We start from the raw sequence: 53,979 nt of genomic DNA on the forward strand, positions 1-53,979 counted from the left end.
TGGGTGCGGTTGGTGGATCCGGTGTTGACGGGTCCGCAGTTCGCGGTGTTGACGGCGGTGGGGGCGGCGCCTGGTGAGGATCAGTCGTCGATGGCTTCGGCGGTGGCGTTGGACACGTCGACGATGGCGGATGTGGCGCGGCGGTTGGAGGGGCGGGGGTTGTTGGTGCGGCGTACGGCTCCGGATGACGGTCGTCGGAAGCTGTTGTTCCTGACGGAGGCGGGGGAGGGGGCGTTGGCGGAGGCGGACCGGCGGGCGCGGCTGCTCGATGAGCGGTTGCTGGGGCCGTACGGGCCGGGTGAGCGCGCGGCGCTGCTGGGGGAGCTGACGGCGCTGGCCGACCGCTGGGAGGGCCTGACCGGCAGCATCTGACCCCGCGTCGGCGAACACGCACGAGGCAGGACCCGTACGAGGCAGGAACCGCAAACAGCAAGACAAGGAAGCAACATGACGAACCATCACATAGGAATGATCGTCCCCAGCTCCAACCTCACCATGGAGACCGAACTCCCGCGGATGCTGCGGTCCCGCGAGAGCGTGGAGCCGGAAGACCACTTCATCTTCCACAGCAGCCGCGCCCGGATGCAGCGGGTGACCCCCGAGCAGCTGCGCGGCATGAACGCCCAGACGGAGCGCGCCGCCCTCGAACTCGCCGACGCCCGCCCCGACGTCGTCGCCTCCGCCTGCCTGGTGGCGATCATGGCGCAGGGCCCCGGCCACCACTGCGTGGCCGAAGCCGAGATCACGGCCGCCCTCCGGGGACAAGGGGCCGAGGCTCCGGTCGTCTCCAGTGCGGGGGCGCTGCTGAGCGGCATCGAGGCGCTCGGCGCGCGGCGGGTCGCCGTCGTCACCCCGTACATGAAGGACCTGACCGCCATGGTCACCGGCTATCTGGAGGACGCCGGGACCGAGGTCGTGGACGCGCTGAGCCTGGAGGTCCCCGACAATCTCGCGGTGGCCCGCCTCGACCCGGATGACCTGCGCGAGCACTGGCGGCGCCTTGACCTGACCGGCGCCGACGCGATCGTGCTTTCCGCGTGCGTGCAGATGCCCTCGCTGTCGGCGATCCAGCACGTGGAGGACGCGTCAGGGCTGCCGGTCCTGTCGGCGGCGACGGCCACGGTCCACCGCATCCTCACCGAACTGGGCCTGCCGACGGTGGTCCCCGAGGCAGGACGCCTCCTGAACGGCGCGCACCCGGCCCCGGCGGCCGCCTGAACACCTCGCTGACCTGGAAAGCGCGGTGTCTTCCGCAACCGCCGCCACCTCCATACCCTCTGGGGGAGGGGGACAGGAAGACAAGAACGGCAGGAGAGGCGCGACGGATGAGGGAGACGGGAGAGACAGGAGTGGCGAGCGGCAACCGAGCCCCCGCCGCACCGGCCCCCGATGCACCGACCCCCTCGACCCACTGGCCCCCGACTCGCCGGGCCCGCCCGCGACTTCTCCCCGCCGCCCCAGCACACCGCGATCAGGAGCCCGTATGAACGACCCCGTTTCAGACCCCCGGATCGTCACCGTCCGGCCGGGCGAGCAGGACTACGCCTGGACGTTCGGCGGAGCTGCGCCGGTGGCCCGTATCGCGCCCGGAACCGTCCTCGACGTCTTCACCGAGGACTGTTTCGGCGGCCGGATACGGACGGAGAAGGACCTGGTGTCCGAGGTCTGCGAGTTCCCCTTCGTCAACCCGCAGACCGGGCCCTTCTACGTCGAGGGCGCGGAGCCCGGCGACACCCTGGCCGTGCACTTCGTGTCCATCGAACCCCGCCGGGACTGGGCCGCCTCCACCACCGTGCCGCTCTTCGGAGCCCTGACCGCCACCCACGCCACCGCGGCCCTGCACCCGCCGCTCCCCGAAGCCGTCTGGATCTGGCAGCTGGACCGCGAGCGCCGCCAGTGCCGCTTCACGGCCCGCGACAGCGAGCTGGAACTCACCCTGCCGATGGACCCGATGCACGGCACGGTCGGCGTCGCACCCGCGAATCTGGAGGTGCGCTCCGCACTGGTCCCGGACGCGCACGGCGGCAACATGGACACGCCCGAGATGCGCGCGGGCGTCACCTGCTACCTCGGCGTCAACGTCGAAGGCGCCCTCTTCAGCCTGGGCGACGGCCACGCCCGCCAGGGCGAGGGCGAGACCTGCGGGGTGGCGGTCGAGACGGCGATGCACAGCGTCGTGATCGTGGAACTGCTCAAGGGCGTCGCCACCCCCTGGCCACGCCTGGAGTCGGACACCCACATCATCTCGACGGGCTCGGCGCGCCCGCTGGAGGACGCCTTCCGCATCTCCCAGCTGGACCTGATCCAGTGGCTCGCGCGGGATTACGGCCTGAGCGAACTGGACGCCTACCAATTCGTGACGCAAGCCGTCGAATCCCCGCTCGCGAACGTCTGCGACAGCAACTACACCTGCGTGGCCAAGCTCCGCAAGGAGTGGCTGCCGGCGGCGGAGCCGCACGGCGGCCTCCACGACCACCTGCGGACGAGGGCGGCGGCGCTCGGCTGAGGGGACTGCCGGGGCCGGTGCTGAGGAAACCCCTGGCAGAGCCGTCCGGCGGCGCCCGAAAGCGGCCGGTTTTCCGGCAGGGCCGGAATCGGCACGGTCCGCGCTTCCGGGCCCGGTACCGTACCCGGCACGCTGGGGGCTTCCGAGTCGACCCGGCGGTCAGCCCGCCGTGCAGCGAAGGAGCAGCGCCATGATCCTCATCAACGTCAAGTTCACCGTCCGGCCCGAGTACCGCGAGGAGTGGCTGCCGCGGGTCGAGGAGTTCACCCGCGCCACCCGCGCGGAGCCGGGCAACGTCTTCTTCGAGTGGTCGCGCAGCGTGGAGAACCCGAACCAGTTCGTCCTCCTCGAAGCGTTCAAGGACGCCACCGCGGGCGAGACGCACGTCAACTCGGAGCACTTCCAGACCGCGATGGCGTGGATGCCGGAGCTGATCGCCGCCACCCCGCAGATCATCAACGCCGAGATCCCGGCCGAGGACTGGGGCCCGATGGGCGAGCTGAGCCCGCGCGAGAGCTGATCTCGGCTCGACGCAGGCGAAGGGCGGCACCCGGAGGCCGGGGCCGCCCTTTCACGCGTCGAGCAGACGCCTCAGCACTCTCCCGAAGACCAGCCGCCCGGCCCACGCGGTCGGCGCGTCGAGCACCCGCGGCACCCCTCGGACCCGCAGCTCCTCGGTCCAGCGCGCACGCGCCCCGGCCCCGTGCCCGTACACCTCGATCTCGGCCCAGCCGGTGATCGCCCTCCCGCGCTTCTCCAGCCGGCAACGCCCTGGGCCGTGCCCGGACGGCGGCTGCCAGCGGACGACCTCCATGACGTCGTCGACGGCGACGCGCCCGACGCTCGTACGAGCCGTGAACCGCGTACCCGTCCCGCTCGGCGGCGGGGTCGTCACGGTGATCCGGGTGAGCGGTACGTACGCGGCGTGCCGCTCCCAGTCGGTGAGCCGCCGCCACGCCTCATCCACCGGCAGCGGGGTCCGGCATTCGATCAGGAACGGGGCCATGGCCACATCGTAGGCACGGGCACCGGCCGGCCCCCGGCAGCATGCCCCTCAGGACCCGGCCGGCACGGCCGGACCTCGGCGCCGCCACCGGTCAGGACTCGGGCACGTACGGCCGGTGCCGCGTGATCCAGGTCCGGGCGTACGCCACGGCGTCGGCCAGCGGAAACAGCCGGGCGTCGGCAGCGCCCACCGTGCCCCGCACCACCGGCCGCTCCTTCTCGAAGTCCGCGCCCAGCTCGTCGAAGCGCTCCCCGCTGATCCCGGTGTCCCGTACGGTCATCCAGCGACGCCCCTGCGGAGTCATGGCGGCGAAGGAGTTGTCGACCTCCGGCGCGGGAACCCGGCACTCGGCGAGATGAAAGGCCGTACAGGACTCGAAGTCCGCCCCCAGCAGCAGAATCCGCGCTCCGGCTTCCTCCAGCCGGGCCAACGGACTCCGCTCCCCGAGCCGGCAGTCCAGCGCGTGCCCGTCCACGATCGCGGAGCCCAGCGGCCCGACAGCGGCGAAAGAAGTCTGCGGATGGGCGCTGCGCACGGCCCCCGGCCAGTTGCGGACGGTCTCCGGGATGATGCCGATACCGAAGGAAGGCGTGATACGCGCGTCATACGCCGGCATCGAGGCCCGAATAGCAGCCCACCACGCCTCGGGCACCGGCGGATTGCTCCAGAGCGACGGATCCGAATTCTCACCGGAATGCGTCGGCACCACCAGAGTCCCCTCCGGTCCGAGCACATCGAGCAGCGCCCGAACCACCGTACTGGGGCCGCCGCAGACCCACCCGAGCGAGCTGAGAGAGGAATGCACGAGCAGGGTCTCGCCCGCCTGAATACCGGCGCGGCTCAGGTCGGCGGCGAGGGAATCGCGCGTGCACAAGGGCCCGGCAGGAAGTGTTGTCGACATGGTCCGTCAGTCTGCCCGCTCACGCCGCCGGTGTTCTACCGATTATCGAACTCAAGGGCACCCGTGGTGCTTTTGACACCGGGGGTCGGCCCGAGTTCTCTGTACCGCTGTGGGGCCGGTGCCGCCGAAGGGGGAAGGGCGCCCCAATGAGTACAAGCGCCACTGGCGCACAGAGCCCCGCCCCCGGACCCGACGGCCGGCAGCGGTCGCCGTCAGCGGCGGACGGCTGTCGCAGGTGAGATGTCATGGGCCTGCTGGACCAGTTCGGGGCGGCGGCCGTCGTTGAGGCGCCGTTCCCACTGGCTCTCCACCTGGCGACGGACCTGCGGTTCCATCTCGGTGGGCAGTACGTGCCGGTAGCGGGTGTCCTCGCCCAGAAGTACCTCGACCGTCGTCGCGAAGACGGGCTCGGGGTCGTACTGCTCGTGAGGGAAGGCCAGTTCGGAGTAGTCGAAGAGCCGTTGGGAGGGATCGTCCCGCCAAGCTTTCCACGCCTCGAACATCGCGTCGTTGAAGCCGGTGAGGAACGGGCCGGGATTGATCGTGGCGACGGTGACGCCGAATTCGGCGAGTTCCTGGTCCAGGGCGTCCGCGAACGCCTCCACGGCGTGTTTCGACCCGGCGTACGCACCCGTGAACGGGTCGACCGTCAGCCCCGCGACCGACGACATGAAAACGATCCGCCCGCTGTTGCGGGCGGCCATCTTCTTCGCGAACCCCTGCGTCAGCAGAATCGGCCCGAAGACGTTCACCTCGAATTGGCGACGCAGCCGATCGGCGGGGATGTCCACCGTCGAGCCGCCCTCGGAGACGCCCGCGTTGTTGAGCAGTACGTCCACATCCCAGGCCCAGGCGTTCTCCCGGTCGCCGGGGTCGGTGACGTCCAGCTTCTCCACCCGCAGGTCCGCACCGCGCCGCCGTGCCTCGGCCCGTACCGCGGCGACCTGGGCGACGATCTCCACGCCCGCGATCACCCGGTGCCCGGCCGCGGCCAGGCGCAGCGCGACCTCCTTGCCGAACCCGGTGCCCGCGCCGGTGATGAGGATCGCGCCCGTCATGCTCGTACCGCCTTCCTGTCGTTCGTGTGCCAACGGCGTGGGTCAACGCGTGGGGTCACCGCAAGGGATGCGCGTCGGGGGTGGTGAAGCGGTATCCGGCGGCCTTGAGGCGGGGGAGGTAGACCTTGAGCGCCTCGACGGTCTGCGTGCGGTCGGCGAGGCCCTCGTGCTCGGGGACGTCCTGCCCGCTCATGGTGCCGTCGTGGTTGAGGACGATCGAGCCCGTGCGGGCCCCGGCCAGCACCCGGTCGGCGATGCGGCGGCTGCCCGGGTTGGACCAGTCCTCCGGGTCGACCGACCAGGAGATGGGACGCAGGCCGAGCGCGGCGCACTCGGCCATCGCGGCGGCCGCGAAGTGCCCGCCGGGCGCGCGGAAGAGTACGGGCCGCCGGCCCGCGGTCCGGTCGATGACGTCCTGGGTGCGCCGGATCTGGTCGCGGACCTGCGCGGGGGACAAGGTCTCCAGATTGGGGTGCGACCAGCTGTGGTTGCCGAGCACGTGCCCGGCGTCGGCGACCTGCCGCACGGTGTCGGGGTATTTCGCGACGTTGCCGCCGAGCATGAAGAACGTCGCCCGCACGTCGTAGCGGGCGAGGACGGCGAGCACCCGCGGGGTGTACAGCGGGCTGGGGCCGTCGTCGAAGGTGAGGGCCAGCGTCATGGCCCCGGCTCGTACGGTGCGTTCCGGCCGGGTCGGCGCCGGAGGCGGCGCACCGCCCGCGGCGTGGGCCCGCGGAAGGGCGGAGAGCGAGATCAGTCCCGCTCCGCAACCGGTGAGGAATCGACGTCGCGGCACGGCTTGACGGTCAATGGCCATCTCCCCACCCTCCGCCACCCCGGCACCACGCCTCGGCCGCCCCGCCGCCGCGTCACCCCAACGGCCACGGAGCCGTGGCGTGGCGGCGGCCGGTCGGGTGACGTCATGTCACCAGCCGTACTGTGCCGAAGCGCGATAGTCGGCATCATCGGCGGACACTGCCCTGCGGCCCCAGCGCGGCGAGGCTCGACAGTTGCCAGCAGGTCAGCACGCTGCCTGTCACTGGCAGCACGGAGAGCGTCGCAGTTGTCACCGGCTCCGGTGGCCCGTCGGCCGGCTGAACTGAACGGGGCAGAGCCTGCCGGCCGCTTTGCCTATCACGATCGGCCGGAGGGCAGCGATGTGTCCGCGTTTCGTCACGTGGCGGACAGACTCCATGCCGCGGCCGATCGCACTTGGTAGTAGCCGCGGCCCGGCCACTGGAACGAGTGCTCCCCGGCGTTGCCCTCGGCCACCGTGACCCGGTAGGCGAGCCGGTCGTCCAGGGCCTCCAACTGGATCATGCTCGGTCCCTCGTACCGCAGAACACCCGGACCAGGCTCCCCCCGATAGTGCACGACGTCGGACCCGGTGCCGTTGATCTCGCCGTGGAAGCGGGGGACTTCTCGCAGTGGTGCCAGGGCCGCAGCCCATAGCTCCTGGCCGCCGGCGGCGAATACCCGGAAGGCGACTGCCTTCTTCGCTTCGGGCAGTGGAACCCGGGCGATGACGCGGGTGCGGTCGCCCGACAGCCGGTAAAGCCGTGAGGAGCGCCCCGTCGTATCCTCGAAACGCAAATTGACCCGTGCCCGTTCACTCGTCGAGAAGACCATGAGGGCCGGCCTGTACGACGGCATGGCCAGCTGAAGCGCCTGCGCACCGCTGCTTCCCTCCCCGCTGATCTGCGGCTGGGGGGCGCTCACCGGCGTTGTCGTCGGGAACTTGGCCGGAGTCGGCTGTGCGCCGGAGAGCCTGCCGGCCGGCTCCGGCCGCGGAGCCATCGGGATCGGGCTCTCCGCCAGGCGCACCCCATCCGCCGCGCACACGGCAATGTCGCGGGCGATGCCCCCGGGAGGCGCCCACCTGATCTGCCGGACGGCCCGCCCGTGCCGCGCGTCGAAAAAACACAGCGGCATCCGCTCGGGCAGCGGCCCGCCGACGAGCAGGGCATCCAGGCAGGCCAGCGCGTGCCTGCCCTCGTCCAGCGCGCGCAGGACATCGAGCGTGGCCGTACGGGCCCGGCCGCCGTCGAAGTCCCGCTTCGCCTGCTCGTACGCATCGAGGGCGCGCGCCAGCTCGGCGCGCATCGCATCGGTGGCACCGGGCCGGCCGGGGCTGAAGGAATGGCTGTTCAGGGCCTCGCCGAAAGCAGTGATCTCAGCCTCGATGCCGGCGAGCGCCGACTCGTCGCGTGCACGCCGCGGGCGCAACCGGCGGAGTCCCCCGCCCACTCCTCTACGCATGGCCGCCATCATGCCGTACGCCCCGGCAAGCACCGGCTCACACAGATGCCCCCGGCGGACAGTTCTATGCGCCCGACTTGTGATCGTGGTGCCAACAAGCCTGCCTTTGTGACACCTGTCGCGCTTCGGGCTCCCCTATGCGGCTCCCCTTGCCGCCGGGTGAGATGTCAGACCATTGCCTTACTCTGCGTGGCATAGGCGAGTTCGCGGGATACATAAGGGTGGGGCATGCGGAAGAGCGTGATGCGGCGCGTGGGGGTGTCGCTGGTCGTGGTGACAGCGCTGGTGGGCATGACGGGGTGTCAGGCCGGGGCGGACAAGGCGGGGAGAGCCGGCAGTCCTGACAACACGGGGAACGAGAGTTCCCGGGGCGGCGGGGACGCGCGTACCCCGGAGCAAGCGATCACCGCGGCGTACAAGAAGACCTCGGCGGCGAAGTCGGCGAGAGTCGTGATGACCACGTCGACCCCTGCGGAGGCAGGCGTCAGCAGGAGGACGACGGCCTCCGGCGTCATGGGTTGGAACCCCACGGCCGAGGACGTGACCGTGGACCGCGGTGGGGCCGGGGAGCCGACCGGTCGGACAGCCAAGATGCGCATGATCTGGGTCGACGACGTCCTGTACATGGACAAGGGGAAGTCCAAGGAACTCACCGGCAAGAAGTGGGTCAAGCTCGACATGGTCGCCGCCGCCGAGGAGGCCGGTGACGCGCAGGCGGTGAAGCTGGCGGCCTCCGAGCTGGAGGGAACAGGCGACGATCCGGCCCGGAAGCTGGCGCTGCTGCTCAACGCGCCGGTCATCGAGCATGTGGGGTCCGAAGACATCGGCGGCGGGCGCGCCGAACACTACAAGGGCGCGTTCACGGTCGAGAGCGTGCTCAAGTCCGCCAAGAAGATCGAGGCCCTCACGCCACAGCAGCGCGAGAAGCAACTCGCGGACATCGAGGAGACGGGTATGGATTCCTACGACTTCGACGTCTGGGTCAACAGCGACGACTTTCCGGTGAAGATGAACATATGGATGAAGTCGCCGAAGGGTGTGACCACCACTTCCGCGGACTTCTCCGACTACGGGACCAAAGTCGCCGTGCAGGCCCCACCGGCCGGTGACACCGTCGACATGTCCGAGATGATCAAAGAGTCCCTGAAGCGGGAACTGGACAAGGGACGCGGGCCGGGGGAGACGACCTGAGCCGGGAGGGCGATCCGGGGCCGGGAGGACGAGCCACGAGCCTGAAGCGGCGCAGGGCCCGGGGAGCGGATCTCGAACCCGTCGCCGAACGCCACCGCTGCCGCGGCTTCCCCGGCCGCCCCGCTACAGCCAGCCGCGTTCGTCCGCGATGCGCAGCGCTTCCATCCGGTTGTGAGCCGAGGTCTTGGCGATCGCCGCCGAGAGGTAGTTACGGACCGTCCCCTCGGAAAGGTAGAGCTTGGCGGCGATCTCGGCGACGGTGGCGCCCGAGCGAGCCACGTTCAGCACGTCGCGCTCCCGGGCGGTGAGCGGGGACTCGCCCGCCGCGAGCGTCGCGGCCGCGAGGGCCGGATCGACGACGCGTTCCCCCTTCATCACCCGGCGGACGGCGTCCGCGAGCGCCTCGGGAGGGGCGTCCTTCACCACGAATCCGACGGCGCCGGCCTCCATCGCCCGGCGCAGATAGCCCGAGCGCCCGAAGGTCGTGAGGATCACCACGCGGCAGTCCGGCACCTGGGCGGCGAGCACCGCCGCCGCTGCCAGTCCGTCCAGACCGGGCATCTCGATGTCGAGCAGGGCGACGTCGGGCCGGTGTTCGCGAGCCGCCTGGATGACCTCGTCGCCCCGGCCCACGGAGCAGACGACCTGGAAATCCTCCTCCAGTTCCAGGAGCGCGGACAGCGCGCTGCGGATCAGCTCCTGGTCGTCGGCGAGCAGCAGTCGGATCGTCATGCCGGAGTACCGTCCGTCGGGTCGAGGGTTACGCGCAGCCGCCAGCCACCCGAGGCCGGCGGCCCGGCGTCCACGCTGCCGCCGGCCGCCGCGACCCGTTCCCGGAGTCCGCCGAGGCCGTTGCCGGAGGGGGCCGAGCCGCCCACGCCGTCGTCGCGGATCTCCACGTGCGAGGCCGACAGGGTGACCGTGCACCGGGTGGCGTGCGCGTGCCGTACGACGTTGGTCAGGCCCTCGCGCACCACCCAGCCGAACAGTTCCTGGTGTGCGCCGTCGACCATGTCGGTGGCCGTCGGCAGGTCGGCCAGGACGCCGGCCGCCCGGAGCAGTTCCCTGCCCCGCGCGATCTCGCCCGTAAGGGTCACATCCCGATAGCCGGACACCGCGGCCCGTACATCGGTGAGCGCTTGCCGGGACAGGGTCTCCACCTCCGTGATCTCGTCCAGCGAACGGGAGGAGCCGCTCGCGGTCAGCCGGCGCGCGAGCGCGCTCTTGACCGTGATGACCGTGAGCGAGTGGCCGAGCAGGTCGTGCAGATCGCGCGCGATCCGGGCCCGTTCGGCCTCCGACGCCAGCCGGGCGACCTCCGCACGCGCCTCCAGCAACGCGCGGTTGGCCACCACGATCTCGGAGAACCCGTAGACCGTCAGAGCGGTGAAGACCACGGCGATCGCCTCGAACCAGCCGGGCCCGCTGTGCCACGGGCGTACCGCCCACGGCACGACGAGCGCCGCGAGCGCCCCGGCCGCCACGATCAGCACCGCGTGCCGCTTCAAGAAGGCGGCGGCGAACGATACGACGACGGCGCACAGGAAGAAGGCGTACTCCCTGGCGATGGGCAGTTCGGCGACGAACAGCGCCGTCATGACCCCGAGCAGAGCCGCCAGGCGGCGCCAGGCGCGCTGGGCCGCGGACAGGGCGGCGAGCACGTAACAGCAGCAGAAACCGGCCACGATCACATACCCGGCGACGGCGCCGGCGCCGGTCGCGTACTGCGTCGCCCCGACCGCCGTCGCGCACGGATAGACGAGCATCCCGGCGGCCAGGACCATGCGCCGCCACCCCCGAGCCCACCGCAGCGAGTCGCCCTCCGGACCGCCGCTCACCGGCTCTTTCCCGGTGTTGTCCATGGCAGGAACGCTAACACCGCCGCCTCGGCGCGAACCCGCCGCCGCTTCGCCGTCCGGAGCGCCGCTCTGAGTCTCGGTGCGCCGCGTCTCGGTGCGCCGCGGTGCACCGCCGTCGACACCGTCGCGTGCTCGGCCCCCTCGGCCCGGTCGGCTCCTCGGCTCACTTGGCCGCGAACAGAGCCCGCATCCGCGGGCCGTTCACGAGGAGGACGACACCGAGCAGGGCCAGCCCGCACACCCCCTGTTCGATCTTCATCCACATCGGGAACGTGCCGGGCAGCGCGATGATGCACGCGATGGCCACCACCATGACGCCCGAGGCGATCCGCAGCCTGCGGTACGCGCCGCGGGAGCCGCGCGCGGTGCGAGCGGCGAAGGCGAACGTCAGCATGGCGCTGGCGACGACGATGGTCCCCCGGACCCAGACGGCGTCGTTCACCACCGAGGCGTCGTCGCGCATCACGATGATGGCGGCGAGGGTGAGCACACTGATGGCGAGGTAGCCGCCGGCGAGCCGCTTCGCGCTGCGGAGAGCTTTGAGGCTGCGCGGGTGGGTCAGGTCTTCGACCCGAAAGGCGAGGGCGGTCTTGGTCTTCTCTGTCATACGGCCCATCGTCTTCGGGGACCTCGGCGGCCGGGCAGTGAGATCGCGCATCACCCGCCCATGACATTTGTCATGGGTGCCGGGCCCCATGAGGCCTTACGGATGATGTCTTACGGGGCCGTCTTACGAGCCCGGCCGTTCCCAGAGGTTCTCCAGGTGCGCGTGGAGGACGTCTTGGGCCTCGCGCGGGGTGAGATGGCCGATGAGGACGTGCGCGGTGAGGCCGTCCGCGAGGGCCAGGAGGGCACGGGCCTCGCGCTGCGCGTCGACGGGCGCGGCGGCACGGCTGTCGCCGTCCTCGACGGGTCCCGCCGCCGCTGGGACTCGCGATGCCTCCGAAGCTTCCGACGCCTCCGAGGATTCGGAAGCTTGCGAGGCTCGCGAAGCTTCGGAGGCTTCCGAGATGAGGTGCGCGAACACCTCTTGCAGAGCCGCGTAGTTGGTCTTGAGCGTCTTGGCGAGTGCCTCGCTGACAGCCGCCTGTGCGACGAAGGCGACCCACACCCTGGCCTCGGCGCGGTGGTCCTCCCGCAGCAGCGCGACCTCGGTGGCCGCGTGCCCCAGGGCGGTCCCGGCCGATTGCGCCGGGCTTCTGACGAGGCGGGCCCGCACGCGCTCGTTGATCCGCTCGCCGATGTGCCCGAGGGCGAACACGAGCATCTCTTCCTTCGTGCGGAAGCACCGCTGAACGGCGCCCATCGACACCTGCGCGCGCGTGGCGACGTCGCGCAGGGTCACGCCCTCCAGCCCCCGTTCGTCGGTCAGGCGGCAGACGGCCTCGGCGATGAGGCGGCGTCGGTTCACATGATCGACCTGCTTGGGCATCCCCGGTGACCTCCCTGTTTCGCGGTGCTCCGCTCCGTGGCGCACTTTATTCGATGCGCCCGTATCAGTTCTCAGGATACGGTTCCGATGCAAGCGCATCGGAACGGGCGCGGGCACATCGCCGTATGCGGGCGCACCGACGCATACGGGTACGGGTGCATCGGCAAATGAACGAGAAGGGAAGGGCCATGCGGAACGCGGACGCCTTGTGGAAACTGTCGGCCGCCGAGCAGGCGGCGGCGGTGCGCCGCGCGGACATCTCCGCCGTCGAACTGATCGACAGCCACTTGGACCGGATCGCCGAGGTCAACCCTCAGGTGAACGCGGTCACGCAGCTCCTGGCGGAGCGCGCGCGGGAGGCGGCGGAGCGGACGGATCGCCGACGGGCGGCCGGTGAGGCGATGGGGCCGCTCGCGGGCGTGCCTTTCACGGTGAAGGAGAGCACCGCCGTCGAAGGCGTGCCCACCACGTTCGGCACGGAGCGTTTCCGCGACCTGGTGGCGTCGGCCGACGCGCCCCCGGTGGCGCGGCTGCGCGCGGCCGGTGCCATCCCCATCGGGCACAGCAACATGCCGACGCTGATCCTGGCGGGCATGCACACCCGCAGCGAATTGTTCGGCGACACCCTCAATCCGTGGGATAGCACTCGGACTCCTGGTGGGACCAGTGGTGGAGACGCGGTGGCCGTAGCCACCGGCATGGCGGCGCTCGGGCTCGGCAACGACTCCGGCGGATCGGTGCGCATCCCGGCCCAGTTTTGCGGTGTGGCCGGGCTGAAACCCTCCACGGGCCGGTTCCCCGCCGACCACCGTGCCCTCGGCCCGGACGATCCCGGCCCAGCCTCCCAACTGCTGGTCACCGACGGCCCGTTGGCCCGGAGCGTCGGCGACCTGCGGCTGGCGTACGAGGCGCTGGCCGGCACCGACCCCCGCGACCCGCGGGCCGTACCGGCGCCCGCCTACGGCGAACCGCTCCCCGGCCCGGTGAAGGTCGCCGTCGTGGCGGACCCGGGTGGACACGGCGTCCACCCTGCCGTTCGCAGGGCCGTGGCGACGGCGGCCGACGCGCTCACCGACGCCGGGTACGACGTGCGCGAGGTACGGGACGTACCGCGCCTGGACGAGGCGCTGGAGGCGTACGGCCGGATCACCGTGACCGAGTTCGCCCCGAGCTGGCCCGCGGTGCGCGAGCTGCTGGGCGAAGGCGGGGACCGCTACATCGCGATGGCGATGGAACAGACCCCGCCCGTGAGCGCGGAAGAACTCATGAAACTGATGGGCGCCTGGCTGAACATCCGCCGCTCGTGGGCCGAATTCCTCCACGAGTACCCGCTGCTGCTCGGCCCGTCCTTCACCGAGCCGCCGGTCGAGCCAGGGCTGGAGTCGCGCGACAGGGCGGGCCGCGACCGGGTCGGCTCGGGCATGCGCCTGTGCACCGTGACCAGCTTCGTCGGCGTACCCGGAGTGGCCGTGCCGACGGGGATGATCGACGGGCTCCCGTCGGGGGTGCAGATCGTCGGCCGCGCGTTCCGGGAGGACATGTGCCTGGCGGCCGCCCAGTCGATCGAGGACCGGCTCGGAGTCCTCACCCCGATCGACCCGCGCCCGGCGCCCAAGTCCTAGACGGAGCCCGCCCGTTCCCCGCCAGGTCACGCTGATCGCGAATCGGCTGAGACGGTGACTCACCGGGCGGGCTCGGACTCACCGGGGTGGGCTCGGTCTCCCCGCGGCGGTCGCTGCCGCAGAGGGACGAGGGGTTCGGCCGCGCGCAGGCCGCGGATCCCAGGGCTGCCCGTCAGCCGAGGACGAGCGTCGCGCAGGCAATCGCCGGGACCGCGCGTCGCCCGTCAGCCGTCAGCCGTCAGCCGTCAGCCGTCAGCCGTCAGCCGGGAGTGAGCTGCGCGCTGGCCTCTCCGAGGCCGTGCGTCAGCAGAACCCGATCGACGCGTAGGGCTCCCCGGGGCCTGGCGGGCGTATCCAGGACGTCGACTCGAAGGAGTGCAGCCTGCCCTCGGTGATGGCGAAACGCGGCAGGGCGACGCCGTACCGATCGGCGATGGCGTCCAGGGCGCGGACCGCCGCCTCCGCCTGGGCAGCCGTGCCCGGGGTGTCGAAACCGAGGGCGGCCGGGGCCAGTTCAGGGGGAACGGCGCCGCAGACGTCCTCGATCGCCCCGTCCCGCACCGTGAACGCGTACAGCGTCGTCCCGCCCCGCGCGACCGACAGGTGGAAGACCGGGGCGTCCCTGCGGCACCCGCCCCACACCACGATCGCCCGGCCGCCGCCGGCCGAGGCGTCCCGCGCGGGGGAGACGAACCGCTCCGAGAGGAACCAGGCAGGCAGGTCCCCATCGAACCCGAAGCTCCAACCCACCCCCGCTCGCCCGACGCTCAGCAGGGCCTTGTCGTCGTAGCTGGAGGAACCCCGCTGATGGGGGCGGTGGTGACGGTGGAGTTCCCCGCGCCGCAGCGGCGGGGAGAGGACCGCGTCGGGCGACGAGCCGAGGAGGGCGGGCAGTTCCTCCGGGGCGACGCCTTCGACCAGGACCATGCGGAAGTCACTCCGCGACGACTGGCCCGGTCCTAGTCCCCCGGGGCGCGCGAGCCACGAGAGGCCGCCTGGGTCCTGGTCGAGCACGGGGGCCGGGACCGGGCCGCTCTCGCCGCCGCGCGGGGTCGCCAACAGCTCAAGGCGCCGCTCGGCGGTGAGCACCGGAGCGAGCACGGGGTCGGCGAGCAGGCCCACCGGAGCGATGTGATCGGGGCCGAGCGGCTCCCACAACGGAAGCGCGGCGCGCAGGCGCCGCCAGGCGGCGTCGGTGTCGCCCCAACGGGCCGACTCGCGGGCCGCGTCGACCGCGTCGCCGAACGCGCCGCCGGGCTGGTAGCGGTACGTCCCCTCGCGCATCTCGCGCAGGATGTCCGCCGCGGCCTGCGCGGTATCGGGAAACCGGTCGGGATCGGCGAAGCGCCAGTCATCCACGGGGCGGCCGCTGCTGAGGGAATCGGCAGCGGCCAGCGGAAGCAGCTCGGACAGGAAGCAGGGATCGTCGGGAAGCGGAGGCCGTCCGCCCTGGTCGTGCGCCCCGCCCAGCTGCCCGATCTGACGCAGGAGCTCGGGCGCGCGCGGTCGGCCGTACTTCTGAGCGCCCATCAGCAGCGGGACAGCCTCCTCGTGACGGCCGCGGAGCGCCGCGGTACGGGCCCGGGTCACGGCGGCGTCCTGGTCGCGAGTCGTCTCGTTGACGAACGCCGGGGCGCCCGCCCGCTCGTTCCGGCCGGCCTGGAGGGAGTGGAACTCCCGGTGCATGGCGACCATGAACGCCGCGAACGACGGGTATCGCTCGGGGTCCGCGGCCCGCCAGGACGCCCATACCCGCACCGCCCACTCGCCGTCCGGTCCGACGTCCTCCGGGTCGAGCAGCACGTACGTGGCGTCCGACTCCACGTCCAACTGGAGCCCGCGCGACCACAGGCCGACCTGTGCCCGGACCTCCTCAGAGTTGTCCTCCTCGCCCCAGAACCCGTCGAGGTCCTCACCGAGCCCGCTCGCGTCCTCGTGCCAGTGCGCTTCGCGGGTGCCGGCCAGCATCCAGACGAAACCGCCCGCGTGCCGCCAGCCGTCGCTGACCCGCAGGAACTCCCGGTAGGACGGCGGCATCTCACATCCGAGCCGCGCCTCCATGGCGGTGATATCCGCCTCGGCGGCAGGGCCGGAACCGAGCCATCCGCGCCGCCGCGCTTCGGCGTCGTCCGGACTCAGCTCACTCAAGTCGCCCTGGGCGTCGGCCCACTCCTCACTCCACCGGGTGAGGAAGCGCCGCCAGCCGAATGTTTTCGCGTCCATGCCGGTGATCCTGACACCCGCCACTGACAATCGCCCTGACCAGCAGGTTCTGGGCGTGCGCTCGAAGAGCCCCTCAGGACCAGGGTCCGTCAGGGGGCGCCCGGCCGGCCCGGAGATTCAGGCGATTGCGCGCCGGGCCTGCCGCCGCCGCTCGGCGTCCGATGTGTCTCGTCCTTCTTCCACGGGCCGATGCCGAGCTTCCCCGTCGTGCCCAGGTCGAGTTCCGGGGTCACCATCACCGGGTCCGCGCCGGGCTTCGCCCGCACCCGCACGTAGGGGGCGTTCACGGGAACGCCGCCCTCGACGGTGTTGCGCCAGACCAGTACGGCGTACGCGCGCTCGCCGGGCTTCAGGGCGAGCGGCTGCGGCGCGCCGTCGGCTCCGGTGCCGGTGGAGATGGAGGCGCCGCCGTGCAGAACGCGCACGCCGTCGACCGGTTTGTGAGCCGCGTCGAGCAGTTGGAGCCGCGGGTAGCCGTTGAGCCGGCTGACTCGGTCGCCGCAGTTCTCCAGGTGGATGCTCACGGCGCGGAGCCCCATGGCGGCATCGCCGTCATCGGCGTACACACGCACCCCCGAGGACGGGCAGGCGCCTCCCTTGGAGGGCGCTTCGCCGGCCGGGATGCTCCGTACCTTCGTGATCTGCACGCGTGCGTATCGACGCGCCTCCGCGGACAGCCCGCCCGAGGGCAGTCCGTCCGCGGTGATCGTGCGCCGCACGGACTGACCGGGCTTCACGGACGGCACGGTCTTCTCCGTGTTCGCCAGCGCTTCGCCGGCATCCGACATGAACGTGAACGTGATCGTGTAAGTGAGGGCCTCGGCCTCGTGGTTGGTGACCGCGAAGTCGGCGCAGGCCCGGCCACCGTCGCCCAGGCCGGTGATTTTTACCCCGTCCTTCTCCAGCTCGGCGGGGTCCCCGGTCAGAGGCGGTGAGGTGGACGTGGCCGAGGCGCCGGCTGCCGGGGCCCCGCAAGAGGACACGCCGGGCCGACCTGAGGGACCCGCCCCCTCCGCGTGCATCGAGCCGTCCCTCGCTGAGCCGGAGCCGGCCTTCTGCGAGCCGCAGGCCGTGAGGAAGAGCGCGCCGGTGACGGCGACGGCGGCGGGGAGGGTGAGAAGGGGGACGTTGCGCATCCGGCGAGTCAATCAGGACCAGACCACTTCACACCATGTGAAAAGCGCATTTTGTGTAACGGTCCTGTCGCAGGCGAGGCCGCGACCTGCTACGTTTAGAGCTAAACGTAAGCTAGGCGTACTGATCATACTGATGCAGGAGGACCCTTGTCCCGCACTGTGCTCGTCACCGGAGGCACCAGCGGCATCGGCCGCGCCGTCGCCGCGAGGTTCGCCGCCGATCAGGCGGAGGTCTTCATCACCGGCCGCCACCCCGACACCGTCGAACAGGCCGCCAAGGAACTCGGCGTGCACGGCGTGGCCTGCGACGCGACCGACCCCGTCCGGGTAGCGGCCCTCGCCGACCGGTTCCCAACCCTGGACGTCCTGGTCAACGCGGCAGGCGGCCTGCCCCCGTCGGCCCCCGGCGCGGCGGTACCGGAACTGGCCGCAGTGCTGGCCGAGTGGCAAGCCAACCTGGAACAGAACCTGTTGAGCGCGGTACTGACCACCACCGCCCTCCGCGCAAGGCTCGCCGCAGGCAGCTCCATCATCAGCATCGGATCGATCGGAGCCGAACGCCGAGGCGGCTCCTACGGCGCGGCCAAGGCCGCACTGGCCGCCTGGAACGCCTCACTCTCCAGCGAGCTCGGCCCCCAGGGCATCACCAGCAACGTCATCGCCGCGGGCTACGTCACCGGCACCAACTTCTTCCAGGGCCAACTGGCCGACGACCGCCACCGCGCGCTCGTCGAGGAGACGCACAACAAGCGCCCCGGCACGGTCGAAGACATCGCCGAGACCGTCCGCTTCCTCGCCTCCCTGGGTGCCCGTCACATCACCGGCCAGACGCTGCACGTCAACGGGGGAGCCTTCACCACACGTTGACGCCGATGCGCGAGCGCCCCGTCCTCGTACGCAAGCGGGCGACGCGCCCACGCTCCGCACCCCCACGCGTACGGCAGAGCTCCCGTCTCCGGCGCGGTGTCGCGGAAGTGTCCGGATTGGCGCTCACCGCGCATGCCGGGGCTCTGAACAATGGAACCTTCCCGGGCACGCCCATGGGCCGGGGGCCTTCACGAACCCGTACGCACGCCGAGCCCGCATCGCCGCACAAGGCCACGCACCGCGCGCAACGTCCGTACCCCCGCACAGTCCGTAGGGGGCCGCGAAGCTCGTACGCCCGCACCGTCCGTACGCCCTGGAAATCCTGCTCCGCAGAGGGAGACCCGCCATGCCCGACACCGGCGAACACCCGCGCTCAGAGGCATGGAAGACCGCGCTGACCGTGCTGCAAGAGGCCGCCCCGCCCGGCATTCCGGAGGGTGCGCACGCGATGACCGTCCAGATCGAGTACCCGCCCGGCGACCCGGGCACCCCACCGCACCGCCACTCCGGGCCGGCCTTCGGCTACGTGCTGGAGGGGGAGATGCGCTTCGAGCTGGAAGGCGAACCGGAGCGGATCGTCCGCGCCGGGGAGACGTTCTGGGAGCCCGGTGGGGACGTCATCCACTACCAGGACGGCAACGGCCTCACCGACACGCGCCTGCGTTTTCTCGTCACCATGCTCTGCGCGCCGGGACGGCCCATGCTCGTCCTGGTGGACGACGACGAACTGAAGCAGCGCGCGCACCTGCGCGCGCCCCGGCCGGCCTGACAATCCCCGCCGTCAACGCCGGCGAAGTCGTCGGCGCCGCCAGGCGGCGCCTGGACCAGCCGCGGTCCGCCTTGGAAAGGCCCCCCCGATCCCTCAGAGCAAGGAGTACGCGACGTGAAGATCGTGGTCATCGGAGGCACCGGCCTCATCGGCAGCAAAGTGTGCGGCAAACTCAACGACCGTGGGCACGAGGCGGTGCCCGCCGCGCCCAGTACGGGCGTCGACACCCTCACCGGCGAGGGCCTCGCCGAGGTGCTGGCCGGGGCCCAGGTGGTCGTGGACGTGTCCAATTCGCCCTCGTTCGAAGCCTCGGCGGTGCTGGACTTCTTCACCACCTCCACCCGCAACCTGCTGGCCGCCGAAGCCGCGGCGGGCGTGGCGCACCACCTGGCGCTGTCGATCGTCGGCATCGAGGGGCTGCCCGACAACGGCTACTTCCGGGCGAAGCTGGCCCAGGAGCAGCTGATCCATCAGGGGCAGATCCCTTTCTCGATCGTCCGGGCGACGCAGTTCTTCGAGTTCGTCAAGGGCATCGCCGACGCCGCTACCAGCGGCGACACCGTGCGCGTGCCGCCCGTGCTCTTCCAGCCCATGGCGGCCGAGGATGTCGCCGAAGCGGTGTCCCGGACCGCCGTGGAGACTCCGCTGAAGGGCGTGGCCGAGGTGGCCGGGCCCCAGCAGTTCCGCTTCGACCAGCTCGTCGCCGAAGCGCTGCGCGCGTGGCACGATCCGCGTACGGTCATCGCCGACCCGCACGCCCGCTATTACGGTTCCGAACTGGCGGAGCGCAGCCTCGTCCCCGACGAGGGCCGCGCCCGGCTGGGCGGCACCCGCTTCGAGGACTGGCTGCGCCGATCCTCTTGAGCCTTGAACCTTGAGGGACTGAACCTTGAATCTTCAGTACGGCAGCGGCGAAGCCGAGAGCTGTAGCGCGGCAGCCAGGGCGATAAAAACCTATTCGTGGCGATAGAGGTGAGGGCGCATACTGGACCCGTGGCATCGAAGCATGAGTTCGTGAGAGCCGGCCCGCTGCCAGGAGGCGTGATCTCCGGGGTCGGCTACCGCGCCGTAAGACCAGGCCAGGAGGCAGCGCGCCCCCTCCACCGCGGGCTGCCTTCCCCCTACCTCACCCTGATCTTCTCCCTGGACGGCCCCGTCATCAGCGGCCTCACTCCGGACCAGGCGAGGGGTTCCGACGCGATCAGCACGGACATCGTCGTGGGCGGCCTGCACCACAGCCCCGCGTACGTCGTGCAACCCGAGTTCGAGACCGGCATCCAGATGGCCGTGCACCCGCTCGCGGCCCGCGCCCTCCTCGGGGTGCCGGCCGCCGAGCTGACCGGGCGGTTCGTCACGCCCGGTACGGACGTACTCGGCCGGCACGCCGCCGACCTGCGTTCCCAGCTGATCGAGGCGACGGACTGGGAGGCACGTTTCGCCGCCCTCGCCGGTTACCTGGAGAAACAGCTCGCGACCCACGGCGACCGGCCGCGGCCACGCCCCGAGGTCGCGGAGGCATGGACATGGCTGGCCCGGCACCGCGGCGCGGGCACGCTGCGCGGCCTCGCGGCGCACGTCGCGCTGAGCGAACGCCGGCTGAGCACCCTCTTCCGCGCCGAGACCGGCGCGACGCCCAAGCAGGCGGCCCGCCTGATGCGCTTCGAGCACGTCAAGGCCGGCATCGTCCGCGCGACCGCCGCGGGCGACGCCCCCGACCTGGCCCGTACGGCGGCGGCCTGCGGTTACTACGACCATTCGCACCTGGTCCGCGACTTCCACCAGTACACAGGGCTGAGCCCCAGCGCGTGGCTGGCCGAAGAGTGCCGGAATATCCAAGCCGGGGGACACCTCAACGGCGGAGGCTGAACCCATGGACACACAGAACGCTTCAGAACAGGCCCGTACCCCCGAGATCTTCCCGACCCTTCAGGCCGACGACGCTCCCGCGCTCATCGACTTCCTCGTCGGCACGGTCGGCTTCCTGCGCACGGCCGTGTACGAGGACGGCGGTCGTGTCGCCCACGCCCAGCTGGACTGGCCCGAGGGCGGAGCCGTGATGCTCGGCTCCTACAAGCCCGACGGCGAGTGGTGCGTGAAGCCTGGCACCTTCGGCGCGTACGTCGTCACCGACCACGTGGACGAGCTGTACGCCCGGCTCAGCAAGGCGGGCGTAAAGATCATCCGGGAGATCGGGGACCAGTCGTACGGAAGCCGGGAATTCGCCATCGCCGACCCCGAGGGCAACAAGTGGGCCTTCGGCACCTACCGCGGCGAACCGCGCCCCAGCTGACGCACGGCCCCTGGCCCCTCTCCCCGTCCCGCCGCGCCGGCCCCGCACCGGGGCCGGCGCGGCTCTGGCGCACGGTCCTGATCGGGGAGGCCATCCGTATCGGTGCGACAACCGGGCGCGGGCTTATTCGCTACCGCCGGCCGAGCACGCCGCCTAGGCTCTCGGCCATGTGCAATTTCTCCTGAACGGACCACGACGGTCCACAGACACCCGCCCGGCAGGCGCCGGGCCCCGTCGGCGTGCGCTCGCACGCCCACCTCAGGAGAACCTGCCCCATCATGAACACGCGTTCCGCCTGCCCCGCCCTGGACGATCGCATCGCCCGCCTGCGCGAGCTCGCTCACGCCGATCCCCGCCTGGAGGGTGTCCTCCTCTACGGCTCATGGACCATGGGCGAGGCCGACGCCCATTCCGACATCGAGGCGTACCTCTACATCCAGGACGACCGCCTCGCCGACTTCGACGGCCCCGCCTTCCTTGAGCGGCTCGCGCCGCTCAAGCTCGCGTACACCAATATGCACGGCATCCTCGCCGTGGTCTTCGACGACCTGATGCGCGGCGAGTTCCACCTCACCGCGGCAGGCGCGGGCATCGACGAAGTCCCCACGTGGACGGGGATGGTGCACCTGCCCCGCCCCGGCGACGCAGTCCTGCTCGACCGCACCGGCCGACTGACCCGCGCGGCACGGCGATTGGCGGAGTTCCGCCCGCCCGAGCCCGTAGCGACCGCCCGGCAGCTCATCGACGAACTGACCAACTGGACGCTCATGCTCGCCCATGTCCTGGCCCGCGGCGAGACCGCCCGCGCCCACGCCCTCCTGCACTCCGTCATCGCACCCCAGCAGCTCCAGCTCTGCCGCCTGCTGCGCGACAGCACAGCCCACTGGCTCACTCCCAGCCGCGCGCTGGAACAGGACCTGCCCGCCGCCGACCGCGACCGCTACGCGGCCACCACCGCCCCGGCCCGCCGGCACGAGGTGCGAACGGCGGCGTGCGACAGCTGGCGCTGGAGCCGGGACCTGGCCGCCGAGGCGGCCGAGCGCTGGACCATCCACCTGTCGCACCAACGCCAGGAACTTCACGAGCAGATCGCCCACCTCCTGAACGGCAGCGGCAGCGGCGACGGCAACAGCAACAGCAGCGGCGACGGCAACGGCTGACCGATCTCCGCCGGGACCGCCGTTGTCAGTGCCTGGGGCTATAAGTAGTGACCATGACGTCAACGCCCCTGCACTGGAAACTCGTCATCGACGCCCACGACCCGCACGCCCAAGCGGACTTCTGGGCAGCGGCGCTCGGCTACGAGGTCGAGGACCACAGCGTCCTCATCGCCAAGCTCCTCGGCCTCGGCGCCGTCCCGCCCGAGATCCTCATCGACCACCACGGCCGGCGCGCCTGGCGGGACGCGGCGGCGGTCCGCCACCCCGACGACCCGTACGAGGCGGAGAGCGGTACGGGGCAGGGGCGGCGGCTGCTCTTCAACCGCGTACCGCTGCCGGAGGCGAAGTCGAAGGCGACCAAGAATCGCCTGCACATCGACCTGCACGGCCCCGCCGGCGCGCTGGAAACCGAAGTGGAACGCCTCCGCGCCCTCGGCGCCCAGACCCAGCGCCACGTCAAGGAACCGTTCGGCGAGTGGATGGTCATGACGGACCCGGAGGGTAACGAATATTGCGTCCATTAGCCCAGGGCTCAACCGGGGCTCCGGCCGCCTTTCGCCGCGGCGGGTGGGGCGGTGGAGGACTGGAGGTACCTAGGAGCGTCTGAGTATCCCTACGGATATCGGGGGAGTGCCCGCGCCCTACGGTGGACAGGTCCACATCAACACCGCTCGTCATGGGGCCAGTTGACGTGGGCCGCAGCGGGCGGGGCCCGCCGCCGTCCGGCCCGGTGCTCGCTGCCGGTCGACCGAGAGGCCGGAGTCCGCGCGCTGCCGACGCACACCAGAGATCGAGGAAGGGGACAGCAGTATGCGTACAGCACAGTTCCTCGTGTCGCGCGGCGCCGAGAAGCAGCGGAACGGCGAGCCGCGGCGGATCGGCGAGAGCGGCGGAGGGAAGCGGAGGAGCCGCATGGCGGCTGTCGCCGTCGCGACGGTCATCACCGCCGCCGCAGGGGCCGTCCCCGCGACGGCCGCGACGGGGACGGCATCGCCGCAGGCGCCCGCGGCGACTCACGCCCCGACCCTTGCCGCGAAGCACGCCTCCGTCCGCTGCGGCAGCAAGAAGGTGAACTTCTCGTGGTCGACGGGGACGCTCCGCACCACCGTCTACGCCAACAACCACTGCGGGCACAAGAAGGTCGTGGCGGTGAAGGGCGGCGGAGCGCTGGGGCCTTGGAGCGCGTGTTGGCCGGTGAAGAAGGGCAAGAGCCACGCCACCTTCCGGACACCTCCGGGCGGGGGGCCCATAAAGAAGATCGTCAAGGGCAGCGGCTGCTGACCTGCCGACGGGACGGTTTGCCGACAGATCCGCGCCGACGCGGCACCGTTGGCCGGGGGAGCGCGTCCCGGTGGTGAAGGGAAACAAAGAAGGCCCCCGTACTCGTCGAGTACGGGGGACCTTCAACTGGAGCGCTCGGCAGGCCTCGCATTCGCATTTCCCGCTGGACGGCGGGTGTCTCGCCTTGGCCCGCGGACGCGCGACTCCCGTGCCTGACGCTACGTCATGCGCCGGAATGACGTAGATGGGCGTACGCGGATGGCAGTACTCCGATGGCTGTACGCGGGGGCCGAGGTCGGCCGTCGGCCATACGCCACACGACGCCGGAAGCCGCACGGCTCAAAAGGCCCCTGTCGGCTTCATACCTGCGTCAATAGAGTCCGCCCGTGAGCAATTCCTACGAGGGGCTCTCAACCCACTACGACCTGATCATGACATCCGGCTACTACGACTACGACGCCTACGCCCGTACGCTTCTCGACCTCATCGGCGACCGCCGGCAGCTCCTGGAGATCGGGGCGGGTACGGGACTCGTCTGCGAGAAACTCCTGGATCTGGCGGCGCCCGGTCTGGAGATCACGGGCGTCGACCATACGGAAAGCATGCTCGTCCAGGCACGCCAACGGCTGGGCGAGCGCGCTGAGTTCGTACAGGCGGACCTCTGTCACCTGACCGTCCCGTCGCTCTTCGACGTGGCGTACTCGGTCGGTGGCGTCTGGTACTACATCCACGACGACGAGGACGCCGAAGACAACGACGCCGTCCTCGCCAGCCACCTCATGGAGGAAGACGACAACATCAACGCGCTCAGCAGGGTGCACGCGGCCCTGAAGCCCGACGGCCTCCTGATCCTGGCCACCCAGGGGCCGCACCGTGACCACGAACGCACCCTGCCCGGCGGACTGGTCTACGCGCAGGAGATCCACTCGGCGCCCGACAACACCTTCACCAAGGACTACTACGTCAGACGAGTGGCCGAGAACCATCAGGGCAGGCAGGGCGGTACGGGCGAGGAGGTCGTGGCCCACCAGCGCTGCGAGTACCGCCTGTACGCCGCGGAGCAGGCCGAACGCCTGCTCAAACAGTGCGGCTTCCGTTCCGAGGGCATCACCTCCGACGGCCTGTTCCACTACCTGACCCGGCAGTAGCGGGCCGGCCGACGGGTGGCGGGGTGCGTGCGTGCCGGCCGGCACGCGGGGAAGGGCCGGTTCGATGAAACCGGCGCCGCAAGCCGTTGCGGAGGGCCCTTCCCCGTACGCGCGTCCGTAGGCGACTACGGCACGTACCCCGCCTCCTCCACGGTCACGGTTTTCCCGCGGCGAACGATGTCGTGACCGTACCGTCCGGCTCGCCCGGGAACGGCCGCGCGCCGCTCAGGTAGGGCTCGCGGTCCGCCTTGTTCTCCAGGAACCGTTCGAAGAACGCCGTCACACGGTTGGCGGTCAGCAGCCGCTGCTCGCCTTCCGCCAGCCGCGGCTGCTCCCGCTGCGGCTGGTCCCGGTCCGCGAACTGGGAGAGGCAGGTGCCGGGCCGCTTGCCCGCTATGGCGTCGTCCCGCGAGGCCACCTGGCCGCTGCTCGGGGACCACTGGCGGTTGTAGAAGTCGTGATTGCCGCCGGTCAGCGTGTACTTGTAGAGGGGCACGTGCCCGGCCTTCCGGTTCTGTTCGAAGAAGGAACCGGTGTTGACCTGGTCGCACGTACCCCACATGACGGCGAACGGGGTACGGGTCACCGGCTCGTTGTCCCAGGTGGCGGTGGGAGCGAGAGCGAACGCGGCCTTGATGTCGATGCCCGCGGGCCAGGCGGAGCGGTGGTCGTCGGCGATCTCCTGCATGACCCCGCCGCCGCCCATCGAGTGGCCGAGGAGACCGACGCGGCCCATGTCGAGCCGGCCGCGGAAGCCCGCCGTGACCGGAGCACCGGTCTTCGCCGAGGTGAGGGCCCCGGCGAGAGGGCCGTCGCCGGAGCGGGCGAGACGCTGCCAGAGCCGCAGATGCTCCTCGATCAGGGCGGCGCGCGCCTGGTAGACGGTATCGGCTTGCCCGGAGGCCGTGGCGTTGATGCCGTTGGCGCCGACCGAGACGACCACGAAGCCCTTGGCGGCGAGGGCGCGGCCGAGGTAGTCGTAGCCCCGGCTGCTCGGTATCTGCTTCGTGTGCGGGGCGCAGGGCCAGGCCCAGAGCTTCTTCGAGGCCTTCTCGATCAGCGCCTCCTGACGTGCCTCTTCAGCCTTGTCGCCACGCTTTCGCGCTGCGTCACGGGCTTTCCCCGCGCGGGCGCTGTCGGCCGCGGCCGAGGCGTCGGCGCAGGTCTCCCACGAGCCGTGCTGCATGAGCACGACGGGGTGCCGGCCGCTGCCGAGATCCGCCGGGTAGTAGACGGTGCCGGCGAGTTCGCCGCTGCCCTTGTAGCCGAGTGCGGCCGGGGGGTGGAACGCCTGGTCACCGAGGTTGTAGCGGGCTTCGAGCACCGTGCCGCCGGCGGGCGGTTTCGAGTCGGCGGCGTACGCGGGCGCGGCGAGCGCGGGTGAGGGCGCGGCGAGTACGGACGGGGCGAGGGTGCACGCCAGGGCTGCGAGGAGCGTGGAGCGCTTGGCACGGCGGAAGGCACTTCGCGAGCCGGTGGGGGAGGGGGAGGGGGTCTGCGCGTTATGCGTCGAGTTCATCAAGTGGCCTGTTCGTCATGTTCGTCAGGGGGAGAGAGACGGGACGGGGACGGTTCCGTCAGCTCAGGTGCTGGGCCTTGTCGTAGAGCGGCTTGGTGAGAGCGACGGTGAACTGCGTTCCGACCAGGTGGCGCGTGCACTTCGAGTCGTTCCGGTCTTCGCACACCGCACCGGTGGAGTCCATCTGGCCCGACTGGGTGTTGACCCCGACCTGGGTGCCGAGGCCCTTATCGGTCGAGAAGCCGCTGAAGCGCGGGCCTCCGCTGGAGCCGCCGCCCATGACGCACGGCACGCCCCACTGGCCCGCGGGCTCGGGTGCGTCCTTGACGCCCGGGTACTCCCGCGGGGTCCCCTGGCAGAAGGCCAGCTCCCTGCCGGTGTACTCGGGCAGGCCCTCGCGGGCATCGTCCGAGGCCGCGCGGGGGTAGCCGAACTGGTAGGCCGTACGGTTCCCGGGCGCGTCGAAGGCGATGCCCTGGGCCGCGCCCGCCGCCTCTTCGACGGTCTTCCCGTTCTCGTTCCGGCCGACCACGGCGAACCCCTGATCGTGGGCGTCGTAGGTACGGGAGTCGATCTGGTTGTTCTCCAGCCAGATGGAGTTGACCACGGCCTGGCGGACCACGAAGCCGCCCAGCGGGGCCTGCCCGTCCCGGAAGCCGGGGACGAACATGAGGTTGGCCTGCCACTCGTCGTTGTCGCCGAGCAGATCAGTGCTGTTCAGGCAGTGGGCGGCCGTCGCGAGCGTGCTGTGGTTCGCGCTCTTCACCAGGGTCGCCGTGCAACTCGCGTCCTCTCCGTGCTCGGTGAAGAAGAGCCGGCCCACCGTGGTGGTCACGGCGCCGTCGCCTTTCCAGCGCGCTCCGTCCGCCGCGTCGCGAGGCGGGTTCTTCGAAAGCGGGGTGGACAGGGCGGCGATGCGCTTCGGTGTCCAGTACGTACGTACGCGCTGCTCGTCCTTGGCCGTGGGCGCTGCTTGGTGGACCGTCACCTTCCCCTTGGCCGGGGAGGCCGCGTCGGAGTCGGCGGCGGTCGCGGCGTCTGCCGCCGGGGCCGCCTGGGCCGCGGGTACGAGGAATCCGGCGAGCGCGATGACGGCGGCCATCCCGGTCGCGGCACGGCGTGCGCGTGTGCGCGAGGTGGATGTGGTGCGTGTGGCTGCTGCTGCTGCGCCGGTGCCGGCGTTCGTATCGCGCATGACTCTCCCATGGACGGCTGGCGGTCGCTGTCGGGACGACAGGCCGGGCGGGTGCTCGCGGCGGCCTCGGGTGTCGTCCCCTCGCTGTGAATGACGTGCGGGCCGTCCCGAGGTTGCGGCTGCCCCACGAGCGATCTGTTCGTCCCGTACGGCCCACCGTGCTCAGACGTGGAAAGGCCGCCCGAATTGCTTCGGGCGGCCTCCGTGCGGGTCGCGTAGCCCGTCATAACATGCGGAGCTTGGTCACCGAGCTGGCCAGATCATGCGGAGCTTGGTCACCGAGCTGGTCAGAACATGGGGATCCTGTTCACCGAGCTGGTCAGATCATGCGGAGCCTGTTCACCGGGAGGCAGGGGCCCCCGCGGTCGGCAGATAGCGCGGTGCGCGCCAGGCGTCCAGCCGGTGTTCCACCGCGGCCCCCAGCGCCAGGAGCTTGTCGTCCTGGTGATCGCCGGCCATCAGGAGTACGCCGACGGGAAGCTCGTTCACGGACCCGGCGGGCACCGACAGCGACGGGTACCCGGCCACGGCCGCGGGGGTCGAGGAGGGGATGACGTCGTTGTCGCCCCGTGCGCAGTCGGTCGTCCAGGCGGGCGGATTCGTCGGCGAGGCGATGGCGTCGAGACGGTGGGCGGTCATGGTCTCGTCGATGGAACGCTTGGCGAGGTCCGTCAGCTCGGCTCGCATGGCCCGGTACTTCGGGTCGGTGGTCGGCGGCGCGGCGAGGGATTGCTCGAACAGTTCCTGGCCGGCGAAGCAGGTCTGTTCCGCCGGGTGCGACCGGTTGAACTCGATCAGCTCGGCGAGGTTCCGCGGCCCCTTGCGGGTGGCCAGATAGGCGTCGATGTCCCGGTGGAACTCGCTGAGCAGCGCCGGGAACTCGATTTCGCCGATTCGCTTCTGGTACGGGGGCGTCACCTCGACGACCTCGGCTCCGGCACTCCGCAGCTTCCGGGCCGTACGTGTCATGACGGCGTCCACTTCCGCCCCGAGCTGGGGCAGTCGCCACAGGCCGATCCGTTTGCCGCGCAGCGCGCCGGGGCGGGTGAACGCGCCCGAAAGCGCTCCGGAGTGTGCGGCGGTGCTGTCGCCGCTGAGCACGGCGAAGGTGAGCGCGGCGTCGGTGACGTTACGGGCCATGGGTCCCGCGGTGTCCTGTTCCGCGGAGATCGGCACCACGCCGTCCCGGCTGACCGGGCCGAGGCTGGGCTTGTGCCCGACCACCCCGTTCATCCCGGCCGGGCACACGATGGAGCCGTCGGTCTCGGTGCCGATCGCGACCTGTGACAGCGAGGCGGCGAGCGCGGCGGCGGAACCGGCGGACGACCCGCACGGGTTCCGGTCCAGTACGTAGGGGTTCTTGGTCTGCCCGCCGACCGCCGACCATCCTGACGTCGGCTTCGCGGCCCGGAAGTTCGCCCACTCGGACAGATTGGTCTTGCCGAGAATCACCGCCCCCGCGTCGCGCAGCCGGGTCACCAGGGCGGCATCGGTGTCCGGCGGGCTTTCGGCCAGTGCCAGCGAACCGGCCGTCGTCGGCAGTCCGCGGGTGTTCACGTTGTCCTTGAGCAGGACGGGAATCCCGTCGAGCGGGCCGAGGGTACGGCCGTGCCGGTGCCTGGCGTCGCTGGCGGCCGCTTGGCGCAGAGCCGTCGGGTCGGTGCGCAGCACCGCGTGGATGGTGGGATCGACGGTTTTGATCCGCCGCAGATAGGCGTTGGTCAGCGCCGACGGGGTCAGCTCGCCGTCCGCCATCCGCGCCTGCAACTCCGGGATCGTCACCGTGTCGAGGTCGACTCCCAGCCCCGGGGGCGAACCGGCGGGCGGCGGACTGCCGGCGCCGCCGGTCTCGGCGGCTCCCGCACTCACCCCCGATGCGCCCGCGAGAACGGAGCCCACGACCAGAGTGGCGATCAGCGTGGCAACACTCCTCTTTTTCATGGGAGTCAGCGGACTACACGCCGGAGGTCCGGCGCAAGAGCGGCGGGGGAGGACGGAGAGCCGGGGGAGGTTCAGGGGCGGTGCGGGGCGAGTCGGGCGTCCGCCGAGCGATACATATGCGACACCTCTTGACCGTGATCAGACAACAGGTATGGTACAGACCAATCGGCTAGCGCGGTTCTGAGGTGCCACTTTCAGCCTTCCCGGCGAGTGAGGTGTGGTACCGCCCCCGCGTGAAGGAGTTGGCATGAACTCGAAACGAAGGTTGGCTGCCTGGATCGGCGCGGGCGTCGCCCCGCTCCTCGTGGTGACATTGCCGGTCGGCCCGGCGAGCGCGCACGGCTACGTGTCCTCGCCCCCGAGCCGGCAGGCCCAGTGTGCGGCGGGCACCGTGCAGTGCGGACCCATCAAATGGGAACCGCAGAGCGTCGAGGGGCCGAAGGGGCTGAAGAGCTGCAGCGGCGGCAACTCGCAGTTCGCCGAGCTCGACAATGACAGCAAGGGCTGGAAGGTCACGCCCGTGGGCAGCACCACGGCCTTCAAGTGGAAGCTGACCGCCCGTCACGCGACCAGCACCTGGCAGTACTACGCGGGCGGCCGCAAGATAGCGGAGATCAACGACGGCGGGCAGCGGCCGGGCGAGACGGTCACCCACCAAGTCAGCTTCGGCGGTCTGAAGGGCAAGCAGAAGGTGCTCGCGGTCTGGAACGTCGCCGACACGCCCAACGCCTTCTACGCCTGCATCGACGTCAACGTCGGAGGTTAGTGCCCCTCTCGGCACTGGTCGAGCAGGGTCGCAACGCTGTCGCGCCGGGACGCGACAGCTGCCGTCACAGCAGCCGGCGGCAGCCGCCACGAGCGGCAGCGCGTCCGCCGCGGGTACGTACGCACCGCACCTCCGGGCCTCGCTTCCCCCACCGAGAGCGAACCACCGGTGAGGCCCGCGGACCGCGCGGCTGACGTTCCGCGCGCATGACAGCCGTTCCCTGAGCGCCGCTCCCCGGGGCCAGCCCCCGAGGGGCGGCACTCTGCGACGTCAGGCCAGGCCCTGCGCGCCGAAAAGACGAGGCGTTCGAACGCGTATGCGCCTATGCTCCGGCGAATGGAGATCCGCACCGCATCCGACAGCGACTGGCCCAGCATCTACCGGTTCTATTCGGTGATCATGTGCCAGGGCACGACATACGCGTATCCCGAGGGACAGACCCTTGAGGAAGCGCGGTCGTGGTGGATGGAAGAGCCGCCAGGGCGCACGGTGGTCGCTGTGGAAGAGGGCGAGATCGTGGGTTCGGCCAAGATGGGGCCCAACCGGCCCGGACGCGGCTCCCACGTCGGCACGGCCTCGTTCCTGGTCGACCCGGCGCGGCACGGCAGGGGCATCGGGCGCGCGCTCGGCGAGCACGTCATCGACTGGAGCCGAGCGGAGGGCTTCCGGGGAATCCAGTTCAACGCGGTCGTCGAGACCAACAGCTCGGCGGTGCGCCTGTGGAAGTCGCTGGGCTTCGAGGTGATCGGGACCGTACCGGAGACTTTCGACCACCCGGAACACGGCCTGGTCGGGCTGCATGTGATGCACCTCCCGCTCTGAAGCGAGGGCCGGAGAGCGGGCGGCGGTGCGTACTCGGCCGCCCGGCGTGATGATGCCGCGGTCATCGCGGCCACCGCACATGGACCGGAACGGCCGGTTCAGACGGGGATCTTCGCCCAGACGGATTTTCCGGCGTCATCGGGGAGCCGGCGCCACCCCCAGGCGTCGCTGAGGGCCCGTACGATCGCGAGGCCCCAGCCGTTCTCGAAGGCCCAGGTGCTCTCGAACCCCCAGGTACTCTCGGCGTCCCAGTCGCGCTCGGCGTGGCCGGCGTAATTGTCGTGGCTGTAGTGGCCGTCGTGGCGCGGCCCGGGGGAGAAGCGGGGGTCGGGGTCCGTCGCGGTGCACAGCACGGTGTGGCGGGTGTGGACCAGGGCGAGCCATCCGCAGCCGGCCGCGTGCTCGCCGTGCAGCGCGTGGCCCAGTGCGTTCGCGGTGAGTTCGCAGGCCACGAGGGTGACGTCGTCGAGGGCGGCGGTCAGTTCCCAGCGGGTGAGCGTATGGCGGACGAAGGCGCGTACGGGGCTCAGGGACCGGTCGCCGGCTGTGAAGCGGCGTGCGGCGAAGCGCGGCATGCCCAGGCCCATCGCGAGGCCCCAGTCGAGCGGTGCGGGCCGCGGAGGATAGGGGATGTCGTCGGTCACGGTGGCTGATGTGTTCCGCTCTGTCGGTGCGGCGGACGGTGGATTCGCCAGCTGCGCTGAAATCGGCCAAGTGTTCCTCGAATACCGCCCGTTCAAGGGGCGCGATCGGAGCGCGGAGTGGCTAGCATTCTCACGTGACGCCCATCATGCAATTGCATATGGGATTCCTGCCCCCTGGGGGAGGGGTCTCGGCAGTGGTGCACGTGCGGGGCGTGATGTGCGTGAAGTCCCGTGAAAGTAGGGGCTGTTGAGGCGCACGCGCAGAGTGAACGCGCAGAGTGGACGCGGAGAGTTGAGACGAACGCGGAAGGAAGAGGTCGCAGCATGGAGTTCGAAAACGGTATGCCCGCCGACATGATTCCCGGCGCTGTGTGGATCAAGAGTTCCGCGAGCACCGGCGGTGGAAATTGCGTCGAAGTCACCGGCCTTCCTGGTGGTGCGGTGGCGCTGCGCAACTCCCGTTACCCGCAGGGCCCCGCGCTGGTATATACGCGCGAGGAGATCGCGGCGTTCATCGCCGGGGTCAAGGGGGCGGAGTTCGACCACCTGGGCCGCTGACCGGAGTCCGGTCCACGGCCACGGCTTGATGTGGCGGACATACGTGCCTCAGCCTGGAAAAATGGTTTCTGGTCGGTCGGGTGTCGGCGGGAGGGCGTATGTCCGTTGTCCGTAAGTACCAGGACGCCCCGGCGGCGTCCGTGCACGCCCTGCCCGGTTCCAAGCGGGAGGCGGCCCCCCGGCTGCTGGGCGAGGAACTGCGGCAGATGCGCCTCGGGCTGGGGCTGACGCTCAGGGAGGTCGCCCCGGTCATCCGCGCGTCGGTGTCCAAGTTGAGCCGGCTGGAGCGCGGGGAGAGCCCGCCCAGGGAGCGGGACGTCAAGGATCTGGCGCGCCACTACGGGGCCGGCCCCGAGAAGATGCAGGAGCTCGACTCCCTGCTCCGGCTGATGCACGACGACGCGTGGTGGCAGCAGTACGCCGATGTGACGCCGTCCTTCCTCAGGCGGCTGATCGGTCTGGAGGGCGCCGCCCGCAAGATCTACACCTACGAGAACCACGTGGTGCCGGGCCTCTTGCAGACCCGCGACTACGCCCGGGTCCTCGTCGAGGCCGCCATGCCCTCGGCGGACCCCGAGGTCGTCGAACGCCGGGTGGAGCTCAAGATGGGCCGCAAGGCCCTGCTGCGCCAGGAGCATCGGCCGCAGGTGATCGCGCTGCTGGACGAGGGCATCCTGTTGCGTCCGGTGGGAGGCGCGCGGGTGATGTGGGAGCAGCTGACGTACCTCAGAGAGATCGCGGAGGAGCACCTGACGGGGGAGCAGAACGTCAACATCCGTATCGTCGGCTTCGCCAGGGGCGCCAGCGTCTCGCCCCCGACTCCGATCACCCACCTGCTCTTCGGGGACGGCGGCCCGGCCGAACTCGTCTACATCGAGCAGGTCGACAGCGCGAACTACGTGACCAAGCCGCTGGAAGTGGACCGCTACCGCCACGTTCTGGCCGAAGTCAGCGGTGTCGCCGCCACCCGGCGGCAGAGCCTGGAACTGCTGGACAGGGCGATCGAGCGATACCGCGCGGCGTCGGCCGACGGATAGCGGACCGCCCCGCGCGAGCCGGGCGACGTCTTACACAGCAGGCGGGCGACGGCTACAGGCGGGCGACGCCGCCCCACTCCACCCAGTCGAGCGCCCGTTTCTCGGAGGGCGGGGGCGGGGCGTCGGGCCGCCAGTCGATGACATCGACCAGACCGGGCTCCAGCACCTCCATGTCGCCGAAGTAGGCCGCTACCTCGCGCTGTTCACGCACCCGTCCCCAAGTGCCGCCGGTGGCGATCTCCATCAGACGGGTGACGCCGTCGCGCACCGCCACATCGTCGCTGACGAGCTGGCAGATGACCATGTAGCTGCCTTCGGGCAGGCGCCCGGCCACGCGTCGGATCAGGGCGGCGGGGTCGCCGTCGTCGTCGGAGTCGCGGAGGCAGTGCAGGACGGAGACGAACAGCGCCGCCATCGGCTCCTTGAAGTCGATGAGCCTTCTGACGGGCTCGCTGTCGAAGATGGCCGCGGTATCGCGCATGTCCTCGTTGAGGATGGCCGTCTGATCGTTCTCCTCCAGCGTCGTCCGGCCGTGGGCCAGCACGATGGGGTCGTTGTCGACGTAGACCACGCGGCACAGGGGATCGCTGCGCTGGGCGATCTGGTGGACGTTGTCCTGTGTCGGCAGGCCGGAGCCGTGGTCGAGGAACTGGCGGATGCCGTAGTCCTCCACCAGGACGCGCACGACCCGCTGGAGGAACGCGCGGTTGTTGCGGGCCAGGACCTGGGTGCTGGGCGCGATCTTCAGCAGATCCTGGCACGCGTCCCGGTCGGAGGTGTAGTTCTCGATCCCGCCCAGCAGCCAGTCGTACATACGGGCCACGCTGGGGGTGTGTACATCGATGGTGTGAGAAATGCGTTTCTCCCCGTGGTTCATCGCTCATCCGCCCCCCGACGCCTCGACGGCCGGTGCATTAATCGTCGGAACTGGCCATGCTAGACAGCAGGTTGGGACGAGACCAGCCCCCGAACGAGGGACCGCGGCGGGGGACGGAACACCGGCTCGGCAGGGGAGAGAAAATATCCGCTCGCGCGTCACTTGCGCTCGCCGCGCGCCCTTGCGGTCGCCACGAACTCCTCGCGGGCGAGTACGAATCTCCCGCCGCCGCTACGAGCCTCTCCCGGGCACGGCGCACCGGCGGCGTCGCCGCGGTCAGACGTACGTACCGGTGGCCGGCGCTGCCCGTTCGGCGACCCGCAGCAGGGCGTAGAGCAGGGAAGGGTCGATGCCCATCAGCCCCGCCGCCGTCTCGGCGGACAGCCCGAGGTGGCGGCGGAGCAGCACCACGTCCGCCTGGCGGCCCTCCAGCCGGCGGTAGATCTCGCACAACGCGGACCGCCGGCGGCAGTCGGTGTGTATGACGACCGTACGGCCCAGTACCCGCCAGGCCAGCGCGGCCGGACAAGCGCTGCGCAGAACGTCGGGCCAGGTCGCGGCCAATTGGGCGAAGGCGGCTTCGACCGCCTGGGCCGCGGCGGCCTCATCGCCCGTACGCAGGCAGGCGTAGTGGAGGTAGTAATCGTGGTGGAGTTCGTGGAACGCGGCGTAGTCCACCGGTGAGGCGGAGGGCGGCCGGGCCATGGTCGTGTCCTTCCGGTGGCGGCCGAGGCACGGTCCGACAGGCTCTGGGGGGCACACGATTCGACAGGCTCTAGGGATCACACGAAGGGGGCGTCTCGCCGGAATCGTCGGGGTGCGGCACGCCCTGTGCGGGGAACTCCAGGGAGGCGACGAGCGCGGCGTAGTGGACGTCCTCCCACAGGGGGCGGATGCCGGAAGGGGGCGCGCCCAGCCGGGACACCAGGCGGGCGACGACCGGCCAGTCGGGGATGTGGTCGCCGGCGAGCACGTCGCGGGCCAGGTCGGGCGTCAGGTCCGTGCCCGCGCACAGCTCCTCGACGGCCGGGCAGGCCGCCGCGAGGAAGAGGCCCCGCAGCGCCGTGTGCAGCGCAGCGGCCGCGGCCGTGACCGACTGCCGCGACAGGCGGCGGACGCCTTGGGCGCTCTCCCATAAGATCCGCAGCTCGGGCGCCTTCCCGCCGAGGATCGTCACCAGCATGTGGACCACCGGCCACGCCGGGACCCGTTCGCCGGTGAGGATCCGCGAGACGTACGACGGCGACAGGTCCGCTTGCCGCGCGGCCTCCGTGACCGACACCCCCGAGAGGCGCTGGAGATGGGACAGGGCCGCCCCCAGCGCTCGCGTCGGCAGGACCGGTACGGGCGCTCCGGCGTCCGGGCCGCCGGCCTGGCCCCGGTCGGGCGGCGCCGGCCGCCGGTGCGCGCGCGGCGGCGAAGGCTCGCGCTCGTGGGCCCGCCGTGCCAGCAGGCGGCGCACCTTCGCCTCTCCCCACCGGGCGCGCGCGGTCTGCGCACTCACCCCGGCGGCCGCCGCGATGTCCTCCCAGGCGCTGCCGCCGCCCCGGGCGTCGTGGACCGCCGCCGCCCGGTAGCAGGCCAGCTCGTCCTCCAACTGGTCGGACATCCTCAGCAGTACCCGCAGTGATGCTCGCGGCCCGCTCTCGGCGCAGGCCAGCCGCGTCGCGAGCAGTTGCAGGTCCTCGGCGATCCCCTGCCCCCACAGCCGCGCCGGGGACGGAACCAGGACGCGGTGCCCGTCGCGCACACGCTGCGCGCGACGGCGACAAGGCGCGTCGCAGTACTCCTTGCGGCGGCCGGGGCCCGCGCGCTGCGGGAAGCGGGTTCCGCAGAATGCGCATCGCGCGTACTGGGGTACGGAAACCATGGCGAAACTCCTCATCCAGTTGCTCTCACGGCGTTGAGGGGAGTGAAACCCCGACGGTGACGAAGGCCGGGCGGGGCACGGCGGGTGCGCGGGTGCGCCGGAAGCGGCGGCCTCGGTGTGCCGACGCGGTCCGGTCAGCCGCGGCCGGCCCGACCTCGGAAACACGTGGTGGCGAGCGGCGTCACGGCGGCCACGGCACCGCCGGGAATCCGGCCGCGCGCGGCGGGGCCGTGCGGTGTGCCGTCGCCGGCAGAGCGGCGAGCGGGGTGACGAGCGGGCCCGGACGGACCTTGATACCCCAGACACAGGCCGTCGGAATTCTTGAAGCCGGTAATCACGGGGTGCTAATTTCGCTGGAAGCCGAGGAGATCTGAACGCCGCCTCGGCTGTTTCGATTGGACATTTCCATTCCTCTGTTCTGATCGAACGGCCCCGGGTTGCCGCCCGGGGCCACCTGTGTATGCGCCACAGGAATGTACGTCGCAGACAATGCAGAAGGTAGCGCCCAAGGCGGCCCATTCGCTACCTCAATCCCTCGACCTGCAAACGCAGAGGCCCGTGCAAATCGGGGTCGGGGCTGTTGTGGACCGAATAATATAGCCGGAGCGACGAGCATCTGAACGCGTAATGGGAAGAGAAGGCAGAAGAGGCTGCGCGGCGGTCGTATTGTGCCGGGGAATGAACAAGGGTGGTCACTTTCATTCCTTGCAGGGCAGGTGGATGGGGTCGGCGCGGTCGGCCATATGTTCTGGTTTTCAGTCATGCGAGATGGAGAAGCGGCAAGCGGATTGTCGTCCTCCGGCTGCGTGCACGTGCAGATGCAACAAATAGCGAATTGCGTAAGTGAATTTACTGGGGTGGAATGTCGGTGCCGGCCCTGGTGCCCAGGCAGCAGCTCATGGAGTCGCCAGAGGTCGAGCGCCCTCCGGGCCTCCCCGGCCTCCGGGCCATCTCGCTCGGCGTGCGGTACACACAGGCCACCTCGAACGCACAGGACGCGCTGAAGCGCCGCATGCACACGCAAGCTCTCGAAACCCCAGCGTCGTTGGAGCACAGGGCAGTTGAGGCCTTGCCGCGCGCTGGAGGCGCGTGGCGCACAGCTCCGACGCGGTGTCCGGCCGCGAGTGAGCGCTGCGCCGACCGGGCTGTGCTGGCGCGCGTACGGAGTGAGCTGGGTCGGATGAGGCGGCTGTTCCCATGAACAGTCAGGCGCGAACGGAGCTGTCCCGGCTCATGGCCGAACAGGGCTGGTTCAAGCGCGGACCACGCACTGAACCTGTGAGCTTCGCCCTGCCTGGGCCGCCTCCAGCGGTCGGGCAGGGCCCTTCGGCTATCAGCTCCACGCGCTGCTGGGCATGGCCCTGTTCGCCCTGCGGCCCTTCAGCGGCCTGGCCCACGCCTGCACCGCGCCCCTCGGCTACGTGATCCGGCCCCGCATCGTCTACCGCTCCCGAGGCCGCGGCTCCTGCCGCTCCGCTGCCGCGACCGGTGCGTCTGGCGCGCCGCCTCGGGGCTGCACGGACCGGCGGGCCGCCAGGGTTCGCCACAACGGCGGCTGACGCAGCGTCAGCCAAGGAAACGGAGCCGCGTTCAGGCCGCAGGCGATCCGCGGCCGGGGGCCTGCGGGCAGAGGAAGAACAGCTCCGGGTCGCCCTCGTCCAGGCCGTGGAGCAGACCGGCCGGACTCCACCCGGCACGCCGCAGCAGCCGCTGCATCGGCTGGTTGGACACGTTCGTCGAGGTGAACAGCTTCGGGGTGGCGCGGGACTCCGCGGCGTCGGACAGCAGCCGCGCGCCCACGCCCCGCCCGCGCGCGGTGGACGACACCATCAGCATCGTGACGAAGCCCTGCTCGAAGAAGGTGTACTCCACCACGCAGTAGCCCAGGGGCCCGGACGCGTCCTCGGCCATGGTCACCAGCCCCTGCCGGCACCACCGCCGGATGCTCGCGCCCCGCTCGGCGTCACCCCGCGCCGCGACCGAGTCGATCCGGACCAGCGCCTCCGCGTCCGACTCGCTCGCGCGGCGCACGCCGCACTCCCCATGACCTATGGCATTCATGAGGCCCATGGTGTCAGCCCGCGCCGGCCCGGTCGTCCTGCGGCGGCCTCGTCGTCCCGCGCCGGCCCGGTCGTCCTGCGGCGGCCCGGTTGTCGCGGGGGCCGGATCATCGCGGGGCCGAATCGTCTCGGCGGCCGGATTCACAGCGTCACACCGGCGAGGAACGCGTCGCGGCCGGGGCAGGTGGTCCGGGGGAGGTACAGCGCGTGGAGGGGCGCGAAGACCGAGGGTTCGAGGGCGAGGACCTGCGCCTTGCCGCCCGCCGCGGGGCCCGGTGAGGCGGTGACGAAGGCGACGCGGTCGGTGCCGATGACGGCGGTGACCGGGGGAGTGCCTTGGCGATCGGTGCGCTCGGCGCGGGGTTCGAAGCCCGCGTGGCGGCAGTGGGCGATCAGCAGATCGGTGTAGTCGGAGCGGCCGGGCGTCCCCCAGACCATGAAGGACTCGTCGGCGAGTTCCGGCAGCGACACGGTGGACTTGGCGGCGAGGCGGTGGTCCTGGGCGACGGCGATGTGCAGGCGCTGCCGGCCCAGCGTGGTGCGGGTCAGGCCGTGGGCCGGCGCGCCCCCTCGGCACAGCCCGATGTCGAGGTCTCCGGCGAGGAGGGCGGCGGTCAGTTCGGCGGGGTAGCGCTGGTGGACCTCGGGGACGATGCCGGGGTTGGCCTCGGTCACCGGAGAGAGCAGCGAGACGAGTTCGTCGCCGGTGACGGCGGGGGTGTGGCCGATGCGCAGCGTCTCCCGCTCGCCGCGCCCGACGCGCCGGGCACGCCGCAGGGCGGCGCGGGCCATGCCGCCGAGGACGCGGGCGTCCTCGATCAGAGCCGCTCCGGCGGGCAGCACGGTGACGCCGGAGCTGCCCCGTTCCAGCAGGGCCACGCCGACCTCGCGTTCGAGGACCCGGATGGAGGCGGACAGCGCCTGCTGGGACAGGTGCAGGCGGGCGGCGGCGCGAGTGAGGCTGCCTTCCTCGGCGATGGCGACCAGGTGTTCGAGTTTGTTCAGGTCCAGTCGCACGTCGGTGTTCCTCGGCTCGGTCTCTACGGTGGCGGGCGGGGACAGCGCGGGGCGGGACGGGGCAGGGCGGAGCGGGCGCGGCCGCGCGTTCGGGAGGTGACGAGCCGCCGCCGACGGGCCGACCGTACCCGGATCGTCCGTACGGTCGCCCCGTCGCCCCGTCGCCCCGTCGCCCCGTCGCCCCGTCGCCCCGTCGGACTGCCGGCCCCTCGGCAGGGCGCGGGGTCAGCGGGTGGTGTAGCCGCCGTTGGGGAACAGCGTCTGTCCCGTGAACCACCAGCCCTCGGTGGCCAGGAACGTGATGACCGGGACGATGTCCTCGATGTGGGTGAGCTGGTCGCCCATCGCCTGCGACCTGTGAAAGTCGGCCCGCTCCGGGGTCTCCTGCGGGTAGAAGAACGGCGTGTCCATCGGGCCGGGCGCGACGGTGTTCACCGAGATGTACCGGTCGGCGAACTCCTTGGCCGCCGCCCGGGTGAAGTGCTCCAGGGGCGCCTTGCCGCCGGCGTACGTCGAGTAGCCGTCCGTGAAGGCGGCCAGCAGCGAGGTGCCGAGGCTGATGATCTTTCCGTGGTCGTTCAGCCGCCGCCCGGCCTCCTGGATGAAGAAATATCCCGCCTTGGCATTGATGCCGAACATGCGGTCGTACTCTTCCTCGGTGGTCTCCAGGATCGGCTTGCGCAGCACCATGCCGGTGGTGTTCACCGCGATGTCGGCGCCGCCGTACGTGTCCACCGCCGTGTCGAAGAGCCGCCGTACGTCCGCGACCTTCGTCAGGTCCCCCTGGACGGCCACGGCCTGGCCCCCGGCCTCCTGAATCGCCTTCACCGTCTCCTGGGCCTCGCTCTCGGAGCTGTGGTGATGCACGACCACCTTCGCCCCCGACTCCGCGAACGTCCTGCTGAGCAGCCCGCCGAGGTTCTTCGCGCCTCCGCCGATGACGGCGACCTTGTCCCGCAGCGTGTTCTCGGCCATGTTCCGCACTCCTTCACGTCTGTGTCGGTGATCGGGATGGTGGTCGTCTTGACCACGCTCCACGGACGAGGCTAGGTGGATGTTTCGGTCATTTGGTAACAGAAGTTTCGAGTCGCCCCACAAATCTCGTCGATACCCCCGGACGCGCGGCGGCAGCCTGCCCTTCGCGTGCCCGACGTGTCCGACGCGCTCGACGCGCCGGGCGGGCAGCGCCGCGCCGCCGGTCGGCGGGAGTCCGCTTTCGGCGCGTACGTACATGATCTTGGTGGGAAGGAGGCGAGGTGCGCGCGGAGCGAACACGAAAACGCTCGTCGTGCGCGGTCGAACAGGAGTAGAACGGAAGCCGCCACTACCGACGCCAGGAGCCCGCATGCCCAAAGTGAATGCCACCGTGCCGACCGAGGACGGCGTCTGCGCCGTGACGCTGCACACCCCGGCGGAGCAAGGGAGTTGGCCGGCGGTGATTCTCTACCCCGACGCCGTCGGCGTCCGGGACACCTTCGCCGCCATGGCGGATCGACTCGCGGGGCTCGGCTACGCCGTGCTCCTGCCGGACGTCTACTACCGCGCCGGCGGGTTCGCCCCCTTCGACATCGCCACGGTGTTCGGCGACGCCGCCGAGAGGGAGCGGCTCTTCTCCCTGATGCAGAGTCTGACCGCGGAGCGGATCGTCCGCGACGCCAACGCGTTCCTGGAGTTCCTCGCGGGCCGCTCGGAGGTGTCCGGAGACCGGGTGGGCACCACGGGGTACTGCATGGGAGGCCGGATCTCGCTGATCGTGGCCGGGAGCCGCCCGGACCGCGTCGCGGCCGCCGCGTCGTTCCACGGCGGGCACCTCGCCCTCGCCGACGCACCCGACAGCCCGCATCTGCTGGCCGACCGGTTCACCGCGAACGTCCTCGTGGCGGGGGCCGAGAACGACGACAGCTTCTCCCCCGAACAGCAGGAGCGGCTGGAGCAGGCATTCACCGCCGCCGGCGTGAAGCACCGCATCGAGATCTACCCGGCCGGGCACGGCTTCGCGGTGCCGGATAACCCGACCTACGACGCCGCCGCATCCGAGCGCCACTGGAAGGCCCTGGCCGACCTGTACGCCGAGAGCCTCGGCGGCTGACCCCTGCCCGTTCCGCCTCACCCGTCCCGCACTCCCCGCACGTACCGGTCGGCGTACGAACGTCGGTCCGGCTGCCCGCGGGAGTGCGGGCAGGTGGGTGCGAGGACGGTTGCCCCCGGCCCGGGGCGCGGTCCGCACCGCAAGTGCTCGGCCGTGATCGCCCGAGCGGAGGCCCTTGACGCACACACGGCCTCCGCCGCCCCGGACTCGCGCTCCGCCGGCGACCGGCGCCCGGTCAGTCGACGGGCTTCTCCCAGACCGATACGTGCCGGTGGCTCTCGCTGGTGAAGGGCTCCCGCGCCCACCCGTCCCACCGCTCGCGCAGCCGCAGTCCGGCGAGCTGAGCCATCAGGTCGAGCTCCGACGGCCACACGTACCGGAAAGGGATGGACCGGTACTGACCGTGGCCGTCGACGACCTCGACGTAGTTCGAACTCATCGCCTGGGTGGCGACGTCGTACACGTCGAACGCCCACCGTGTCGGGCTCACATGGAACGGCACGGCGTTCTGCCCGGCCGGCAGCTTGCGCAGCGCGGGGACCCCGACCTCGATGACGAAGCGGCCACCGGGCTCCAAGTGATCCGCCGCATTGCGGAAACAGGCTACCTGGGCCGCCTGCGTCGTCAGATTCATGATCGTGTTGTAGAGCAGATACACGAGGGAGAACGTCCCGTCCACCCTGGTTGTCGCGAAGTCGCCGATGGTGACGCCGACGGCGTCACCGCCCGGCTTGGCCCGCAGCCGGGCGACCATCGCCCGCGACATGTCGATGCCGTGCACCGCGACCCCGCGCTCCGCCAGCGGCAACGCGATCCGCCCCGTCCCGACCCCCAGCTCAAGGGCCCTGCCTCCGCCGGTCAGCTCCTCCAGTACCTCGACCGTCCTGCCCACAACGCCCGGCTCGAACATGTCCCCTGACGACTCGTCATATTTCGCCGCGACGCGTTCGCCGAAGTAACCGTCCTCGTCCTCCATGTCATCCATCGGCAGACCGTAGTGCTGTGGCTTTCCGCGCCGCACCGCATTTTCGGGCGGGAGGAAACGCGAGTGACGGCCGCGGATATCCTGCGCGGCGTGATCAACTCATCCACGAACATCGCCGATCCCGCCCCCGGCGCGGGGGACGACGCCGAGGTGGCGATAGCCGCGGTACGGGCCGGGGCGGACGTAGTGCGCGCCATGTACGGCCGGCGGCTCGCCCGTACCGACAAGGGCGCCGGTGACTTCGCCACCGCCGCCGACATCGAGGCCGAGAAGGCGATCCTCGACGTCATCCGAGCCGCGCGCCCCGATGATGCCGTGCTGGGCGAGGAAGGCGGGCAGCGGGGCGACGCGAAGGCCGCACGGCAGTGGCTGGTGGACCCCCTGTGCGGCACGCTCAACTACGCCGTCGGCACCATGCTCGTAGCCGTCAACGCGGCGCTGCGCGGCGGCGCGGCCGCGATAGCCGACCCATTCAGCGGCGAGATCTTCTACACGGACGGCGAGACCGCCCGGTCACGAAACGGCGGCGCCGACCTCCCGCTGGCCCCCACCCCCGCGACCCGGCTCGTAGACGTCAACCTGGACCCGCCCTTCCCCAACGCACCCGGCTTCCGAGCCGCGAACTTGCTGGCCGACCCCCGCTTCGCGGCACGGTTCCGCCCCCGCGTCGTATCCACGACCCTGGCCCTGGCCTGGGTCGCCGCCGGCAAACGCGCCGCCTACGTCACCGACGGCGACGACCTGTCCGGCAGCGTCCACTTCGCCGCCGGCATCGCCCTCTGCCGCGCCGCCGGATGCGTGGTCACCGGAATCGACGGCCGCCCGGCCGAACAGACCGGCCACGGCCTCGTAGCGGCCGCCGATGGCGCGACCCACGAGCTGCTGATGTCGATGATCCGCGGCTGAGGTCACGCGACGGACGGGGCGGAAGCGCTGTACCCGGTGGCCTCGGCGGAGTCGGGGGGCCGTGGAAGGGGGCGTCGGCGGCGTTACGGACGCCAGTAGAGCGCGGGGTCCGGGTGGTCGGTGAAGCCGAGGGCGCGGTAGAGGGGTTCGCCGTCGCGCGAGGCGTACAGGTCCACGCGGGCGACATCGCGCTCGCGGAACCAGTCGAGCAGGCTCCGTACGATCGCGCGGCCGTGGCCGCGTCTTTGGTACGCGGGGTCGGTGACCATGCCGATCACGTGACCGACCCGCCCGTTGGGCGAGTGCGGGCCGGGGAACCACCGGTCGACGGTGCCTATGCCGCAGGCAGCGAGCCCGCTGTCGCCGTCCACGACGAGGATCCGCGTGTCGTCCGCGGCGAGCTGTTCCTTCAGCACCGAGGCGAGGGCGGTCCGCCAATCGTCCCCAACTGTCGGGGGGTTGAAGAAGTCGCCGCCGAGGGTCTCGAACAGCAGCGCCCGCAGCCGTACGAGTTCCGTGATGTCGTCTTCCGCTGCCTGTCGTACGGCTGCCTGCCGCATGCCGGTGTGGTGTCTCATACCGGTCAGGCTGATGTAATTGCCTTATGCACCTCAACCCTTACGGCGCGGATGCCGTGAAGCTGGCCGCGGACCTGGCCAACCGGCCCCCGGCGAGCGCCGAGGAACTCGCCGACCGCTGCCGCGCCGCCGGGCTGACGCTGGAACAGCCGGCCACACCGCAGGATCTGCGAAGCGTCCGGACCGCGCTGGTGGCGTGGGAAGAGGTGGTGGACGCCGACGGCGAGCAGGAGCGCGCCGAACTGGTCAACCGGATGCTGGCCGGGTCCGCCGCCCACCCCAGACTGACCAATCACGACGGGGACGGCTGGCATCTGCACTATCGCGCCGACCGACAGCCGTTCGGCGCCGTCCTGGCGTCGCTGATCGCTGTCGGCACGGCGCTCCATCTGGTGGGCCGCGGCATGCACCGGCTCAAGCGGTGTGCCGTGGTCGAGTGCGCCACGATATTCGCCGGCACCTCCCGTACCGGGCGGCAGCGCTACTGCTCCCAGCCGTGCGCCAACCGCGACGCGGTGCGCCGGCATCGCGCGCGGAAAGGCGGGTCCGATCGCGGTGCCGGTCGCCGGTCCGGTCCTGGACGCCGGATTCCCGGCGGCAACGGCAGCCGCAGCAGTAGCGGCTGAGGGCGGTACGCCCCTGCTGCGGCCGCCGACCGGAGAGGAGGAAAGGTCCCCGTACGAACCGCGTACGGGGACCTTCGTACAGGGACCTTCGTACGGGGACTTCGTACGGCCGTCCGCCGAGCGCCTAGCCCGAGGCCGCCGGCCACTCACGGGGAAACGGCACACGCAGCGAGCACGCCGTGACCGGGGCGTGTTCGGCGGCGGCGTGCACACGGCCGTCGCGCAGGACGACGGCGCCGCTGCGGAGCATCGTCTCCACCAGTTCGGCGGCGAGTTCCTCGGGCGTGCGGCGCAGGAGGCGAGCCGCGTCCGTCAGCCAGGCGCGGGCGTGGAGGTACGGTTCGACCTCGTCGGCCGGTATGCCCTCGCGGATCATCAAGGCGAAGGCGAAGACCCGCCGCGCGCCGTACCAGACCGCCCCGTCCGGGTCGTCCACGAGCCGCCGGCCCCGGCGAAGGGCGGCGGTGAACGTCGCGTCCGGGTCGGCGGGTATGGGTCCGTGCGAGGGGATGATGACGCGCGGGGAGAGATCGGCCATGCGCTTGAGCGAGGCGAGTGCCGTGGATGCCATGTCGGGGCCGTCGAGGGCGAGGTTCACCCAGCCGACGTCGTAGTCCGACAGCGCGTCCCCGACCACGAGCAGCCGTTCGTCCGGCTGCCACAGCGCGAGATGCCCGGGGGTGTGGCCGGGAGTGCGCACGACCTCCCAGTCGGCGTCCCCGAGCCGCAGCACCTGTCCGTCGTCGAGCGGCACGTCGACGGTGTACGGGGCCACCGGCTGGTCGAGGTATTCGGCGGAACAGCAGCCCGGGTCCCGGCGGGAGACCGCCTCGGCTTCCGGGGCTCCGGCCGCGACGGCGGCGCCCCGCGCCTGGAGGAGGGCGTTGCCGCCGACGTGGTCCGAGTGCCAGTGGGTGTTCACGACCAGGTCGATCTTCCCGGCGTGCGCGTGAGCCTGCGCCCAGTCGGCGGTCTCCTCGGCGTGGCCGACGAATCCGCTGTCGACCAGGGCCGGTTGCCGCCCGTGCAGCAGGAGCAGGTTGGCGTCGGGGAACGGCCGCTGCCGCCAGACCGCCCAGGTCGGCAGCGAGGGCGACGAGGGCGGCGACGCCGCAGGGGATGGCGCGGACGGCGACGGGGGCACGGTCGGCCGCCGGCTCATCGCTCGGACCGGTTCACGCGGATCAGCGTCTGCTGCCCGTTGGCGACGAGCTTCCGCTCGCCGGCCTGGACGCCGAACACCTCCAACTGACACACGGTCAGGGTGCGTCCGGACTTCAGGACGGTCCCGACCGCCTCGACGTGATCACCGATGGCGGGGGCCAGCAGGTTGATCTTGTACTCGACCGTCAGCACCTCGGTGTCCTCGGGGAACAGCGTGTACGCGGCGTATCCACCCGCGGTGTCCGCTATGGCGCTGACGGCGCCGCCGTGGACATAGCCGTGCTGCTGGGTGACTTCGGGCCTGCCGGGGAGCTCGATGTGTATGCGGCCGGGTGCGATGTGGGATATGCGGGCGCCGAGATGGCTCATCAGCCCCTGGCGGTCGAAGCTGCCCTGGACGCGCTTCCGCACCTCGGCGCTTGCTTGCGCCCGCTCCTGGGGCCGCGCCTGCTGCGTCTGTTCTTCCACGTGCTCTCCTTCGACGGACATCACGGTCTGTAAAGCCCGTGAACGGGGCGGGCGAGCTCGTCGGCCGGCCGGTCGCGCCACCCGGCGGGAACCCACCGATGACGATCATCATGGCACCGGCGGCACGGGCGACGACGTGCGCTGTCGTGACATCAGGTGAGAAGCCGGGACAGCCGGGCGGCCTGCCGCTCGGCCGTTCCCGGTGGGTTGCGAGGGTGCCGAGGGTCGTCGAAGGACAAGAGGAACAGCCATACGAGCGCCAGCAGCCTGCGGCATTCCGGCAGCCGCGCGCGTTCGGCGGCATTCAGGTCGAACAGATCGAGGAACGCGCCGACATCGAGCGGCGGCCCCGCCCAGCCGGCCACGTGTTCCGAGATCTCCGCCAGTTCGAAGGGCCGGTCGCTGCGGCCGGAGTCCTCGAAGTCGACGATCCGTACGCGCGTACCGTCCCAGAGGTAGTTGGCGAGGTTGCCGTCTCCGGGGCCGAAGACCATGGGGACGTCCGGCCCGCCGGCTCGTTCCATGCCCGAACGGGCCAGCCATTCGAGGCCGCGGTCCATGGCCTCGCCCGCCTCACTGCCGACTCGCGGACGTATTCGCGGCGCCCAGGCGTGGATCTGGGCGATGAGGTGTTGCTGCCGCCCCGGCCGGACGGGGACTTCGGCCAGAACGTCCTCCGGCACAGCCGCGTACAACTCGCCGGCCGCCGCGGACATGGCCCTGAGCTGCCGACCGCTGAGCGGCTCGCCCCGCATCGGCTCACCCGGTACGCGCTCCATCACCACCACCGGCTCCGCCGCCGCGAAGTCCACGTGGCGCGGGGCGGGGGCCAGGCCCGGTGCGTACGCGGCGAGCAGCGTCAGCGCACGCCACTCGCGCTCGCACGCGCCACGGCTGCCGTAGTGGAATTTCTTGACCACGGTGTCGGCTCGCAGCTCGACAGCGTTCCTGCTCCATGGGGCTGACGTCATGGGACGTGATTGTGTCCCGACAGCGGACTCTTCCCAATGGCGGCCGGAACCGGTCAGTCACTTTCCGGCGAGGTGGGTGGCCAGACGGGACAGCAGGCCGACGCAGTCGCGCAGTCGCTCCTGCTCTTCGGGGCTGAACATGTCGTGAATGGCGGTGTTGACGGCGTGGGCGCGCTGGGCGCGTTCGCGCCGCAGGCGGGCGCGGCCGGCGTCGGTGATGTGCAGCAGGAGTTTGCGGCCGTCGCTGGGGTGGGGCTCGGCGCGTACCAGGCCGCCGCTGGTGAGTTCCTTCACGGACTTGGCGGCCGACTGATGCGTCACCCCGCGCCGGTGGGCGAGGTCGGCCGTGGTCAGCGGGCCGCCGCGGTCGAGGAAGCCGAGAGCGGCCGACTCGCCGGGCGGCATGGTGTCCACGCCCCGTACCGCCCGGACCAGCTCCCCGATCGACTGCCGCAACTCCTCGGCCAGCACGTCTTCATCCATGTCCGCATCCTACTCAGGACCTATGCAACTCAGGTGTACAGTTAAGTTGTAGATATTGATATTTCCTGAGCAGAGGGATTTCGATGATGCAGCTCACCAAGTTCGGTCACGCCTGTGTCCGCGTCGAGAAGGACGGCCGCCGCCTGGTGGTGGACCCGGGCGGCCTGACCGAACCGCAGGCGCTGGACGGCGCCGACGCCGTCCTCGTCACGCACGAGCACTTCGACCACTTCTCCGAGGAGACGCTGCGCCGGGCCGCCGAGAACAACCCTGACCTGCGCATCTGGACCAACTCCTCCGTGGCCGGGCGACTCGACGGCCTCGACGCCCGGACCACCGCCGTGGGCGAGGGGGACGCGTTCACGGCAGCGGGCTTCGAGGTGACGGTCCACGGCGCCTGGCACGCGGAAATCCACCCCGACATCCCGCGCGTCGCCAATATCGGCTTCCTCGTCGACGACGCCCTTTTCCACCCCGGGGACGCCTTGACCGTCCCTGAGGCGGACGTCGAGACGTTGCTGCTGCCGGTGCACGCCCCCTGGTCCACGGTCGGCCACCTGATCGACTACGTCCGCGAGGTCGCCCCACGGGACGCTTACGCCATCCACGACGGCGCTCTCAACGACATAGGCACCGCGATGGTCGGCGGTTTCCTGGGCGACGACGGCCCCGGCGCCGGAGCGCGCTACCACCGGCTGCCCCCGGGCGCGACGGCCCGGATCGGCTGAGCGCCGCTTCAACTCGTAACAGGCCGTACCGGGCGGTGGAAGCCGTACGGCTGATGCAGATCATCCGGCTCATGCAGCCCGTACAGCTGGTGCTGCTCGTACGGTCGCCACGGAGCCCGGCCGTGGGGGCCCGCCGGGCGTCAGCCCTCGGGCGATTGCCGGAGCATGGCGAGGGTCAGGACGTCGCCGCCGATGCCCCAGCCGCCGTCGGTCACCTCCTCGACCAGGACCATGGTGCTGGCGCGGGCCCGTTCGCCGTAAAGCTCGACGTACAACTCGGTGGCGCGCGCGACGATCCGTTCCTTCTGCGCCTCGTCGAGGCTTCCGGTGGGGACCTTGAAGTTCGCGAACGGCATGATGGGCCTCTTTCACCACCCGCACCACTCCCGGCCCGGACGACCGGGCGTACGTGCCGAGGAACCCAGGTCCCGCAAGGCATGCGCGGTCGCGTCGTCCGCCGGGTGGAAGGCCCAGATCCGGTGGCCCTCGCTCCCCGGCAGTTCCAGTACGTGCTGTTCCAGCGCGAGCGGCCCGACCCGCGGATGCCGGAACACCTTGCGGTCCATCGCCTTCTCGTAGAGCTGGTGCCCGTCCCAGACGGACCGGAAGACCTCGCTGCCCGCCGACAGCTCTCCGACCAGCCGCGTCAGGCGGGCGGACTCCGCTTCGGGGCCGGCCTGCGCACGTAGGGCCGCCACCACGCAGCGGGACAGTTCGGGCCACTCGGCGAAGAACGACGGCGCCCCGGGGGCGAGGAAGACCAGGCGGGCGTAGTTGTCGCGGGGCTCCAGCCCCTCGTGGAGAAGATCACCGAGCGGGTTGCCGCCCACGATGTCGAGCCGGCGGTTCACGAGCAGGGCGGGCACGGCCAGGGAGTCGAGCAGCCGGTGTACGGACGCCAGCCGATCGGGGCCCATCCGCGGGCCCTTCCGACTCTCCGACTCCTCCCCGTCCGTGTCCTCCCCGTCCGTGACCGTCGCCGCAGCGGTGAGTCCCCGCAGGTGGCGCGCCGCCACGCTGTCCAGCAGCAGCGCTTCGCGCAGACCCTCGACCACGGCGCGGGACGGCCGCCGTTCCCTGCCCTGTTCGAGGCGTATGTAGTAGTCGGTACTGATCCCGGCCAGGAATGCCACCTCGTCCCGCCGCAGCCCCGGCACCTGGCGCTGCGCCCCCGAGGCCAGCCCATGCTGTTCGGGCCCTACCTGATCGCGCCTGGCGCGCAGGAAGCCCGCCAGTGGCCCGCCCGCGCTGCGGCTGCTCGAAACGTTCATGTAGCCAGCGTAAGGACGAGGCACGCCGGCACCGCTGATTCTCGGCTCCAGCGCCGCCGATCGGGCGGGACGGAGCGGGGGTGGGTGTGCGATTCCTACCCGCCCGCTGAAAGGCGCGATTACGGTGCCGAACGCGTACCGGGAGACCGGGAGAGGCGCGGTCTCAGTCGAGCACCGGCCTCCGTTTCCCTGGCGCAGAACGCCACAGACCAGCGAAAAGAGATGAGTCGATGTTCGTCGTTACGGGCGCCAGTGGCCGAACCGGCCGGGCCGCCGCCGTGCACTTGCTCGCGCACGGGCACCCCGTCCGGGCCGTCGGCCGCTCGGCCCAGCGCCTCGCCGACCTCGCCGAGCGGGGAGCCGAGGTGTGGGAGGCCGACCAGACCGACACGGCAGCCCTGACGGATGCCTTCCGCGGCGCGGCCGGCGTCTACGCGGTGATCCAGCCCAACTACATCCCCGACCACCCCGACTTCGGCGCCTTCCAGGACCGGGTGACGAACTCCCTGGCCGAGGCGGTCACCGCGTCCGGCGTGACCCGCGTCGTCGGACTCAGCAGCTGGGGAGCCCAGCACCCCGAGGGCACCGGACCGGTCAGGGGCCTCCACCGCTTCGAACAGCGACTCTCGGCCGTCCCCGGAGTCGACACGCTGTGGCTGCGGGCCGGCTATTTCATGGAGAACCTGCTCGACCACGTCGACGCGGCCCGAACCCGCCGCCGCATCAGCGCCCCCTTCGACCCCGACCTCCCGTTGCCCTTCGTCACCACGCGCGACATCGGGATCCGAGCCGCGGAGGAACTCGCCACCGGGACCTGGCGGGGTACGGAGATCCTGGAGCTCCAGGGCGAACGCGACGTGAGCATGCGGGAAGTCGTGGACCTGATGGCGAAGGCCGTGAGCGCCGACGGCCGCGCTGCCGATGCCTCCACGGCCGATGGCCTCGCTGCCGCCGCCCCTGCCGTCGGCGATCTCGCTTACGAGCAGACCAGCATCGCCGCGTTCCGAGCGGAACTCCGCGGGAAGGGCGTGTCCGCCGACGTCGCGGACATGATGGCCGAGGTCGGCGAAGCCCTCAACACCCGCCACACGCGAATGCAGCAGCCGCGCACGGCCCGCACGTCCACTCCCACCACCATCGAGCAATTCGTCGAGGAGGAATTCGCGCCCCGATACCGAGCTGCCGCCTGACGCCGCCCCCATCGTGAAACGCGCAGAACGCCAGGCGACCTGAGCGTTCGGCACGCGGTCGCGCTACGCGTCCTCGAAGCGCAGTACGTAGCGCCGCTGCCACGGAGTCTCCACGGCGCGACCGTGGTAGTTCCGGCGGACGTACTCCACGGCTTCGTCCGCCGGAACTCCATCGAGAACGGCCATACACGCCAAGGCCGTTCCCGTCCGCCCCAGCCCGCCTCCGCAAGCGATCTCGACGCGCTCGTCCTCCGCGCGGGCCAATGCCTCCGCCAGTACGTTCCGAGCCTGCCGACCGTCTTTGGGCAGCCGGAAGTCGGGCCACGGCAACCATCGGGCCTCCCACTCGGTGGGCGGAGGCTCCTTTCCCAGCAGGTAGACCGCGAACGACGGCGCCGGCCCTGAGGGCAGGGGGTGACGCAGCCCCCGGCCACGTACCAGCACGCCGGACGGAAAACGTATGGTCCCGACGTCTGTCGCGCTCCAGTTCTCAGCCATGCGAGCACCTTACGGGCCCCGGTGGCGGGCTGAGCGATCGAGTCGGCCCTGTGCGCGCCGGGCCCGCGGAGAGCCGACCGTTCGTACCTCCGCACCCCCGTAGTGCCTCGTGCCGTTCGTCGGCGATGCGCGCCGCCACCGTCTTGCTTGGCTGAGCAAACCGTACTAGCGTCTTGCTCATGCAAGCAAGGAACAGTACGGGCAAGCAAAAGGCGGAGCGAAGGGCCAAGTCGTCCTTCACGGAGACAGGGCGCCGCGCCCAGATCGTCGCCGCGGCGATCGACGTCATCGCCGAGACCGGGTACCACCAGGCGTCGTTCGCGAAGATCGCCGAACGCGCCGGGCTGAGCAGCACGGGGATGATCTCCTACCACTTCGACGGCCGGGACGACCTGATGCGCGAGGTCGTCGCCGAGGTGATGCGGGTCTCGGAGGCGTACGTACGTCCTCGCATCGAGGCGCACGAAAGCCCGTCGGCCCGCCTGCGCGCCTCCATCGAGTCCAACCTCGACCTCCTCGCCGAGTACCCGAACCACCTCCCGGCGATCGTCGAGGTCCTCAGCAACCTCCGCGGCGGCGACCCCGGCATGGCCTCCTTCCTCGACGTGACGGAAGGGAACCTCGCCCTCCAGGTGGAGCAGATCCGCAAGGCGCAGCGCGCGGGCGAGTTCTGCGCGTTCGACCCGTGGGTGATGGTGCGCGCGATCCGGGCCGCCATCGACGACGTGGTGCGCCGCGCCACCCACGATCCGGATTTCGACGCACGAGGCGCGGGCCGGGAACTGGCGGACCTGTTCGATCGCGCCACCAGGAAGACGACATGACCACTGACGGCACGGGGGTACGCACCATGCGAGAGGACGCCACGACCGGAGCGGACGCGGGCACGTACGTCACCAACCAAGCAAGCCGCGAAACGCCACAGGCGGACGCGGACGCGAGTACGGGCACGAATACGGGCACGGCCGCGGACGCGGCTGCCGCGGTGCCCGCCCGGCGCCGCACGGCGGCGCTGCGCCGACGACTCGCCGCGCAGCTGTTCTTCGAACTCGCCCTGCCGCTCGGCTCCTACTACGGACTGCGCGCGGCCGGCGCCGGGCAGTGGCTGTCGATGGCGGTCGGCGGCTTGCTGCTGCTGCCGTGGATCGGCTACGGGATCGTGCGGCAGCGACGCGTCGAGGCGATGGCGGTCTTCACGCTGATCCTGGTGGTGGCCGGTGCGCTGCTGTCCCTCGTCACCGGCAGCCCGCGGGTGCTCATGATCCGGGACAGCTGGCTGACCACCGCGATCGGGTTCTGGGTGCTCGGCACGCTGCTCACCCGGCGCCCGTTCATGATGACGGCCTCGCGCGGCATCGTCATCGCCAAGGTCGGCGAGGCCGGACTGGTCGAATGGGAGGCGCGATGGGACGCGGAGCCGACCTTCCGCCACCACCTGCGGCTGATCACGGCGGTGTGGGGCGCGGGCTTCCTGCTCGACGCGGTACTGCGGGTGGTGCTGGCGTACACGATCCCCGTGGACGCCTTTCCGCTCACCAGCACCGTGCTCTGGCTGGTGCTGCTCGGCGGGCTGTTCGCCTTCCACAATTCGTACATCACGCGGCACGGTCTGAAGCTGTAGGAACTCGGTGCTCGGTGCTTGGGAGATGCCACGGGCGCGTGGGCCGAGAGCGGGGGAGGGGCCGATGAGCCTGCCGCTGCCGGACGGGCACCCTGAGGACCCGCCGCGAGAAGTTCCGATGGACCGCCCCGGCCCCATCGCGAGGCACTGCTCGTCCTTGCCGATCGCGGCCTACGGGCGCGACGAACGCTACGAGCGTGACGAGGCTTACGAGCCGGGACCGGCCTCGCGCGCCGACGATCAGTGGGCGGGTGGCGGTCGGGCGACAGCCGCGTGGCACGCGGTCAAGGTCAACCGCGAAGGAAGTACAGAACGGTAGTGGTGCCTGCGGAGGCCACGAGGAGCCCCCGCAGCAGCCAGGCGGGGAGGCGCCGGGCGAGGTGGGCGCCGCCGAAACCGCCGACCGCGGCGCCGACCAGCATGGTGCTGAGAACCAGCGGGGAACCCAGGGCATCGGACGTGATGAGGAGGAGCACGGTCGCGCTGGCGTAGATGGCCGCGAGCTGGGTGACCCGCATCGGGTTGCTGGCCGCGGCGTCGAGGCCGAGGCCGACGCTCCATACGGCCATCATCATGATGCCTACGGCTCCGCCGAAGTATCCGCCGTAGACGGCGAGGACGAACTGACTGATCAGCACGGACCGCGCACTCATGCCGGCGGATCGGCCGAGAGCGTTGTCGAGCGCGCGGGAGAGACGGCGTCCGAAGGCGACGAGCAGGGTGGCGAAGGCGAGCAGCCATGGCACGGCGGCCTCGAAGGACGCCGCCGGCAGCGCCAGCATGAGCCCGGCGCCGACCGCGCTCCCGGCCATGCTGATCAAGGTCAGCGCCTTCGTGGACGCCTTGCCGACCGGCACGAGTTCGCGTCGGCTGACCGACGCGCTGACCACGGCCCCCGGGACGAGGGCGATGGTGGACGATGCGTTCGCCGTGACGGGCGGCAGGCCGGCCGCCACCAGAGCGGGCAGCGCCACGAACTTGCCACCGCCGCCGATGGCGTTCAACACGCCGGCTCCGACACCGGCCGACAGGACGAGCAATATCTCCGACACCTGCCGATGATCACCCTGCGACCAGCGGCCCCACAATGCGCGAACGGCACACCCTGCATTAGGCAGTGCCTTAGGCTCACGAGAGTGCGCTACGACCTGGACGATCTGCGGCTCTTCCTCGACATCGTGCGGGAGGGGTCGATCACGGCGGGCGCCCGCCGCATGCATCTGAGCCTGCCGTCCGCCAGCGCGAGAGTGCGCTCGCTCGAACACCACGCGGGGGTGGCACTGCTGATCCGCGGCCGCAGGGGCGTACAGCCCACCCCGGCGGGTACGACCCTGGCCCGGCACGCCCGCGAGGTCCTGGCCCAGACGGCACGCCTTGAGAGCGCCGT

The 53,979-nt window shown here is 71.1% G+C and carries 58 protein-coding genes and 1 pseudogene (1 of these 59 only partly in view); 28 read left to right on the forward strand and 31 right to left on the reverse strand.

The genetic code is table 11. The annotated features are described in order from the left end of the window. The 4 genes from AB0I22_RS32670 to AB0I22_RS32685 all read left to right on the forward strand — a co-directional run. The coding region (locus tag AB0I22_RS32670) for a MarR family transcriptional regulator (RefSeq protein WP_363134608.1) at positions 1–372 on the forward strand (372 nt) is incomplete at its 5' end. 75 nt (positions 373–447) lie between these two features. Then, positions 448–1,218, forward strand: a complete 771-nt coding sequence (locus tag AB0I22_RS32675; RefSeq protein ID WP_363134609.1) for an Asp/Glu racemase — start codon at positions 448–450, stop codon at positions 1,216–1,218. 265 nt (positions 1,219–1,483) lie between these two features. Beyond that, positions 1,484–2,506 carry an acetamidase/formamidase family protein gene (locus AB0I22_RS32680; protein ID WP_363134610.1) on the forward strand — a complete coding sequence of 341 codons (1,023 nt, stop codon included), beginning with the start codon at positions 1,484–1,486 and terminating at the stop codon, positions 2,504–2,506. 190 nt (positions 2,507–2,696) lie between these two features. Next, positions 2,697–3,026: a putative quinol monooxygenase gene (locus AB0I22_RS32685; protein ID WP_363134611.1), complete on the forward strand. Its 330-nt coding sequence runs from the start codon at positions 2,697–2,699 to the stop codon at positions 3,024–3,026. Between the two features lie 51 nt (positions 3,027–3,077). Here AB0I22_RS32685 and AB0I22_RS32690 read toward each other — a convergent pair whose 3' ends face one another. From AB0I22_RS32690 to AB0I22_RS32710, 5 genes are all read right to left on the reverse strand, one after another. Beyond that, positions 3,078–3,512, reverse strand: coding sequence for an SRPBCC family protein (locus tag AB0I22_RS32690; protein WP_363134612.1), 435 nt, complete (start codon positions 3,510–3,512; stop codon positions 3,078–3,080). A gap of 91 nt (positions 3,513–3,603) precedes the next feature. After that, entirely contained in the window at positions 3,604–4,413 is an 810-nt protein-coding gene (locus AB0I22_RS32695) for an AAC(3) family N-acetyltransferase (protein ID WP_363134613.1), read from the reverse strand. 212 nt (positions 4,414–4,625) lie between these two features. After that, entirely contained in the window at positions 4,626–5,471 is an 846-nt protein-coding gene (locus tag AB0I22_RS32700) for an SDR family oxidoreductase (protein ID WP_363134614.1), read from the reverse strand. 55 nt (positions 5,472–5,526) lie between these two features. Next, positions 5,527–6,267, reverse strand: a complete 741-nt coding sequence (locus AB0I22_RS32705; RefSeq protein WP_363134615.1) for a polysaccharide deacetylase family protein — start codon at positions 6,265–6,267, stop codon at positions 5,527–5,529. Positions 6,268–6,644: 377 nt separating this feature from the next. Then, positions 6,645–7,742 carry a hypothetical protein gene (locus AB0I22_RS32710; RefSeq protein ID WP_363134616.1) on the reverse strand — a complete coding sequence of 366 codons (1,098 nt, stop codon included), beginning with the start codon at positions 7,740–7,742 and terminating at the stop codon, positions 6,645–6,647. A 216-nt stretch (positions 7,743–7,958) separates the two neighbouring features. Here AB0I22_RS32710 and AB0I22_RS32715 point away from each other — a divergent pair, with 216 nt between their 5' ends. Next, positions 7,959–8,921, forward strand: a complete 963-nt coding sequence (locus tag AB0I22_RS32715) for a hypothetical protein (RefSeq protein ID WP_363134617.1) — start codon at positions 7,959–7,961, stop codon at positions 8,919–8,921. Positions 8,922–9,044: 123 nt separating this feature from the next. Here AB0I22_RS32715 and AB0I22_RS32720 read toward each other — a convergent pair whose 3' ends face one another. The 4 genes from AB0I22_RS32720 to AB0I22_RS32735 all read right to left on the reverse strand — a co-directional run bounded on the left by AB0I22_RS32720 (position 9,045) and on the right by AB0I22_RS32735 (position 12,212). Continuing rightward, positions 9,045–9,653: a response regulator transcription factor gene (locus tag AB0I22_RS32720; protein ID WP_363134618.1), complete on the reverse strand. Its 609-nt coding sequence runs from the start codon at positions 9,651–9,653 to the stop codon at positions 9,045–9,047. Next, entirely contained in the window at positions 9,650–10,783 is a 1,134-nt protein-coding gene (locus AB0I22_RS32725; RefSeq protein ID WP_363134619.1) for a sensor histidine kinase, read from the reverse strand. The genes AB0I22_RS32720 and AB0I22_RS32725 overlap by 4 nt, the downstream gene beginning before the upstream one ends. A gap of 160 nt (positions 10,784–10,943) precedes the next feature. Then, complete coding sequence (locus AB0I22_RS32730) at positions 10,944–11,387, reverse strand: hypothetical protein (protein ID WP_363134620.1); 444 nt, start codon at positions 11,385–11,387, stop codon at positions 10,944–10,946. A gap of 123 nt (positions 11,388–11,510) precedes the next feature. Continuing rightward, on the reverse strand, positions 11,511–12,212 hold the full coding sequence (locus AB0I22_RS32735) for a TetR family transcriptional regulator C-terminal domain-containing protein (RefSeq protein ID WP_363134621.1): 702 nt from the start codon (positions 12,210–12,212) through the stop codon (positions 11,511–11,513). Between the two features lie 188 nt (positions 12,213–12,400). Here AB0I22_RS32735 and AB0I22_RS32740 point away from each other — a divergent pair, with 188 nt between their 5' ends. Continuing rightward, the gene (locus tag AB0I22_RS32740) at positions 12,401–13,834 is read left to right on the forward strand and encodes an amidase (RefSeq protein ID WP_363134622.1); all 1,434 of its coding nucleotides are present in this window, start codon (positions 12,401–12,403) and stop codon (positions 13,832–13,834) included. 303 nt (positions 13,835–14,137) lie between these two features. Here the strand turns inward: AB0I22_RS32740 and AB0I22_RS32745 are convergent, their stop codons facing one another. After that, positions 14,138–16,057, reverse strand: a complete 1,920-nt coding sequence (locus AB0I22_RS32745) for an SMI1/KNR4 family protein (protein ID WP_363134623.1) — start codon at positions 16,055–16,057, stop codon at positions 14,138–14,140. 89 nt (positions 16,058–16,146) lie between these two features. Then, positions 16,147–17,193, reverse strand: coding sequence for a DUF4232 domain-containing protein (locus tag AB0I22_RS32750; protein ID WP_363134624.1), 1,047 nt, complete (start codon positions 17,191–17,193; stop codon positions 16,147–16,149). A gap of 147 nt (positions 17,194–17,340) precedes the next feature. Here AB0I22_RS32750 and AB0I22_RS32755 point away from each other — a divergent pair, with 147 nt between their 5' ends. The 9 genes from AB0I22_RS32755 to AB0I22_RS32795 all read left to right on the forward strand — a co-directional run bounded on the left by AB0I22_RS32755 (position 17,341) and on the right by AB0I22_RS32795 (position 24,708). Further along, on the forward strand, positions 17,341–18,060 hold the full coding sequence (locus AB0I22_RS32755) for an SDR family oxidoreductase (RefSeq protein WP_363134625.1): 720 nt from the start codon (positions 17,341–17,343) through the stop codon (positions 18,058–18,060). A 346-nt stretch (positions 18,061–18,406) separates the two neighbouring features. Next, a complete protein-coding gene (locus tag AB0I22_RS32760; protein WP_363134626.1) occupies positions 18,407–18,829 on the forward strand; it encodes a cupin domain-containing protein in 423 nt (140 codons plus the stop codon). A 114-nt stretch (positions 18,830–18,943) separates the two neighbouring features. Next, a complete protein-coding gene (locus AB0I22_RS32765; RefSeq protein WP_363134627.1) occupies positions 18,944–19,693 on the forward strand; it encodes an SDR family oxidoreductase in 750 nt (249 codons plus the stop codon). Between the two features lie 129 nt (positions 19,694–19,822). Further along, on the forward strand, positions 19,823–20,695 hold the full coding sequence (locus AB0I22_RS32770) for a helix-turn-helix domain-containing protein (protein WP_363134628.1): 873 nt from the start codon (positions 19,823–19,825) through the stop codon (positions 20,693–20,695). A gap of 4 nt (positions 20,696–20,699) precedes the next feature. Next, positions 20,700–21,119 carry a VOC family protein gene (locus AB0I22_RS32775; protein WP_363134629.1) on the forward strand — a complete coding sequence of 140 codons (420 nt, stop codon included), beginning with the start codon at positions 20,700–20,702 and terminating at the stop codon, positions 21,117–21,119. Positions 21,120–21,397: 278 nt separating this feature from the next. Next, positions 21,398–22,279: a nucleotidyltransferase domain-containing protein gene (locus AB0I22_RS32780; protein WP_363134630.1), complete on the forward strand. Its 882-nt coding sequence runs from the start codon at positions 21,398–21,400 to the stop codon at positions 22,277–22,279. 53 nt (positions 22,280–22,332) lie between these two features. Next, positions 22,333–22,803, forward strand: a complete 471-nt coding sequence (locus tag AB0I22_RS32785) for a VOC family protein (protein WP_363134631.1) — start codon at positions 22,333–22,335, stop codon at positions 22,801–22,803. Between the two features lie 286 nt (positions 22,804–23,089). Continuing rightward, positions 23,090–23,560, forward strand: coding sequence for a hypothetical protein (locus AB0I22_RS32790; protein ID WP_363134632.1), 471 nt, complete (start codon positions 23,090–23,092; stop codon positions 23,558–23,560). A gap of 386 nt (positions 23,561–23,946) precedes the next feature. Beyond that, the gene (locus tag AB0I22_RS32795; protein WP_363134633.1) at positions 23,947–24,708 is read left to right on the forward strand and encodes a class I SAM-dependent methyltransferase; all 762 of its coding nucleotides are present in this window, start codon (positions 23,947–23,949) and stop codon (positions 24,706–24,708) included. A gap of 154 nt (positions 24,709–24,862) precedes the next feature. Here the strand turns inward: AB0I22_RS32795 and AB0I22_RS32800 are convergent, their stop codons facing one another. From AB0I22_RS32800 to AB0I22_RS32810, 3 genes are all read right to left on the reverse strand, one after another. Further along, on the reverse strand, positions 24,863–26,227 hold the full coding sequence (locus AB0I22_RS32800) for an alpha/beta hydrolase (protein WP_363134634.1): 1,365 nt from the start codon (positions 26,225–26,227) through the stop codon (positions 24,863–24,865). A gap of 58 nt (positions 26,228–26,285) precedes the next feature. Beyond that, positions 26,286–27,422, reverse strand: coding sequence for a hypothetical protein (locus AB0I22_RS32805; RefSeq protein ID WP_363134635.1), 1,137 nt, complete (start codon positions 27,420–27,422; stop codon positions 26,286–26,288). Positions 27,423–27,761: 339 nt separating this feature from the next. Further along, positions 27,762–29,363, reverse strand: a complete 1,602-nt coding sequence (locus AB0I22_RS32810) for an amidase (RefSeq protein ID WP_363134636.1) — start codon at positions 29,361–29,363, stop codon at positions 27,762–27,764. Between the two features lie 247 nt (positions 29,364–29,610). Between AB0I22_RS32810 and AB0I22_RS32815 the strand changes: the two genes are divergently transcribed. Further along, complete coding sequence (locus tag AB0I22_RS32815) at positions 29,611–30,129, forward strand: lytic polysaccharide monooxygenase auxiliary activity family 9 protein (protein WP_363134637.1); 519 nt, start codon at positions 29,611–29,613, stop codon at positions 30,127–30,129. A 336-nt stretch (positions 30,130–30,465) separates the two neighbouring features. Continuing rightward, positions 30,466–30,951: a GNAT family N-acetyltransferase gene (locus AB0I22_RS32820; RefSeq protein ID WP_363134638.1), complete on the forward strand. Its 486-nt coding sequence runs from the start codon at positions 30,466–30,468 to the stop codon at positions 30,949–30,951. A gap of 98 nt (positions 30,952–31,049) precedes the next feature. Here AB0I22_RS32820 and AB0I22_RS32825 read toward each other — a convergent pair whose 3' ends face one another. Beyond that, positions 31,050–31,595, reverse strand: a complete 546-nt coding sequence (locus AB0I22_RS32825; RefSeq protein WP_363134639.1) for an ATP-binding protein — start codon at positions 31,593–31,595, stop codon at positions 31,050–31,052. A gap of 324 nt (positions 31,596–31,919) precedes the next feature. On the opposite strand from AB0I22_RS32825, the gene AB0I22_RS32830 reads away from it, so the two are divergent. Together AB0I22_RS32830 and AB0I22_RS32835 are read left to right on the forward strand one after the other, a co-directional pair. Next, complete coding sequence (locus AB0I22_RS32830; RefSeq protein WP_363134640.1) at positions 31,920–32,153, forward strand: DUF397 domain-containing protein; 234 nt, start codon at positions 31,920–31,922, stop codon at positions 32,151–32,153. Positions 32,154–32,251: 98 nt separating this feature from the next. Further along, positions 32,252–33,190: a helix-turn-helix transcriptional regulator gene (locus AB0I22_RS32835; protein ID WP_363134641.1), complete on the forward strand. Its 939-nt coding sequence runs from the start codon at positions 32,252–32,254 to the stop codon at positions 33,188–33,190. Between the two features lie 52 nt (positions 33,191–33,242). On the opposite strand, the gene AB0I22_RS32840 is transcribed toward AB0I22_RS32835, so the two are convergent. The 3 genes from AB0I22_RS32840 to AB0I22_RS32850 all read right to left on the reverse strand — a co-directional run bounded on the left by AB0I22_RS32840 (position 33,243) and on the right by AB0I22_RS32850 (position 35,937). Beyond that, positions 33,243–34,067 carry an SAM-dependent methyltransferase gene (locus AB0I22_RS32840; RefSeq protein WP_363134642.1) on the reverse strand — a complete coding sequence of 275 codons (825 nt, stop codon included), beginning with the start codon at positions 34,065–34,067 and terminating at the stop codon, positions 33,243–33,245. Positions 34,068–34,343: 276 nt separating this feature from the next. Next, positions 34,344–34,772 carry a hypothetical protein gene (locus tag AB0I22_RS32845; protein ID WP_363134643.1) on the reverse strand — a complete coding sequence of 143 codons (429 nt, stop codon included), beginning with the start codon at positions 34,770–34,772 and terminating at the stop codon, positions 34,344–34,346. Positions 34,773–34,842: 70 nt separating this feature from the next. Continuing rightward, positions 34,843–35,937, reverse strand: coding sequence for a helix-turn-helix transcriptional regulator (locus AB0I22_RS32850; RefSeq protein ID WP_363134644.1), 1,095 nt, complete (start codon positions 35,935–35,937; stop codon positions 34,843–34,845). A gap of 1,331 nt (positions 35,938–37,268) precedes the next feature. Here AB0I22_RS32850 and AB0I22_RS32855 point away from each other — a divergent pair. Beyond that, positions 37,269–37,496 (forward strand): annotated as a pseudogene (locus tag AB0I22_RS32855) (respiratory nitrate reductase subunit gamma); the annotation flags it as partial. Between the two features lie 31 nt (positions 37,497–37,527). Here the strand turns inward: AB0I22_RS32855 and AB0I22_RS32860 are convergent. The 3 genes from AB0I22_RS32860 to AB0I22_RS32870 form a co-directional block, all read right to left on the reverse strand. Further along, positions 37,528–37,998, reverse strand: a complete 471-nt coding sequence (locus AB0I22_RS32860) for a GNAT family N-acetyltransferase (RefSeq protein WP_363134645.1) — start codon at positions 37,996–37,998, stop codon at positions 37,528–37,530. A 140-nt stretch (positions 37,999–38,138) separates the two neighbouring features. Continuing rightward, positions 38,139–39,014 carry a LysR substrate-binding domain-containing protein gene (locus AB0I22_RS32865; RefSeq protein WP_363134646.1) on the reverse strand — a complete coding sequence of 292 codons (876 nt, stop codon included), beginning with the start codon at positions 39,012–39,014 and terminating at the stop codon, positions 38,139–38,141. Between the two features lie 225 nt (positions 39,015–39,239). After that, positions 39,240–39,989, reverse strand: a complete 750-nt coding sequence (locus AB0I22_RS32870) for an SDR family oxidoreductase (RefSeq protein ID WP_363134647.1) — start codon at positions 39,987–39,989, stop codon at positions 39,240–39,242. 370 nt (positions 39,990–40,359) lie between these two features. On the opposite strand from AB0I22_RS32870, the gene AB0I22_RS32875 reads away from it, so the two are divergent. Further along, positions 40,360–41,103 carry a dienelactone hydrolase family protein gene (locus AB0I22_RS32875; protein ID WP_363134648.1) on the forward strand — a complete coding sequence of 248 codons (744 nt, stop codon included), beginning with the start codon at positions 40,360–40,362 and terminating at the stop codon, positions 41,101–41,103. 235 nt (positions 41,104–41,338) lie between these two features. On the opposite strand, the gene AB0I22_RS32880 is transcribed toward AB0I22_RS32875, so the two are convergent. Beyond that, positions 41,339–42,079, reverse strand: coding sequence for a class I SAM-dependent methyltransferase (locus AB0I22_RS32880; protein WP_363134688.1), 741 nt, complete (start codon positions 42,077–42,079; stop codon positions 41,339–41,341). 102 nt (positions 42,080–42,181) lie between these two features. On the opposite strand from AB0I22_RS32880, the gene AB0I22_RS32885 reads away from it, so the two are divergent. Next, a complete protein-coding gene (locus tag AB0I22_RS32885; protein ID WP_363134689.1) occupies positions 42,182–42,994 on the forward strand; it encodes an inositol monophosphatase family protein in 813 nt (270 codons plus the stop codon). A gap of 83 nt (positions 42,995–43,077) precedes the next feature. Here the strand turns inward: AB0I22_RS32885 and AB0I22_RS32890 are convergent, their stop codons facing one another. Beyond that, positions 43,078–43,572 (reverse strand): GNAT family N-acetyltransferase, encoded by a 495-nt coding sequence (locus tag AB0I22_RS32890; RefSeq protein WP_363134649.1) that lies wholly within the window; start codon positions 43,570–43,572, stop codon positions 43,078–43,080. A gap of 26 nt (positions 43,573–43,598) precedes the next feature. Between AB0I22_RS32890 and AB0I22_RS32895 the strand changes: the two genes are divergently transcribed. Continuing rightward, positions 43,599–44,198 (forward strand): CGNR zinc finger domain-containing protein, encoded by a 600-nt coding sequence (locus tag AB0I22_RS32895; RefSeq protein ID WP_363134650.1) that lies wholly within the window; start codon positions 43,599–43,601, stop codon positions 44,196–44,198. 124 nt (positions 44,199–44,322) lie between these two features. Here AB0I22_RS32895 and AB0I22_RS32900 read toward each other — a convergent pair whose 3' ends face one another. The 4 genes from AB0I22_RS32900 to AB0I22_RS32915 form a co-directional block, all read right to left on the reverse strand. Next, positions 44,323–45,360: an MBL fold metallo-hydrolase gene (locus tag AB0I22_RS32900; protein WP_363134651.1), complete on the reverse strand. Its 1,038-nt coding sequence runs from the start codon at positions 45,358–45,360 to the stop codon at positions 44,323–44,325. After that, entirely contained in the window at positions 45,357–45,731 is a 375-nt protein-coding gene (locus AB0I22_RS32905; RefSeq protein ID WP_363134690.1) for a PaaI family thioesterase, read from the reverse strand. The genes AB0I22_RS32900 and AB0I22_RS32905 overlap by 4 nt, the downstream gene beginning before the upstream one ends. A 251-nt stretch (positions 45,732–45,982) precedes the next feature. Then, positions 45,983–46,801 carry a phosphotransferase gene (locus AB0I22_RS32910; RefSeq protein WP_363134652.1) on the reverse strand — a complete coding sequence of 273 codons (819 nt, stop codon included), beginning with the start codon at positions 46,799–46,801 and terminating at the stop codon, positions 45,983–45,985. Between the two features lie 57 nt (positions 46,802–46,858). Continuing rightward, positions 46,859–47,284, reverse strand: coding sequence for a MarR family transcriptional regulator (locus AB0I22_RS32915; RefSeq protein WP_363134653.1), 426 nt, complete (start codon positions 47,282–47,284; stop codon positions 46,859–46,861). An 86-nt stretch (positions 47,285–47,370) separates the two neighbouring features. Between AB0I22_RS32915 and AB0I22_RS32920 the strand changes: the two genes are divergently transcribed. Next, the gene (locus tag AB0I22_RS32920; protein WP_363134654.1) at positions 47,371–48,012 is read left to right on the forward strand and encodes an MBL fold metallo-hydrolase; all 642 of its coding nucleotides are present in this window, start codon (positions 47,371–47,373) and stop codon (positions 48,010–48,012) included. Between the two features lie 140 nt (positions 48,013–48,152). Here the strand turns inward: AB0I22_RS32920 and AB0I22_RS32925 are convergent, their stop codons facing one another. Continuing rightward, on the reverse strand, positions 48,153–48,368 hold the full coding sequence (locus AB0I22_RS32925) for a 4-oxalocrotonate tautomerase family protein (protein ID WP_363134655.1): 216 nt from the start codon (positions 48,366–48,368) through the stop codon (positions 48,153–48,155). Positions 48,369–48,380: 12 nt separating this feature from the next. Continuing rightward, entirely contained in the window at positions 48,381–49,283 is a 903-nt protein-coding gene (locus AB0I22_RS32930) for a helix-turn-helix transcriptional regulator (RefSeq protein WP_363134656.1), read from the reverse strand. A gap of 230 nt (positions 49,284–49,513) precedes the next feature. Between AB0I22_RS32930 and AB0I22_RS32935 the strand changes: the two genes are divergently transcribed. Continuing rightward, positions 49,514–50,473 carry an NAD(P)H-binding protein gene (locus AB0I22_RS32935; RefSeq protein WP_363134657.1) on the forward strand — a complete coding sequence of 320 codons (960 nt, stop codon included), beginning with the start codon at positions 49,514–49,516 and terminating at the stop codon, positions 50,471–50,473. 63 nt (positions 50,474–50,536) lie between these two features. Here the strand turns inward: AB0I22_RS32935 and AB0I22_RS32940 are convergent, their stop codons facing one another. Further along, complete coding sequence (locus tag AB0I22_RS32940; protein ID WP_363134658.1) at positions 50,537–50,971, reverse strand: protein-tyrosine phosphatase family protein; 435 nt, start codon at positions 50,969–50,971, stop codon at positions 50,537–50,539. A 179-nt stretch (positions 50,972–51,150) separates the two neighbouring features. Between AB0I22_RS32940 and AB0I22_RS32945 the strand changes: the two genes are divergently transcribed. Continuing rightward, complete coding sequence (locus tag AB0I22_RS32945; RefSeq protein WP_363134659.1) at positions 51,151–51,795, forward strand: TetR/AcrR family transcriptional regulator; 645 nt, start codon at positions 51,151–51,153, stop codon at positions 51,793–51,795. Continuing rightward, positions 51,792–52,592 carry a VC0807 family protein gene (locus AB0I22_RS32950; protein WP_363134660.1) on the forward strand — a complete coding sequence of 267 codons (801 nt, stop codon included), beginning with the start codon at positions 51,792–51,794 and terminating at the stop codon, positions 52,590–52,592. The genes AB0I22_RS32945 and AB0I22_RS32950 overlap by 4 nt, the downstream gene beginning before the upstream one ends. A gap of 290 nt (positions 52,593–52,882) precedes the next feature. Here the strand turns inward: AB0I22_RS32950 and AB0I22_RS32955 are convergent, their stop codons facing one another. Continuing rightward, entirely contained in the window at positions 52,883–53,644 is a 762-nt protein-coding gene (locus AB0I22_RS32955) for a sulfite exporter TauE/SafE family protein (RefSeq protein WP_363134661.1), read from the reverse strand. 84 nt (positions 53,645–53,728) lie between these two features. Between AB0I22_RS32955 and AB0I22_RS32960 the strand changes: the two genes are divergently transcribed. After that, a protein-coding gene (locus tag AB0I22_RS32960) for a LysR family transcriptional regulator (RefSeq protein ID WP_363134662.1) crosses the window boundary here: on the forward strand, positions 53,729–53,979 show its beginning. It continues 685 nt past the right edge of the window; only the first 251 of its 936 coding nucleotides appear in the window; its start codon is at positions 53,729–53,731; its stop codon lies off the right edge, out of view.

This window comes from Streptomyces sp. NPDC050610, from assembly GCF_040654875.1.
Classification (GTDB): Bacteria; Actinomycetota; Actinomycetes; order Streptomycetales; family Streptomycetaceae; genus Streptomyces.

Excerpts from the sequence above, each read along its gene's own strand:
- AB0I22_RS32675 (WP_363134609.1), top strand. The coding sequence starts at position 448 with ATGACGAACCATCACATAGGAATGATCGTCCCCAGCTCCAACCTCACC.
- AB0I22_RS32680 (WP_363134610.1), top strand. The coding sequence starts at position 1,484 with ATGAACGACCCCGTTTCAGACCCCCGGATCGTCACCGTCCGGCCGGGC.
- AB0I22_RS32685 (WP_363134611.1), top strand. The coding sequence starts at position 2,697 with ATGATCCTCATCAACGTCAAGTTCACCGTCCGGCCCGAGTACCGCGAG.
- AB0I22_RS32690 (WP_363134612.1), bottom strand. The coding sequence starts at position 3,512 with ATGGCCCCGTTCCTGATCGAATGCCGGACCCCGCTGCCGGTGGATGAG.
- AB0I22_RS32695 (WP_363134613.1), bottom strand. The coding sequence starts at position 4,413 with ATGTCGACAACACTTCCTGCCGGGCCCTTGTGCACGCGCGATTCCCTC.
- AB0I22_RS32700 (WP_363134614.1), bottom strand. The coding sequence starts at position 5,471 with ATGACGGGCGCGATCCTCATCACCGGCGCGGGCACCGGGTTCGGCAAG.
- AB0I22_RS32710 (WP_363134616.1), bottom strand. The coding sequence starts at position 7,742 with ATGATGGCGGCCATGCGTAGAGGAGTGGGCGGGGGACTCCGCCGGTTG.
- AB0I22_RS32715 (WP_363134617.1), top strand. The coding sequence starts at position 7,959 with ATGCGGAAGAGCGTGATGCGGCGCGTGGGGGTGTCGCTGGTCGTGGTG.
- AB0I22_RS32720 (WP_363134618.1), bottom strand. The coding sequence starts at position 9,653 with ATGACGATCCGACTGCTGCTCGCCGACGACCAGGAGCTGATCCGCAGC.
- AB0I22_RS32725 (WP_363134619.1), bottom strand. The coding sequence starts at position 10,783 with ATGGACAACACCGGGAAAGAGCCGGTGAGCGGCGGTCCGGAGGGCGAC.
- AB0I22_RS32730 (WP_363134620.1), bottom strand. The coding sequence starts at position 11,387 with ATGACAGAGAAGACCAAGACCGCCCTCGCCTTTCGGGTCGAAGACCTG.
- AB0I22_RS32735 (WP_363134621.1), bottom strand. The coding sequence starts at position 12,212 with ATGCCCAAGCAGGTCGATCATGTGAACCGACGCCGCCTCATCGCCGAG.
- AB0I22_RS32740 (WP_363134622.1), top strand. The coding sequence starts at position 12,401 with ATGCGGAACGCGGACGCCTTGTGGAAACTGTCGGCCGCCGAGCAGGCG.
- AB0I22_RS32745 (WP_363134623.1), bottom strand. The coding sequence starts at position 16,057 with ATGGACGCGAAAACATTCGGCTGGCGGCGCTTCCTCACCCGGTGGAGT.
- AB0I22_RS32750 (WP_363134624.1), bottom strand. The coding sequence starts at position 17,193 with ATGCGCAACGTCCCCCTTCTCACCCTCCCCGCCGCCGTCGCCGTCACC.
- AB0I22_RS32760 (WP_363134626.1), top strand. The coding sequence starts at position 18,407 with ATGCCCGACACCGGCGAACACCCGCGCTCAGAGGCATGGAAGACCGCG.
- AB0I22_RS32775 (WP_363134629.1), top strand. The coding sequence starts at position 20,700 with ATGGACACACAGAACGCTTCAGAACAGGCCCGTACCCCCGAGATCTTC.
- AB0I22_RS32780 (WP_363134630.1), top strand. The coding sequence starts at position 21,398 with ATGAACACGCGTTCCGCCTGCCCCGCCCTGGACGATCGCATCGCCCGC.
- AB0I22_RS32785 (WP_363134631.1), top strand. The coding sequence starts at position 22,333 with ATGACGTCAACGCCCCTGCACTGGAAACTCGTCATCGACGCCCACGAC.
- AB0I22_RS32790 (WP_363134632.1), top strand. The coding sequence starts at position 23,090 with ATGCGTACAGCACAGTTCCTCGTGTCGCGCGGCGCCGAGAAGCAGCGG.
- AB0I22_RS32800 (WP_363134634.1), bottom strand. The coding sequence starts at position 26,227 with ATGAACTCGACGCATAACGCGCAGACCCCCTCCCCCTCCCCCACCGGC.
- AB0I22_RS32805 (WP_363134635.1), bottom strand. The coding sequence starts at position 27,422 with ATGCGCGATACGAACGCCGGCACCGGCGCAGCAGCAGCAGCCACACGC.
- AB0I22_RS32810 (WP_363134636.1), bottom strand. The coding sequence starts at position 29,363 with ATGAAAAAGAGGAGTGTTGCCACGCTGATCGCCACTCTGGTCGTGGGC.
- AB0I22_RS32815 (WP_363134637.1), top strand. The coding sequence starts at position 29,611 with ATGAACTCGAAACGAAGGTTGGCTGCCTGGATCGGCGCGGGCGTCGCC.
- AB0I22_RS32820 (WP_363134638.1), top strand. The coding sequence starts at position 30,466 with ATGGAGATCCGCACCGCATCCGACAGCGACTGGCCCAGCATCTACCGG.
- AB0I22_RS32830 (WP_363134640.1), top strand. The coding sequence starts at position 31,920 with ATGGAGTTCGAAAACGGTATGCCCGCCGACATGATTCCCGGCGCTGTG.
- AB0I22_RS32835 (WP_363134641.1), top strand. The coding sequence starts at position 32,252 with ATGTCCGTTGTCCGTAAGTACCAGGACGCCCCGGCGGCGTCCGTGCAC.
- AB0I22_RS32840 (WP_363134642.1), bottom strand. The coding sequence starts at position 34,067 with ATGAACCACGGGGAGAAACGCATTTCTCACACCATCGATGTACACACC.
- AB0I22_RS32845 (WP_363134643.1), bottom strand. The coding sequence starts at position 34,772 with ATGGCCCGGCCGCCCTCCGCCTCACCGGTGGACTACGCCGCGTTCCAC.
- AB0I22_RS32850 (WP_363134644.1), bottom strand. The coding sequence starts at position 35,937 with ATGGTTTCCGTACCCCAGTACGCGCGATGCGCATTCTGCGGAACCCGC.
- AB0I22_RS32860 (WP_363134645.1), bottom strand. The coding sequence starts at position 37,998 with ATGAATGCCATAGGTCATGGGGAGTGCGGCGTGCGCCGCGCGAGCGAG.
- AB0I22_RS32870 (WP_363134647.1), bottom strand. The coding sequence starts at position 39,989 with ATGGCCGAGAACACGCTGCGGGACAAGGTCGCCGTCATCGGCGGAGGC.
- AB0I22_RS32875 (WP_363134648.1), top strand. The coding sequence starts at position 40,360 with ATGCCCAAAGTGAATGCCACCGTGCCGACCGAGGACGGCGTCTGCGCC.
- AB0I22_RS32880 (WP_363134688.1), bottom strand. The coding sequence starts at position 42,079 with ATGGAGGACGAGGACGGTTACTTCGGCGAACGCGTCGCGGCGAAATAT.
- AB0I22_RS32890 (WP_363134649.1), bottom strand. The coding sequence starts at position 43,572 with ATGAGACACCACACCGGCATGCGGCAGGCAGCCGTACGACAGGCAGCG.
- AB0I22_RS32895 (WP_363134650.1), top strand. The coding sequence starts at position 43,599 with ATGCACCTCAACCCTTACGGCGCGGATGCCGTGAAGCTGGCCGCGGAC.
- AB0I22_RS32900 (WP_363134651.1), bottom strand. The coding sequence starts at position 45,360 with ATGAGCCGGCGGCCGACCGTGCCCCCGTCGCCGTCCGCGCCATCCCCT.
- AB0I22_RS32905 (WP_363134690.1), bottom strand. The coding sequence starts at position 45,731 with ATGAGCCATCTCGGCGCCCGCATATCCCACATCGCACCCGGCCGCATA.
- AB0I22_RS32910 (WP_363134652.1), bottom strand. The coding sequence starts at position 46,801 with ATGACGTCAGCCCCATGGAGCAGGAACGCTGTCGAGCTGCGAGCCGAC.
- AB0I22_RS32915 (WP_363134653.1), bottom strand. The coding sequence starts at position 47,284 with ATGGATGAAGACGTGCTGGCCGAGGAGTTGCGGCAGTCGATCGGGGAG.
- AB0I22_RS32920 (WP_363134654.1), top strand. The coding sequence starts at position 47,371 with ATGCAGCTCACCAAGTTCGGTCACGCCTGTGTCCGCGTCGAGAAGGAC.
- AB0I22_RS32925 (WP_363134655.1), bottom strand. The coding sequence starts at position 48,368 with ATGCCGTTCGCGAACTTCAAGGTCCCCACCGGAAGCCTCGACGAGGCG.
- AB0I22_RS32930 (WP_363134656.1), bottom strand. The coding sequence starts at position 49,283 with ATGAACGTTTCGAGCAGCCGCAGCGCGGGCGGGCCACTGGCGGGCTTC.
- AB0I22_RS32935 (WP_363134657.1), top strand. The coding sequence starts at position 49,514 with ATGTTCGTCGTTACGGGCGCCAGTGGCCGAACCGGCCGGGCCGCCGCC.
- AB0I22_RS32940 (WP_363134658.1), bottom strand. The coding sequence starts at position 50,971 with ATGGCTGAGAACTGGAGCGCGACAGACGTCGGGACCATACGTTTTCCG.
- AB0I22_RS32945 (WP_363134659.1), top strand. The coding sequence starts at position 51,151 with ATGCAAGCAAGGAACAGTACGGGCAAGCAAAAGGCGGAGCGAAGGGCC.
- AB0I22_RS32950 (WP_363134660.1), top strand. The coding sequence starts at position 51,792 with ATGACCACTGACGGCACGGGGGTACGCACCATGCGAGAGGACGCCACG.